The 55,433-nt window shown below is 55.4% G+C and carries 61 protein-coding genes and 1 pseudogene (1 of these 62 running past the window's edge); 37 read left to right on the forward strand and 25 right to left on the reverse strand.

The window, feature by feature from the left end:
• Positions 1-162: 162 nt before the first annotated feature.
• The 8 genes from AC2FCQ_RS00005 to sbmC all read left to right on the forward strand — a co-directional run bounded on the left by AC2FCQ_RS00005 (position 163) and on the right by sbmC (position 7,154).
• A complete protein-coding gene (locus AC2FCQ_RS00005) occupies positions 163-1,386 on the forward strand; it encodes an 8-amino-7-oxononanoate synthase family protein (protein WP_490308127.1) in 1,224 nt (407 codons plus the stop codon).
• A complete protein-coding gene (locus tag AC2FCQ_RS00010) occupies positions 1,383-2,246 on the forward strand; it encodes an HpcH/HpaI aldolase/citrate lyase family protein (protein ID WP_490308128.1) in 864 nt (287 codons plus the stop codon). Before AC2FCQ_RS00005 ends, AC2FCQ_RS00010 begins: the two co-directional genes overlap by 4 nt.
• Positions 2,243-3,130, forward strand: coding sequence for an acetylating acetaldehyde dehydrogenase (locus AC2FCQ_RS00015; RefSeq protein WP_490308129.1), 888 nt, complete (start codon positions 2,243-2,245; stop codon positions 3,128-3,130). The genes AC2FCQ_RS00010 and AC2FCQ_RS00015 overlap by 4 nt, the downstream gene beginning before the upstream one ends.
• A complete protein-coding gene (gene dmpG / locus AC2FCQ_RS00020) occupies positions 3,114-4,115 on the forward strand; it encodes a 4-hydroxy-2-oxovalerate aldolase (protein WP_209635625.1) in 1,002 nt (333 codons plus the stop codon). The genes AC2FCQ_RS00015 and dmpG overlap by 17 nt, the downstream gene beginning before the upstream one ends.
• 26 nt (positions 4,116-4,141) lie before the next feature.
• Positions 4,142-5,068, forward strand: a complete 927-nt coding sequence (locus AC2FCQ_RS00025) for an ornithine cyclodeaminase family protein (protein ID WP_490326111.1) — start codon at positions 4,142-4,144, stop codon at positions 5,066-5,068.
• On the forward strand, positions 5,062-5,571 hold the full coding sequence (locus AC2FCQ_RS00030; protein ID WP_209635621.1) for a MaoC family dehydratase: 510 nt from the start codon (positions 5,062-5,064) through the stop codon (positions 5,569-5,571). The genes AC2FCQ_RS00025 and AC2FCQ_RS00030 overlap by 7 nt, the downstream gene beginning before the upstream one ends.
• A gap of 238 nt (positions 5,572-5,809) precedes the next feature.
• The gene (kynA, locus tag AC2FCQ_RS00035) at positions 5,810-6,652 is read left to right on the forward strand and encodes a tryptophan 2,3-dioxygenase (RefSeq protein WP_209635619.1); all 843 of its coding nucleotides are present in this window, start codon (positions 5,810-5,812) and stop codon (positions 6,650-6,652) included.
• Positions 6,653-6,683: 31 nt separating this feature from the next.
• Positions 6,684-7,154: a DNA gyrase inhibitor SbmC gene (gene sbmC / locus AC2FCQ_RS00040; protein WP_209635617.1), complete on the forward strand. Its 471-nt coding sequence runs from the start codon at positions 6,684-6,686 to the stop codon at positions 7,152-7,154.
• A 23-nt stretch (positions 7,155-7,177) separates the two neighbouring features.
• Here the strand turns inward: sbmC and AC2FCQ_RS00045 are convergent, their stop codons facing one another.
• On the reverse strand, positions 7,178-8,110 hold the full coding sequence (locus AC2FCQ_RS00045) for a LysR family transcriptional regulator (RefSeq protein ID WP_490308130.1): 933 nt from the start codon (positions 8,108-8,110) through the stop codon (positions 7,178-7,180).
• A 98-nt stretch (positions 8,111-8,208) separates the two neighbouring features.
• Here AC2FCQ_RS00045 and pcp point away from each other — a divergent pair, with 98 nt between their 5' ends.
• Positions 8,209-8,856, forward strand: coding sequence for a pyroglutamyl-peptidase I (gene pcp, locus AC2FCQ_RS00050; protein ID WP_490308131.1), 648 nt, complete (start codon positions 8,209-8,211; stop codon positions 8,854-8,856).
• Between the two features lie 42 nt (positions 8,857-8,898).
• Here the strand turns inward: pcp and AC2FCQ_RS00055 are convergent, their stop codons facing one another.
• The 3 genes from AC2FCQ_RS00055 to ydgT all read right to left on the reverse strand — a co-directional run bounded on the left by AC2FCQ_RS00055 (position 8,899) and on the right by ydgT (position 10,796).
• Complete coding sequence (locus tag AC2FCQ_RS00055) at positions 8,899-9,933, reverse strand: NADPH-dependent curcumin/dihydrocurcumin reductase (RefSeq protein WP_209635611.1); 1,035 nt, start codon at positions 9,931-9,933, stop codon at positions 8,899-8,901.
• Between the two features lie 77 nt (positions 9,934-10,010).
• Positions 10,011-10,430 carry a universal stress protein UspC gene (gene uspC / locus AC2FCQ_RS00060; protein ID WP_209635609.1) on the reverse strand — a complete coding sequence of 140 codons (420 nt, stop codon included), beginning with the start codon at positions 10,428-10,430 and terminating at the stop codon, positions 10,011-10,013.
• A 150-nt stretch (positions 10,431-10,580) separates the two neighbouring features.
• Positions 10,581-10,796: a transcription modulator YdgT gene (gene ydgT / locus AC2FCQ_RS00065; protein WP_012145712.1), complete on the reverse strand. Its 216-nt coding sequence runs from the start codon at positions 10,794-10,796 to the stop codon at positions 10,581-10,583.
• Positions 10,797-12,258: 1,462 nt separating this feature from the next.
• On the opposite strand from ydgT, the gene flhD reads away from it, so the two are divergent.
• From flhD to AC2FCQ_RS00140, 15 genes are all read left to right on the forward strand, one after another.
• Positions 12,259-12,609, forward strand: coding sequence for a flagellar transcriptional regulator FlhD (gene flhD / locus AC2FCQ_RS00070; RefSeq protein ID WP_209635607.1), 351 nt, complete (start codon positions 12,259-12,261; stop codon positions 12,607-12,609).
• Entirely contained in the window at positions 12,609-13,193 is a 585-nt protein-coding gene (flhC, locus tag AC2FCQ_RS00075) for a flagellar transcriptional regulator FlhC (protein WP_209635605.1), read from the forward strand. Before flhD ends, flhC begins: the two co-directional genes overlap by 1 nt.
• A gap of 216 nt (positions 13,194-13,409) precedes the next feature.
• Positions 13,410-14,300 (forward strand): flagellar motor stator protein MotA, encoded by an 891-nt coding sequence (gene motA, locus AC2FCQ_RS00080; protein ID WP_037418923.1) that lies wholly within the window; start codon positions 13,410-13,412, stop codon positions 14,298-14,300.
• Positions 14,297-15,262, forward strand: a complete 966-nt coding sequence (gene motB, locus AC2FCQ_RS00085) for a flagellar motor protein MotB (RefSeq protein ID WP_490308133.1) — start codon at positions 14,297-14,299, stop codon at positions 15,260-15,262. Before motA ends, motB begins: the two co-directional genes overlap by 4 nt.
• 4 nt (positions 15,263-15,266) lie before the next feature.
• Positions 15,267-17,249: a chemotaxis protein CheA gene (gene cheA, locus AC2FCQ_RS00090; protein ID WP_490308134.1), complete on the forward strand. Its 1,983-nt coding sequence runs from the start codon at positions 15,267-15,269 to the stop codon at positions 17,247-17,249.
• 31 nt (positions 17,250-17,280) lie between these two features.
• Positions 17,281-17,781 (forward strand): chemotaxis protein CheW, encoded by a 501-nt coding sequence (cheW, locus tag AC2FCQ_RS00095; protein WP_012145706.1) that lies wholly within the window; start codon positions 17,281-17,283, stop codon positions 17,779-17,781.
• 211 nt (positions 17,782-17,992) lie between these two features.
• The gene (locus tag AC2FCQ_RS00100) at positions 17,993-19,663 is read left to right on the forward strand and encodes a methyl-accepting chemotaxis protein (protein WP_209635599.1); all 1,671 of its coding nucleotides are present in this window, start codon (positions 17,993-17,995) and stop codon (positions 19,661-19,663) included.
• Between the two features lie 85 nt (positions 19,664-19,748).
• Positions 19,749-21,374: a methyl-accepting chemotaxis protein gene (locus AC2FCQ_RS00105; RefSeq protein ID WP_209635597.1), complete on the forward strand. Its 1,626-nt coding sequence runs from the start codon at positions 19,749-19,751 to the stop codon at positions 21,372-21,374.
• Positions 21,375-21,402: 28 nt separating this feature from the next.
• Entirely contained in the window at positions 21,403-22,275 is an 873-nt protein-coding gene (gene cheR, locus AC2FCQ_RS00110) for a protein-glutamate O-methyltransferase CheR (protein WP_037418939.1), read from the forward strand.
• Positions 22,275-23,324, forward strand: coding sequence for a protein-glutamate methylesterase/protein-glutamine glutaminase (locus AC2FCQ_RS00115; RefSeq protein ID WP_209635595.1), 1,050 nt, complete (start codon positions 22,275-22,277; stop codon positions 23,322-23,324). Before cheR ends, AC2FCQ_RS00115 begins: the two co-directional genes overlap by 1 nt.
• Before the next feature lie 86 nt (positions 23,325-23,410).
• A complete protein-coding gene (gene cheY / locus AC2FCQ_RS00120; RefSeq protein ID WP_012145701.1) occupies positions 23,411-23,800 on the forward strand; it encodes a chemotaxis response regulator CheY in 390 nt (129 codons plus the stop codon).
• Positions 23,801-23,810: 10 nt separating this feature from the next.
• Complete coding sequence (cheZ, locus tag AC2FCQ_RS00125; protein WP_037418947.1) at positions 23,811-24,455, forward strand: protein phosphatase CheZ; 645 nt, start codon at positions 23,811-23,813, stop codon at positions 24,453-24,455.
• Between the two features lie 174 nt (positions 24,456-24,629).
• The gene (gene flhB, locus AC2FCQ_RS00130; protein WP_209635593.1) at positions 24,630-25,781 is read left to right on the forward strand and encodes a flagellar biosynthesis protein FlhB; all 1,152 of its coding nucleotides are present in this window, start codon (positions 24,630-24,632) and stop codon (positions 25,779-25,781) included.
• A complete protein-coding gene (gene flhA, locus AC2FCQ_RS00135) occupies positions 25,774-27,852 on the forward strand; it encodes a flagellar biosynthesis protein FlhA (RefSeq protein WP_209635591.1) in 2,079 nt (692 codons plus the stop codon). The genes flhB and flhA overlap by 8 nt, the downstream gene beginning before the upstream one ends.
• A complete protein-coding gene (locus tag AC2FCQ_RS00140) occupies positions 27,852-28,256 on the forward strand; it encodes a flagellar protein FlhE (RefSeq protein WP_490308135.1) in 405 nt (134 codons plus the stop codon). The genes flhA and AC2FCQ_RS00140 overlap by 1 nt, the downstream gene beginning before the upstream one ends.
• A 4-nt stretch (positions 28,257-28,260) precedes the next feature.
• Here AC2FCQ_RS00140 and AC2FCQ_RS00145 read toward each other — a convergent pair whose 3' ends face one another.
• The 6 genes and pseudogenes from AC2FCQ_RS00145 to flgA form a co-directional block, all read right to left on the reverse strand.
• A complete protein-coding gene (locus AC2FCQ_RS00145) occupies positions 28,261-28,563 on the reverse strand; it encodes a helix-turn-helix domain-containing protein (RefSeq protein ID WP_490308136.1) in 303 nt (100 codons plus the stop codon).
• Positions 28,544-28,711: a hypothetical protein gene (locus AC2FCQ_RS00150; protein ID WP_490308137.1), complete on the reverse strand. Its 168-nt coding sequence runs from the start codon at positions 28,709-28,711 to the stop codon at positions 28,544-28,546. The genes AC2FCQ_RS00145 and AC2FCQ_RS00150 overlap by 20 nt, the downstream gene beginning before the upstream one ends.
• 20 nt (positions 28,712-28,731) lie before the next feature.
• Positions 28,732-29,040: pseudogene (locus tag AC2FCQ_RS00155) on the reverse strand (type II toxin-antitoxin system RelE/ParE family toxin); the annotation flags it as partial.
• A 118-nt stretch (positions 29,041-29,158) separates the two neighbouring features.
• Positions 29,159-29,593, reverse strand: a complete 435-nt coding sequence (locus tag AC2FCQ_RS00160) for a flagella synthesis protein FlgN (RefSeq protein WP_490308138.1) — start codon at positions 29,591-29,593, stop codon at positions 29,159-29,161.
• Between the two features lie 56 nt (positions 29,594-29,649).
• Positions 29,650-29,976, reverse strand: a complete 327-nt coding sequence (flgM, locus tag AC2FCQ_RS00165) for a flagellar biosynthesis anti-sigma factor FlgM (RefSeq protein WP_490308139.1) — start codon at positions 29,974-29,976, stop codon at positions 29,650-29,652.
• 190 nt (positions 29,977-30,166) lie between these two features.
• Positions 30,167-30,820, reverse strand: coding sequence for a flagellar basal body P-ring formation chaperone FlgA (flgA, locus tag AC2FCQ_RS00170; RefSeq protein WP_490308140.1), 654 nt, complete (start codon positions 30,818-30,820; stop codon positions 30,167-30,169).
• 160 nt (positions 30,821-30,980) lie between these two features.
• On the opposite strand from flgA, the gene flgB reads away from it, so the two are divergent.
• The 11 genes from flgB (at position 30,981) to flgL (ending at position 41,377) form a co-directional block, all read left to right on the forward strand.
• Complete coding sequence (flgB, locus tag AC2FCQ_RS00175) at positions 30,981-31,388, forward strand: flagellar basal body rod protein FlgB (protein WP_209635578.1); 408 nt, start codon at positions 30,981-30,983, stop codon at positions 31,386-31,388.
• Between the two features lie 11 nt (positions 31,389-31,399).
• Complete coding sequence (gene flgC / locus AC2FCQ_RS00180) at positions 31,400-31,804, forward strand: flagellar basal body rod protein FlgC (RefSeq protein ID WP_037418983.1); 405 nt, start codon at positions 31,400-31,402, stop codon at positions 31,802-31,804.
• A gap of 12 nt (positions 31,805-31,816) precedes the next feature.
• On the forward strand, positions 31,817-32,494 hold the full coding sequence (flgD, locus tag AC2FCQ_RS00185; protein ID WP_209635576.1) for a flagellar hook assembly protein FlgD: 678 nt from the start codon (positions 31,817-31,819) through the stop codon (positions 32,492-32,494).
• Between the two features lie 176 nt (positions 32,495-32,670).
• Positions 32,671-33,894, forward strand: coding sequence for a flagellar hook protein FlgE (gene flgE / locus AC2FCQ_RS00190; protein WP_209635574.1), 1,224 nt, complete (start codon positions 32,671-32,673; stop codon positions 33,892-33,894).
• Between the two features lie 12 nt (positions 33,895-33,906).
• Positions 33,907-34,662: a flagellar basal body rod protein FlgF gene (locus tag AC2FCQ_RS00195; RefSeq protein WP_209635572.1), complete on the forward strand. Its 756-nt coding sequence runs from the start codon at positions 33,907-33,909 to the stop codon at positions 34,660-34,662.
• 18 nt (positions 34,663-34,680) lie between these two features.
• On the forward strand, positions 34,681-35,463 hold the full coding sequence (flgG, locus tag AC2FCQ_RS00200) for a flagellar basal-body rod protein FlgG (RefSeq protein WP_020827517.1): 783 nt from the start codon (positions 34,681-34,683) through the stop codon (positions 35,461-35,463).
• 72 nt (positions 35,464-35,535) lie between these two features.
• Positions 35,536-36,234, forward strand: a complete 699-nt coding sequence (flgH, locus tag AC2FCQ_RS00205) for a flagellar basal body L-ring protein FlgH (RefSeq protein ID WP_209636127.1) — start codon at positions 35,536-35,538, stop codon at positions 36,232-36,234.
• A gap of 145 nt (positions 36,235-36,379) precedes the next feature.
• The gene (locus AC2FCQ_RS00210; RefSeq protein WP_209635570.1) at positions 36,380-37,480 is read left to right on the forward strand and encodes a flagellar basal body P-ring protein FlgI; all 1,101 of its coding nucleotides are present in this window, start codon (positions 36,380-36,382) and stop codon (positions 37,478-37,480) included.
• The gene (flgJ, locus tag AC2FCQ_RS00215; RefSeq protein WP_209635568.1) at positions 37,480-38,421 is read left to right on the forward strand and encodes a flagellar assembly peptidoglycan hydrolase FlgJ; all 942 of its coding nucleotides are present in this window, start codon (positions 37,480-37,482) and stop codon (positions 38,419-38,421) included. Before AC2FCQ_RS00210 ends, flgJ begins: the two co-directional genes overlap by 1 nt.
• Positions 38,422-38,714: 293 nt before the next feature.
• A complete protein-coding gene (gene flgK / locus AC2FCQ_RS00220; protein ID WP_209635566.1) occupies positions 38,715-40,361 on the forward strand; it encodes a flagellar hook-associated protein FlgK in 1,647 nt (548 codons plus the stop codon).
• Positions 40,362-40,417: 56 nt separating this feature from the next.
• Positions 40,418-41,377, forward strand: coding sequence for a flagellar hook-associated protein FlgL (flgL, locus tag AC2FCQ_RS00225; protein ID WP_209635564.1), 960 nt, complete (start codon positions 40,418-40,420; stop codon positions 41,375-41,377).
• A 431-nt stretch (positions 41,378-41,808) separates the two neighbouring features.
• On the opposite strand, the gene sra is transcribed toward flgL, so the two are convergent.
• From sra to fliF, 14 genes are all read right to left on the reverse strand, one after another.
• Positions 41,809-41,940 (reverse strand): stationary-phase-induced ribosome-associated protein, encoded by a 132-nt coding sequence (sra, locus tag AC2FCQ_RS00230; protein WP_265553871.1) that lies wholly within the window; start codon positions 41,938-41,940, stop codon positions 41,809-41,811.
• 379 nt (positions 41,941-42,319) lie between these two features.
• Positions 42,320-43,102: a flagellar biosynthetic protein FliR gene (fliR, locus tag AC2FCQ_RS00235; RefSeq protein ID WP_209635560.1), complete on the reverse strand. Its 783-nt coding sequence runs from the start codon at positions 43,100-43,102 to the stop codon at positions 42,320-42,322.
• 2 nt (positions 43,103-43,104) lie between these two features.
• Entirely contained in the window at positions 43,105-43,374 is a 270-nt protein-coding gene (gene fliQ / locus AC2FCQ_RS00240; RefSeq protein WP_037419012.1) for a flagellar biosynthesis protein FliQ, read from the reverse strand.
• Positions 43,375-43,407: 33 nt separating this feature from the next.
• Positions 43,408-44,184 carry a flagellar type III secretion system pore protein FliP gene (gene fliP / locus AC2FCQ_RS00245; protein ID WP_245209862.1) on the reverse strand — a complete coding sequence of 259 codons (777 nt, stop codon included), beginning with the start codon at positions 44,182-44,184 and terminating at the stop codon, positions 43,408-43,410.
• The gene (fliO, locus tag AC2FCQ_RS00250) at positions 44,181-44,585 is read right to left on the reverse strand and encodes a flagellar biosynthetic protein FliO (protein ID WP_490308141.1); all 405 of its coding nucleotides are present in this window, start codon (positions 44,583-44,585) and stop codon (positions 44,181-44,183) included. Before fliO ends, fliP begins: the two co-directional genes overlap by 4 nt.
• Positions 44,585-44,998 carry a flagellar motor switch protein FliN gene (gene fliN, locus AC2FCQ_RS00255; RefSeq protein ID WP_037419017.1) on the reverse strand — a complete coding sequence of 138 codons (414 nt, stop codon included), beginning with the start codon at positions 44,996-44,998 and terminating at the stop codon, positions 44,585-44,587. Before fliN ends, fliO begins: the two co-directional genes overlap by 1 nt.
• The gene (fliM, locus tag AC2FCQ_RS00260; protein ID WP_037419020.1) at positions 44,995-45,996 is read right to left on the reverse strand and encodes a flagellar motor switch protein FliM; all 1,002 of its coding nucleotides are present in this window, start codon (positions 45,994-45,996) and stop codon (positions 44,995-44,997) included. The genes fliN and fliM overlap by 4 nt, the downstream gene beginning before the upstream one ends.
• A gap of 5 nt (positions 45,997-46,001) precedes the next feature.
• Positions 46,002-46,484: a flagellar basal body-associated protein FliL gene (fliL, locus tag AC2FCQ_RS00265; RefSeq protein WP_209635555.1), complete on the reverse strand. Its 483-nt coding sequence runs from the start codon at positions 46,482-46,484 to the stop codon at positions 46,002-46,004.
• Between the two features lie 306 nt (positions 46,485-46,790).
• A complete protein-coding gene (locus AC2FCQ_RS00270) occupies positions 46,791-48,008 on the reverse strand; it encodes a flagellar hook-length control protein FliK (protein ID WP_490308142.1) in 1,218 nt (405 codons plus the stop codon).
• On the reverse strand, positions 48,005-48,451 hold the full coding sequence (fliJ, locus tag AC2FCQ_RS00275; protein WP_490308143.1) for a flagellar export protein FliJ: 447 nt from the start codon (positions 48,449-48,451) through the stop codon (positions 48,005-48,007). Before fliJ ends, AC2FCQ_RS00270 begins: the two co-directional genes overlap by 4 nt.
• 22 nt (positions 48,452-48,473) lie before the next feature.
• The gene (gene fliI, locus AC2FCQ_RS00280; protein WP_209635550.1) at positions 48,474-49,835 is read right to left on the reverse strand and encodes a flagellar protein export ATPase FliI; all 1,362 of its coding nucleotides are present in this window, start codon (positions 49,833-49,835) and stop codon (positions 48,474-48,476) included.
• Positions 49,835-50,533: a flagellar assembly protein FliH gene (fliH, locus tag AC2FCQ_RS00285; protein ID WP_490308144.1), complete on the reverse strand. Its 699-nt coding sequence runs from the start codon at positions 50,531-50,533 to the stop codon at positions 49,835-49,837. The genes fliI and fliH overlap by 1 nt, the downstream gene beginning before the upstream one ends.
• On the reverse strand, positions 50,526-51,518 hold the full coding sequence (fliG, locus tag AC2FCQ_RS00290; RefSeq protein ID WP_037419039.1) for a flagellar motor switch protein FliG: 993 nt from the start codon (positions 51,516-51,518) through the stop codon (positions 50,526-50,528). The genes fliH and fliG overlap by 8 nt, the downstream gene beginning before the upstream one ends.
• Positions 51,515-53,206, reverse strand: a complete 1,692-nt coding sequence (fliF, locus tag AC2FCQ_RS00295; RefSeq protein WP_209635547.1) for a flagellar basal-body MS-ring/collar protein FliF — start codon at positions 53,204-53,206, stop codon at positions 51,515-51,517. Before fliF ends, fliG begins: the two co-directional genes overlap by 4 nt.
• 484 nt (positions 53,207-53,690) lie before the next feature.
• On the opposite strand from fliF, the gene fliE reads away from it, so the two are divergent.
• Positions 53,691-54,005 carry a flagellar hook-basal body complex protein FliE gene (gene fliE, locus AC2FCQ_RS00300; protein WP_490308230.1) on the forward strand — a complete coding sequence of 105 codons (315 nt, stop codon included), beginning with the start codon at positions 53,691-53,693 and terminating at the stop codon, positions 54,003-54,005.
• Between the two features lie 45 nt (positions 54,006-54,050).
• Here fliE and AC2FCQ_RS00305 read toward each other — a convergent pair whose 3' ends face one another.
• Positions 54,051-54,650 carry an NAD(P)H-dependent oxidoreductase gene (locus tag AC2FCQ_RS00305; RefSeq protein ID WP_209635542.1) on the reverse strand — a complete coding sequence of 200 codons (600 nt, stop codon included), beginning with the start codon at positions 54,648-54,650 and terminating at the stop codon, positions 54,051-54,053.
• Between the two features lie 145 nt (positions 54,651-54,795).
• Between AC2FCQ_RS00305 and AC2FCQ_RS00310 the strand changes: the two genes are divergently transcribed.
• Positions 54,796-55,433, forward strand: the 5' portion of a protein-coding gene (locus AC2FCQ_RS00310; protein ID WP_490308145.1) for a LysR family transcriptional regulator. It continues 277 nt past the right edge of the window; 638 of the gene's 915 nt are visible here — the first part of the coding sequence; its start codon is at positions 54,796-54,798; its stop codon lies off the right edge, out of view.

Raw genomic sequence — 55,433 nt, forward strand, 5'->3', positions numbered from 1 at the left:
GGAACGGTCTGCGTTGTCGGGAAGATACGTGATCTGATCCTTCAACTCAGCAAAAGTTCGATTTATTCAACAAAGCCATTCCGCACTCTACACCGCCGCCTATCGCAAGTTCAAAGGCATCTACAACTATCAACCCGAACCTACCAAGAAGGAAGGTACTCGATGACCAGCCGTAAGAGAATTGTCCCAACTAACCAGTTTCGCAACAATGACAAAGCTATCGGTATTGGTAACCCTTTCTGGGATATGTCAGAGAACAATGGGCTCGCGGGGATCATCGCCGGGCTCGACAATGACCTTCTGTCGACCCAAAGTGGCCATCAGTTTATTAACTTTAGCTGTTGTTCTTACCTGAATCTGGACTCCCACCCGAAGGTCATCGAGGGGGCTATCGATGCTATTCGTCGTTATGGCGTGCTGGATCACTGTATCGCGCGTAGCCGAGTCCAGCTTCCTGTCTTGAAGGCGTTGGAAGAATCCCTGGGTGAGTTGTTCAAGGCCGATGTTCTCAGCGGTGTCTCAGCGAGCAGCATCAGCGGTGGTTTACTCCCTTTGATTGCGTCAGGGCATTTGGGTAACGGTGTGCGGCCTTTAATGATCTTCGATAAGCATGCTCATGTGTCGTTAGCGGCGGCTAAACCTGCCTGTGCCGATGAAACCGAGGTTGTCACCTGCAATTACCATGATCTCGACTTTATCAAAGACTGCTGCAAGAAATACGAACGGGTCTGCTACGTGGTTGACGGCAGCGATAGCCTGGGGGGATATGCGCCGGTCAAAGCGCTGGCCGAGCTGCAAGACAAATATGGCCTGATGGTGTTTTACGATGATTCCCACTCTATCTCGGCCTATGGTGAGCGCGGGATTGGCTATGTTCGTTCGCACAGCCCGGCGCTGAATGAGAACACCATTATGGTGGTCACGCTCAACAAAGCTTTTGGCACCAGCGGTGCGGCCATACTGCTCAACGGTTATTCCCAGAGGATGCTACGCCTGGTTGAACGTTTTGGCGGTGGGCTCAACTATTCACAAAATCTCAATACGGCAGCGATCGGTGCCAGCCTGGCCTCGGCAGACATTCACCGAACGGCTGAATTACCGATGTTGCAGAAGAAACTGTACGACAACATTGCGCTTTTTGACTCACTGATACCGACAGAGCAAAGCGGTAATACTTACCCGATCCGTTTGGTGCCGATGAGTGATGAGACGGTGATCAGCGAAGGGCGTCGCGTAATAGAGGCCGGTTTTTACGTCTCACCGGTATTTTTCCCTATTGTCGCTAAAGGCACCGCGGGTTTGCGGGTCATGATGCGTGCCGGGCAAACAGAAGATCAAATTCGCCGTTTGTGCAAGATTCTGGCTGATGTGAGGGCACCTCAATGACGGATACCGCACGCGCTATTCCCCGCAGCATTCTGTACACGCCGGCCTTATCACTTAACCGTGTCGTTAAGGCGCTGTCTTATGATGCCGATGTTCATTTGATCGATTTGGAGGATTCCGTTCCCGGCCCAGCCAAAGCCGAAGGACGGGTGATCTGCCGTACCGCCCTCGATAATGCCCCCGCATCTGCAAATATTGCCGTGCGCATCAACGCACTGGGTACGATTGATGCGTTGCATGACATGGTCATGCTTTGCAGCGGCAGCACGACACCGGGTTTTATCGTCATGTCCATGGTCAGGTCGCCTGCCGAAGTCATTTTTCTACGTGAGACGTTCGCTTCCGCGGGCAAGTACCCAGAAATTTATCTGACCATAGAGACCGTAGAAGCCATTACCGATCTTGATAACGTGGCCTCGGTGGCTGACGGATTGATTTTTGGTTCAGCAGATTTGGCCGCCACCCTTGGCGTTCAGATTACCTGGTCCGGGATGTTGGCGGCTCGCCAGGCGATGGTGTTGGCGAGCGCCAGACATGGCATTGGTTGTAATGATACCGCCAATTATCGTCTTTCTGAACCCCAGGTATTGGCTCAGGAAATTCAAAGCGCCAAAGATCTGGGTTTTCACGGCAAAGCCACCGTGCATCCTAGCGAACTTGAGTTGATCAATACTGCGCTGCGGCCTAATGAAGAAGCGTTATTGATCGCACGTCGTATCACCGATGCCGTCCAGGCAGCCGAAGGGGGAATTGCCCTGCTGGATGGACACATGGTGGGGCCACCTTTTGCCCGTATGGCCCGGACAACGCTGGGATTAGGCAAGGCGTGGGCTGCGCGTTTCGACAGGAGCAACCCATGACGCTTTCCGTTGCCGTTATCGGGACCGGCGCCATCGGCATGGATCTGGTCAATAAGATTCACCGTTCACCCTTGCTTACTTGCCAACTGCTCGCAGGGCGTAACAAGGATTCAGCCGGTCTTGACATTGCGGCCCGCTTGGGCTGCCCGACCAGCGCTGGCGGCATTGACGCCATTTTGGCAGCGCCAAAACCCTTCGATGTGGTGTTCGACGCGACTAACGCGATGTCACATGTAAAACATTGGGAACTGTTACGCCCGCTAGGCACGTTATTGATCGACTTAACACCCAGCCATGTAGGGAAAATGATCGTACCGACAGTGACGGGAACTGACGCACTGACCGATCGCAATGTCAGCTTAATCAGCTGTGGTGGGCAGGCATCGATACCTATCTTGCATGCGCTTAGCCAGCACTTCGTCATGAACGATATTGAAGTGGTTGCGACGGTTGCCAGTGACATTCTCGGGCGAGCAACCCGAATCAACATCGATGAATATGTGGAAACAACGCAGATTGCACTCAGCGCCTTCACCGGCGTGGCAAACACCAAGGCAATCCTCAACATCAGCCCAGCGGCACCGCCTGCCATGTTCAGAGTCACGATTTTTGCCGATATCCCGGGCGCGACAACGGAACAGATCACGCCTGTCGTCACCGCTGCGGCTGCGGCGGTGCGTGAATTCTCCGTGGGCTATACGTTGACAGCGTGCAAGGTCACCGAAGGGCGCGTGTCGATTTCTCTGGAGGTGGTCGCCAGTAGCCGTGTGATGCCCGAATACGCAGGGAATCTGGATCTGATCAATTCAGCCGCCATTTTGGTTGCAGAACAGTACGCCGCTTATCGAAACAAAATGGAGGGTGCAAATGGCTATCCTAATTAACGATTCAACCCTGCGCGATGGACAGCATGCGGTCAAGCACCAACTCACGGCGGATCAGCTGCGAGACTACGCGACCGCGGTCAATAAAACGGGTGTTTCGATTGTCGAGGTTGGCCACGGTAATGGGCTTGGCGCTTCTTCCTATCAGGTGGGGCGTGCCGCATTGAGTGATGATGCGATGCTGGCTATCGTGCGTGAGTCATTGACGAACACCAGGATGGGGGTGTTTATGCTGCCCGGTTGGGGAACCATCGCTGACTTGTCAAAAGCCCTTACCCTTGGCACAGACGTGGTCCGCATCGGCACCCATTGTACGGAAGCGACTCTTGCCGAACGCCATGTGGGATGGTTGCGTGAGCAAGGGGCGGAGGCACACGCAGTGTTGATGATGAGTCACATGGCAACGCCTGAGGAACTGGCTGCGCAGGCCGAGCAGTTAGTGAGGTACGGCGCTCAGGCTGTCGGCATCATGGATTCGGCTGGCAGTCTTTTGCCACAGGATGTGACTGCGCGCATCACGGCGATGCGAATGCAGGTCGATGTGCCGCTGATTTTCCACGGGCACAACAATTTGGGGATGGCGGTGGCTAACTCGGTGGCTGCTGCACAAGCTGGCGCCACCCTTATTGATGGTTGCGCACGGGGATTCGGCGCTGGAGCGGGGAATACCCAACTTGAAGTTTTGGTGCCGGTGTTAGAGCGTCTGGCGTTTAAAACAGGCATAGATCTTTATCGCTTCCTTGATGCTGCCGAACTGGCTGCCCGCGAGTTAATGGTGACTCCGCCGATGATCGACTCCCTGGGCATCGTCAGCGGCCTGGCGGGCGTGTTCTCGGGGTTCAAAAACCCGGTCATCAACCATGCAGGTAGCGCAGGGGTCGATCCGCGAGATGTTTTCTTCGAACTGGGGAAACGCCAAGCCGTTGCCGGACAAGAAGACCTTATCGTTGAGGTGGTGGCCGAATTGAAGCGGGTGGCCATGTGACGATGCAAATCATCAACGAAGACGACATGTCTGGAAATACCCCACTTCGGCATGTGATGGCCAACCTGAGCGAGGTCTTCCAGGATTTACGCGGCGGGAAAGCGCAATCGCCGTCGCGAACGTTATTGAACCATGGCCCCTCCGAAATGTTAATCAGCCCCGCGGGCTGGATTAAACGCGGTGTTGCCAGTGTCAAGATAACCACGCTGACGCCCGGCAATTCCATGCAGGGGCTTCCGCTCATTCACGGCGTGGTGGTGCTGACGGACATCAATACCGGTCAGATGCTGGCGTTACTCGACGGCGCCGCCTTAACCGCCGTGAGAACCAGCGCGGTTGCAGGTTTGGCAACCCAGTTGTGTGCGCCTGCGCGGGCCGCTGATCTGGCCATTTTGGGGGCAGGTGTGCAGGCTCGGGCAACCCTGCTGGCGATGCTTGCCGTGCGTCCGATTACCCGAGTGCGGATTTATTCCCGCACAAAGGCCAGAACCGAGGCGTTCGCACAGTGGGCCAGAACGGTAACGACGGCGGAGGTTGTCATCTGTCAGACCTTGTTCGACACAGTGCAGGGCGCCGAGATTATCTGCACGACCACGTCCACGTCTTCTTGCGAGCCGTTGATTGCCGCCGATTGGGTCGCGCCAGGCGCACATCTGAATATTATCGGTGGTACCCACGAAGAGGCGATGGAAGTGGATCCCGAATTGCTGAAAACGGCGTTGGTGGTGGTGGAAACCGCCTCTGCCGCGCAGGAGGACGCGGGGGAAGTGCGCACAGCGCTCACGCAAGGGTATATCCAACCGGAGCAGCTTCATGAACTTGGCGCGCTGATTCTTGGCGAGGTTGCGGCTAATAAAGGGCAGACCACGCTATTTCGCAGTGTGGGGCTGGCTATTGAAGACACGGCGGCGGCGATCGCGCTTTACGAATCCAGGGAGAAAACGGCATGTTAAAACGGATTGGCGACAATGAATATGTGGAAGAACAGGGTGGCGATTACGAGGATTTCGATCCTGGCATGACGATCAAACATTGGCCTGGCCGTACTCTCAGCGAGGCTGATAACACCTGGTTGACCCTACTGACGATGAACCAGCACCCCTTGCATTTCGATCAGGTTTACAGCGCCCAGGCCGAATATGGCCGCGTTCTGGTGAACAGCAGCATTACGTTGGCTCTGGTCAGCGGTATGACGGTACAGGCATTGTCTGCCCGGGCAGTCGCCAACCTCGGGTGGGATAAAGTACGGTTAAAAGATCCGCTTTTTGTCGGCGACACACTCTATGCAACCAGCAAAATCCTGGCGAAACGTCCCTCAAAGTCTCAGCCCAATAACGGCATCATCACGGTGGAAACGCGGGGGATCAAATCCACAGGTGAAACGGTGATCACCTTCGAAAGGTCTTTCATGGTACGGCGTCGGGAGGCTATTCAACCGTCACCGGGACGGGACTAAAAAAGGATTTTCATGTGCATGATTCACTGATGAAACCCCGCCGATAAGCCGTGCGGGGGCAATTTGCTCAGCGGATAAACAGAAAGCCCTCGCAGGGATGAAAGCCGTCTCCCCAAGGTTAAAAACTGCGAGGCAACTCTCGTTTATAGTCATTCGGAGCGAGGGGGGATGTACTATTGTTTTCTGGTTGCAGCACGCTACACACCGCTTCCGGTCGTGGGCGCAGCGGAGAGAACAGATGAACAAACGGGAATTAGAAAGCGCGATTGTCACCGACTTTTCCAAACGCATGAGTTACGGCGACTACCTGTGCCTGGACCAACTGCTGGACTGTCAGCACCCGCTGTCCAACCCGCAGCATCATGATGAGATGCTCTTTGTGGTGCAGCACCAGACCTCTGAACTGTGGATGAAATTGATGCTGCACGAGCTGCAAGCGGCACGAACCTTGGTGCAGCAGGACAAGCTCAGCCATTGCTTCAAGATCCTGGCGCGGGTTAAGCAGATCCAGCGTCTGTTGTTTGAGCAGTGGGCGGTGTTGGAAACCCTGACGCCGTCGGAATACGTTGAGTTCCGCGACGTGCTGGGCAACTCTTCCGGTTTCCAGTCTCACCAATACCGGTCCATCGAGTTTTTACTGGGCAATAAGAATGCGGCAATGCTGGCAGTGTTCAGTAACGACGCGGAAAAACACGCTGCGCTGAAGGCGATCCTCGAGGCGCCAAGCCTATACGATGAATATTTGCTCTATCTGTCACGTCATGGCCTGCCTATTCCGCAAGCGTGTATCGAACGTGACTGGACACAACCTTATCAGCGCAATCCAAATCTGCTGCCTGCGTTTAAAGAGATCTATGACAACCCGCAAAAGTATTGGGAAGCCTATGAAATGGCGGAGAAGCTGGTAGATATAGAAGAAAGCTTCCACCTGTGGCGTTTCCGACATATGAAGACGGTGGAACGTATCATCGGTTTCAAAATGGGCACCGGCGGCTCAAGCGGCGTCAGCTTCCTGAAAAAGGCGTTGGAATTGACTTTCTTCCCTGAGTTACTGGATGTGCGCACCGAAATTGGCGCGTAGGTTGAGCTCAACAGGGTGTCAGGTGCGGGTAATGACGTTAAGAATTGAAGATAAACGGGCAGAAAAAGTGGCTGGCGTGCGGGTCGTTGGGCCTTACCCGGAAACCGTTCCCCAGGGCGTCAAACAGCTGGTGGCCTGGCAACGGCAACATGGGGTCCCGATAGGCAAATGGCTGGTGTTGTATTGGGACGATCCGTCGGTGGTCGCGCCTGAACAACTGCGGGCCGACGTGGTGTTTACCGTGCCGGATGACTTTGTGCTACCAACGCCGATTCATGACGGATTCGCACTGCAAACGCTGCCTGCCGGGTTATACGGGATCTATCACGTGCAGATCACCGATGGCGATTTTGGCAAAGCCTGGGCAGATTTCTATCAGCGAGAACTGCCGGCCAGTGGCTACAAGCCCACCGCAGGCGTGTGTTACGAGCATTACCTCAACGACTGTGAGGCCGATGGCTATTTTGACCTTGATATTTATCAGACGGTGCAGAAAATGTAGGGCCTAAACCCGGTGTACTGGGGTTAAATCAGGATGTCACCCACGTTTAACTGGGCGATGGTATTACAGAGCCAGGCCAGCGCAGGATCTCGCTTGGCCTGCCGGCCCGCGATCAAATCGATAGAAAATTCAGCCACTGCCAGTTCCGAGGGCAGTGGCAAGAAACAGACCTTTTCAGGATCGGAAAAGCGTCTGGCGACGCTGCACGCAAGGGTGGCGATCAGATCGCTGCCGGCGACGACCGCAGGCAACGCGATAATATGAGAGAACGTCGCTGCAACCCGCCGCTCCAACCCCATGTCAGCCAGCCGCCGGTCTATGATCCCACGTGCAGATCCGTCATCCGACGGCGCGTAAAGTGCGTGGGGTAAGGTGAGGTATTCTCGCAAGCCCCAGTGTCCGGCGGCCAACTGCGGGTGCTGTTGGTTGGCAATACAGACGAAGCTCTCGTTAAACAACGGTTGCACCAGCATGCCTTCCTCCGCGTTGAGATGCCCACCCAGGGCTACGTCTATTTCTCCGCGCTCAAGTTGCTGCACTATCGTGCGGCGATCCAGCCGCGAAACGCGAATATCAATGCCGGGGGCGTCCTGGCGCAGTCGGCTTATGATGAGCGGCAACAGCGTGATATCGGCATAGTCGCCGGCGGCTAACCTAAAGCGGCGCTGGTTTGCCGTGGCGGGATCGAAGTGGGTCGGCGGCGTCAACGCATGACGGATTTGCTCCAGTACGGGGCGTATTTGCGGCATCAACTGGTGGGCACGTGCGGTTGGCATCATGCTGCCGCCACTGCGGACGAATAGCGGGTCGCCAAACAGGGTCCGCAGCCGGGTCAGGGCATTGCTGACGGAAGGCTGGGCGCGGTTCAGAGTGCGGCCTGCCGCGGTGACATTGCGCGTTTGGTACAACGCTTCAAACACCACCAGAAGATTGAGATCGATGCTGGATAAATTCATTTTATGAATACTCTATATACAGATAATCCATTTCCAGAATCATACCGCGTTGTTTAGGCTGAGAGCACGCTGATTCAATAACAACATAAGGTGTGATGATGGAGAGGGTATTGGTGACCGGCATTGAGCCGTTTGATGGGGATCTGATTAATCCGTCATGGCAGGTTGCACAGGCTTTGGCGGGGGAACGGATCGCCGGTGCTGAGGTGGTCGTCTGCCAATTGGCGTGCGTGTTGGGGCTGTCCAATCAGCAGTTGATGTCGGCTATCGACAGCGTGCGCCCAAAGGCGGTGATCTGTCTTGGGCTGGCCGGCGGACGAGCCGAAATATCCGTTGAGCGGGTAGCCGTCAACCTGATCGACGCCCGTATTCCTGATAATGCCGGCAACCAACCCATAGATATACCCATAGTAGACGGCGGGCCGGTGGGCTATTTCTCCACGCTGCCGGTAAAAGCGATCGTGCATCATCTGCGCCAACGAGGGATTCCGGCAGGGGTGTCACAGACAGCGGGTACCTATAACTGTAATCAGCTCTTTTATGGTTTGAGTCACCACATCGCTCAGCAGAATCTGGCAATAAAAGGAGGGTTTATCCACATCCCTTATAGCCATGAGCTGGCGGTGAATCACCCCGGCAAACCGAGTATGGCATTAGCGACCATGATCGAGGCGGTGCGCAGTATTGTGCATACCACATTGACTGTCGGAGAGGACTTATCGATGACTGGCGGTGCAGTGCATTAAGGCAATATGAGGGCGCATCCTAAGACTGCGCCCTGTCTGAGGTTAGTCCTCGCCTACGCGGATCACTAACTTGCCGAAGTTCTTGCCTTGTAACAGACCGATAAATGCCTGTGGTGCATTCTCAAGTCCGTCAACCAGGTCTTCGCGGAATTTGATTTTCCCTTGCTCAATCCACTCGCTCATTTGCCGCAGGAATTCGTCAAAACCTTCTGCAAAGTCATCAAAAATAATAAAACCTTGCATGCGGATGCGCTTACGCAAAATCAGCCCTTGCAACATCGGCAGGCGATCGGGCCCAGCAGGCAAGTTGGTTGCGTTATAGTGGGCGATAATGCCGCAGACAGGAATACGTGCCTGGGTGTTCAGCAGCGGAATCACGGCATCGAACACGGCGCCACCGACGTTCTCGTAATAAATATCGATGCCCTGTGGGCAAGCGGCGGCCAACTGTGCAGCAAAGTCAGGTGCCCGGTGATCGATACAGGCATCGAAGCCCAGCTCCTCCACGACATACCGACATTTCTCTTTACCGCCTGCGACGCCGACGACGCGGCACCCTTTCAGTTTTGCGACTTGCCCGACCACCGATCCCACGGCGCCGCTGGCCGCTGCGACCACCAGGGTTTCACCGGGTTTCGGTTGGCCAATCTCTGTCAACCCCATATAAGCCGTAAAGCCAGGCATGCCCAATACGCCTAGCAGACGTGTCGGGTGAGCTAGGTGGGGGCCAAGGTTGCGCAAGTCGCTGCCGTCGGACAGCGCGTAATCCTGCCAACCGTCATAGCCTAATACCCAGTCGCCGGGTTTGAAGTCGGGGTGTTGTGACGTGACAACGCGTGATACCGTGCCGCCGACCATGGCTTCACCGATCTGCACGGGGGGAGCATAAGAGGGGGCATCGCTCATGCGACCGCGCATATAGGGATCAAGTGACAGATAAACGGTGCGTAACAGTACCTGGCCCGCAGCGGGCTGCGGCGTGGGGACGGTTTCCAGACGGAAATTGTCAGCGGTAGGTTCACCGTGTGGGCGTGAGGCCAGCAAAAAACGGCGGTTTTGGTGCATAGACTGAGACATCAGAAGCTCCTTATGCGGACAGGGAACCTAAGTCTAGCCAATCATCATGAAGGGCGAATAGCCTAATGTGCTCAGCGTTAAAGAGGGATGATCAGTACGTCTATGTGGCTGGTATTGATAAAGCGCGCCGCAGAACAAGAGACTTTGTTCATCATGCTGTCACTGTGATTGCCGCATACCACCAGATCAAACGTCTGTTGTCGACTGGCGTAGCTCAGGCTGTCACCCAACTCGCCGTGTACGATTAACGTATCGGCAATCGGATAATCGGCCCGCAGGCGCAATTCCTCCATAAACAGCAGCGTTTCTTCCTCCATCAATGCACGCAAATCCCCCAGCATCGGCCCAGCGAAGTTATTGTAGATTTCTGGATTGGCGATCATGCTAAGCAGGGTGATTTTACCGTTGTAGGGCCGCACGATAGAGACGGCTTTTTCAACCAGGCGGTGGCTGTCTGCCGCCACCGCGACGGTAACCAAAACGTTTTGATATCCCATCTTCCACTCCTGTTTCCTGTTCTTAGGGCAAAGGGTAGAGCCTGGTGACGTTAATAAATGTGTTTTGTATCACGCGCGTCAATAAATCCCGGGTTATTGCCGTTATTTAGCAATAAAAGATAAAGGGCACGCGTGAGTAATTAAGGGCAATTATAGCACTTGCGCCCACAGCGTTTTTGGCACCTTACCCAAATCGAACAGTTTACCCGCAACCAACTCGGCGCGACGGTGATCCGCAGCACGATACATATTGCTGATTTCAATATCATTATCAATAGAATAGTTAAGCTTATCGTACACTTTTTCTACGCTGTCCAAGCTGGTGCATTTACGGAATGTCATCAGGTAATCCAGGGTATCAGTCATGATTAAAATATAGCCTGTTAATAGTTGTAGCCGGACGAAGAAACATCACCCTGTCATCATGACAGCAGCAAAAATGTGATGTGCGACCTGAAAAATTAATTTCAAATAAATAAATTGCAATACGGTAATAATTGGCTGTTCGCAGGCGATCCTGCCTCAGAATAATAATATGCCTGTGCGCTATCGGCAATGCCATCCTGCTGATCAAACTGCTAAATAAGGAAAGTCTCAGGCACATGAATCCGGATCGCAGGGCTGGATGGCGCTGCCAGCACCTACCGGCAACGGCGTTGGCTAAGGTTTTGAGGGCGACGGCGCGGGTTTATGTGGGCACCGGAGCCTTGTCTTGCTCCGCTGGGTACATTCGGCTTTTCGGAAGATCCGCTCTTTCAGCAATGGCAGGTGACGAATAAATTTCCACAATGAATATGATACTCAACCCTACCTGGGGATGAGCGTATGCTCTGCTGTCCGTGATGTGAAATCCGTGAGGTATAATGAAATCAGTACATAAAATAAAACGAAACTATGTTTTATTTTATAAGGGCGGTGAATCAAGCAGGGCGGTTTTAATTGGAATGTCGGTATTTGATGAGATTTAACTATTTTTAAGCAGTAACGATAAATTATTAAAGTTTTAATTAACCCTGCCGATAAATCGTTATGGGATACTTCAGTCAAAAATCTTCAAGAACCTGCCGTTTTTACTCAGTTTGTCCAGAAACATATCGTTACGTCTGTTTTCTTGTTCACAACGTAGGTGAGACCTTGTTAACCGAACGTGAGCATTCGTTGAAAATTAAAACAGCGAATACGGCAAAGTTTAAGTCAAATCCGAAACCTAATAACCTTATAGTTTACATGCGTTATTTTTCAATGCGGATAGTTTATTGTTTATTAAACGGTTATTTATACTGTCTTTATCGCCTACGAACAGATTTTTGTTCTGTTATTTTAGTTTGGTAATGCTTTTGTTCGAATTGATCTAAAAAAGATATTTTTTTGGCTTATATACATTGTTTTTAAGACGTTTTTTTACTTATGGTTGTTTTTTGAGCAAAAACAAGGTTAAAAAACGTACTGACTACGTGATATTTGGCTTAAATATTTTTTATTTTTGTGATTTAGATCACATTGTATTTAAAATTGCCGCTTACTTACATTGTGTGTGCTAATGGTTCGGGGGTAGAGTTGCGCTGCATTAGGAATAATCTTATTAATTTTGTAAAAATAGTTTCACGGTGGCTAAACACTGCTGAAGCAAAATGCTGTACATCCATACACGTTGGTTTACGCACGTATCAAATACTGAATGATGGTCCGAATTTAGTGATGTGAAAAAATTTATAACGACTGTTATTCAGAGATTCATTTGCCAACTTCGGGAACAAACCCAGGTCACGGGCGATAAAAATTATCACCCAGCGTATGTTTTTAAACATAGTCTGTCGGGATGGGGAATATGGGTACGTCTGAATTACTTAAGCATATTTATGACATCAACCTGTCATATTTACTTTTAGCACAGCGTCTGATTAATGATGAAAAAGCCTCGGCGATGTTCCGCCTGGGTATTGATGAAACTATGGCTGACGCGCTTGCTCAACTCACGTTACCGCAAATGGTCAAACTGGCTGAGACTAACCAGTTGGTCTGTCACTTCCGTTTTAACGATCACAATACGATTGAACGCCTGACGAAAGAGTCACGCGTGGACGATCTGCAGCAAATCCATACGGGCATTTTGCTATCAAGCCATTTACTGCAAGAACTATCGAGTAAAGACGGTAGTGTAACGAAGAAAAGAGCTTGATGATGGCAGAGAAAAGTATCGTTCAGGAAGCCAAGGACATTCAGCTTGCTATGGAGCTGATTACGCTGGGCGCCCGCTTGCAGATGCTGGAAAGTGAAACTCAGCTCAGCCGCGGGCGTTTGATCAAGCTCTATAAGGAATTGCGCGGCAGCCCGCCGCCAAAAGGTATGTTGCCGTTCTCGACTGACTGGTTTATGACCTGGGAACAGAACATCCATTCATCGATGTTTTATAACGCTTATAGCTTCTTGATGAAGAGTGGGCACTGTACCGGCGTCGAGGCTGTGATTAAAGCCTACCGTCTTTACCTGGAACAGTGTCCTTATCAACCGGGTGAGGCGCCGTTGTTGGCACTGACCCGTGCCTGGACATTGGTACGTTTCGTCGACAGTGGCATGCTGCAGCTTTCCGCATGTAACTGCTGTGGCGGTACTTTTATTACTCACGCACACCAGCCGTTGAACAGTTTTGTTTGCAGTTTATGCCAACCCCCATCCCGCGCAGTAAAAAGACGTAAACTTTCGCCGCAACTGGCCGATATTATTCCTCAACTGCTGGACGAGCAGGTTAAACGCGCGATTTGAGCCGGCGACAGCGCCGGTTTATCCAGACCTATACCCTCAATGGTTCAGGTTGCAGTCAACACCACTGCAACCTGAAGATGACGGGCATAAACAGAGTTGTTAAACACCGGGTTCGGCAGAACGAACCCATAGGCGCAGCCCAGCCGGCTGCGCCGATACGGCTCAACAGCGCGCTTATCCCACCTTCCATCCACATTGTTAATTTAAGGAATGCGTGTGTTAGTTATTTTGGGTTATCTCGTGGTATTGGGTGCGGTCTTTGGGGGCTACCTGATTGTGGGGGGCCATCTGGGTGCACTTTATCAGCCGGCAGAGTTCTTGATCATCGGCGGTGCGGGCATCGGCGCTTTTATCGTGGGCAACAACGGTAAGGCGATAAAGTCTACCCTGCGTGCCATTCCCAAACTGATGCGTCGTTCGAAATACAGCAAAGATTTGTACATGGATCTGATGGCGCTGCTGTACCGGCTATTGGCCAAATCCCGCCAGCAGGGCATGTTGTCCCTCGAGTTTGATATTGATAATCCGCAGGAAAGTGAAATTTTCTCTAATTATCCGCGCATTCTTGCCGATAACACCCTCGTAGAGTTTATTACCGATTACTTACGGCTGATGGTGAGCGGCAACATGAATGCGTTTGAGATCGAAGCGTTGATGGACGAAGAGATCGAAACCTTTGAGCAGGAAAGCGAGGTGCCGGCAGGCAGCCTGGCGATGGTCGGCGACTCATTGCCGGCCTTTGGTATTGTTGCGGCGGTCATGGGGGTGGTGCACGCACTCGCTTCGGCCGATCGTCCGGCAGCGGAACTGGGCGCGTTGATCGCCAACGCGATGGTCGGGACCTTCCTCGGTATTTTGCTGGCTTACGGCTTTATCTCTCCGTTGGCGACGTTGCTGCGACAAAAAAGTGCCGAAAACGTGAAAATGATGCAATGCATCAAGGTCACGTTGTTGTCTAGTCTGAACGGTTACGCGCCGCAGATCGCGGTCGAATTCGGCCGTAAAACGTTGTACACCACTGAACGCCCGTCCTTCGTTGAACTGGAAGAACATGTGCGTCGGGTGAAAGCGCCGGCACAGCAGGCGACGGAAGAAGAACAGGCATGAAGCAGAATCACCCGGTTGTTTTGGTCAGAAAGCGCAAGTCGCATCATGCCAGCCATCACGGCGGCTCATGGAAAATTGCCTATGCCGACTTTATGACGGCGATGATGGCATTTTTCCTGGTGATGTGGCTGCTGGCAATCGCCAGCCCGCAAGAGCTGACACAAATCGCCGAATACTTCCGCACACCGCTGAAAGTGGCGTTGACCGCGGGCGATAAGAGCAGTTCGGAAAGCAGCCCGATCCCTGGCGGTGGGGATGACCCTACCCAACAGGACGGGTTGGTGAAAAAGCAAATTGACACCTTGGAAAAGCGTGACGAAGAACTGCGACTGAACAAACTGCGTGAAAAGCTTGATGAGCTGATTGAATCCGATCCGCGCTTGAAGGCGCTGCGCCCGCATCTACTGATCAACATGATGGATGAAGGGCTACGCATTCAGATCATCGATAGCCAGAACCGGCCGATGTTCAAAACCGGCAGTGCGCAAGTGGAAAGCTACATGCGCGATATTCTGCGTGCCATTGCGCCTATCCTGAACGATTTGCCGAATAAAATCAGTTTGTCTGGCCATACCGATGACATTCCGTATGCCACGGGTGAGCGGGGTTACAGCAACTGGGAATTGTCAGCCGATCGGGCCAATGCGTCACGGCGTGAGCTGATCGCCGGTGGGCTTTCGGAAGGCAAGGTGCTGCGCGTCGTGGGTATGGCCGCCACCATGAGCCTCAAGCAACACGGCGCGGACGATGCGATCAACCGCCGAATCACCGTGTTGGTGTTGAACAAGCAAACCCAGCAAGGCATCGAACACGAAAATGGCGAAAGCACGGCGATGGACATTGCCCAACCGGTCGAACTGAAGTCATTGGCGCCGTCGGCAACGGCCCCGGCAACCCTCATCGTTCCGGAAGCACCGGCGGCTGTCCCTTCACCAACTAACAGCGACTCACAGCAGAGGTGACCCCGTGAGCATGGATATTAGTGCGTTTTATCAGACTTTTTTTGATGAAGCAGACGAGTTGCTGGCCGACATGGAGCAACATCTGCTGGAGCTCGATCCCTTGGCTCCGGACATTGAGCCGCTGAATGCCATTTTCCGTGCGGCACATTCGATCAAGGGCGGCGCAGCCACCTTTGGTTTCTCGGTGCTGCAGGAAACGACTCACCTGTTGGAGAACTTGCTGGACGGTGCGCGGCGTCAGGAAATGAGCCTGAGTACCGAAATTATCAACCTGTTTCTGGAAACCAAAGACATTATGCAGGAGCAACTGGACGCCTACAAAACGTCGCAAAAGCCGGATGCCGACAGCTTTGAATATATTTGCCAGGCACTGCGGCAGCTTGCATTAGACGCACAGCAGCAGGATGCTCCCGCTGCACAACCTGTCACAGAACATGCCGTTGTTGCGCCTGAGGCGATCGAAGGCGGGATGCGCGTTTGCTTGTGCGGCCTGAAGCCGAATGAAGTCCCGCTGATGCTCGAAGAGCTGGGGAATCTGGGCGAGGTGAAGAACCCGCACCAAACAGACAACAGCCTGGAAGTCACGTTACTGACTTCCGCCAGTGAAGACGACATCAGTGCGGTGCTGTGTTTTGTGCTGGAACCGGAGCAAATCAGCTTCTCCACGCCGCCGCAGGCCGAACCGTCGCCCGTTGTCTCGCCGCAGCCGGAGCCTGTCGTCGCAGCAGCCCCGCCAGTGCCTGCCGCCAAACCGGCACCGGCGATGGCTGATGCGCCTAAATCGCGCGCCAAGGCCAGCGAATCGACCAGTATCCGCGTCGCGGTAGAAAAAGTGGATCAGTTGATCAACCTGGTGGGCGAACTGGTGATCACCCAGTCCATGCTGGCGCAGCGTTCTGGTAGCCTGGACCCGGTGAATCACGGCGATCTGCTGAACAGCATGAGCCAGTTGGAGCGCAATGCGCGCGATCTGCAAGAGTCGGTGATGTCGATCCGCATGATGCCGATGGAGTACGTGTTTAGCCGTTTCCCTCGCTTGGTTCGCGATCTGGCCAGCAAGCTGAACAAGCAGGTAGAGCTGCAATTGCAGGGCAGTTCTACCGAACTGGACAAAAGCCTGATCGAACGCATTATCGATCCGTTAACGCACCTGGTTCGCAACAGTTTGGATCACGGTATTGAAGACCCGGAAACGCGTGTTGCGGCGGGTAAGTCGGCAGTGGGTAATCTGATCCTGTCGGCAGAACATCAGGGCGGCAATATCTGCATTGAAGTCACTGATGACGGCGCGGGCCTGAATCGTGAGAAAATTCTCGCCAAAGCGGCATCGCAAGGTATTGCGGTCAGCGACAGCATGAGCGATGAAGACGTCGGTATGCTGATCTTCGCACCAGGCTTCTCCACCGCCGAACAAGTGACTGACGTGTCCGGTCGTGGTGTCGGCATGGACGTGGTTAAGCGAAATATTCAGGAAATGGGTGGCCATGTAGAAATCCACTCTCAGGCAGGCAAGGGCACGGCTATCCGTATTTTGCTGCCGCTGACGCTGGCTATCCTCGATGGGATGTCGGTCAAGGTAAACAATGAAGTGTTCATTCTGCCTCTCAATGCCGTGATGGAATCACTGCAGCCACAGGCCGAAGATCTGCATCCGTTGGCCGGCGGAGAGCGGGTGTTGCAGGTACGTGGCGAATACCTGCCGTTGGTAGAACTCTTCCGGGTATTTGAGGTTGAGGGCGCCAAAACCGACGCGACCCAAGGCATTGTCGTTATCCTGCAAAGCGCTGGCCGTCGCTATGCGCTGTTGGTGGATCAACTGATCGGCCAGCACCAGGTCGTGGTCAAGAATCTGGAAAGCAACTATCGCAAAGTGCCGGGGATTTCCGCCGCCACTATTCTCGGTGACGGCAGTGTGGCGTTGATCGTCGATGTCTCGGCGTTGCAAACGCTGAACCGCGAACAGCGTCAGACGGACGCAGCTGCATAATAATTAATCTATTGATTTAAAGGTGAATGACATGGCAGGACTGGCAACCGTCAGCAAACTGGCTGGCGAAACGGTAGGGCAAGAGTTCCTGATTTTTACCTTGGGCAATGAGGAATATGGCATTGATATCCTCAAGGTGCAGGAAATCCGCGGTTACGATCAGGTTACGCGTATTGCCAATACGCCGGCGTTTATCAAAGGCGTGACTAATTTGCGTGGCGTGATTGTGCCGATTATCGATCTGCGCGTGAAGTTTGCTCAGCAGGACGTGTCCTATGATGAAAACACCGTCGTGATCGTACTGAACTTTGGTCAGCGCGTGGTGGGTATTGTGGTTGACGGTGTGTCTGACGTGCTGTCGTTAACGACCGAACAGATCCGCCCAGCACCTGAGTTCGCCGTTACGCTGGCTACCGAATACCTGACTGGCCTGGGCTCATTGGGCGATCGTATGCTGATTCTGGTGGATATCGAAAAGCTGCTGAGCAGCGAAGAGATGTCCTTGGTCGACAGCGTAGCGAAAAGCGCCTGACTCGCGGATGATTATACCCGTAGGGGCGCCGCATGCTGCGCCCTGAATTTCGACGCTCGATAATGGTTCCACATACAAACGTTGCATACCACGCTCTGAACCCTACCAAAAATAGTTACCTCCCCGCATAAAGTTATTCCCCGTCGCGCCGATAACTCTGTCAATCAACGTAATCAGGGCCTGTCCGCGCGGGCGTTCAACAAGGGAAAACATGTTTAATCGTATGAAGGTGGTCACCAGCCTGTTACTGGTGCTGGTGTTATTTGGCGCCTTGCAGCTGGTTTCAGGCGGGCTATTTTTCTCCTCACTGAAGAATGATAAAGAAAACTTCACCGTATTGCAGACCATTCGTCAGCAACAGTCAGAGCTGAACGAAAGTTGGGTCAACCTGCTGCAGGCACGTAACACCCTGAACCGTGCCGGTATCCGCCACATGATGGATACCAATAACATTGGCAGCGGTGCCACCGTTGCCGAGTTACTGGCACGGGCCAAGAGTAACCTGGTCGTCGCGGAGCAACACTATGCCGCCTATGACAAAATTCCTCTCAACGCCCGCCAGGACGCGCAAGCAGCCGAAAAACTCAAGCAGCAATACGGCATTTTGCACGGTGCACTCACCGAACTGACCGTATTGCTGGGTGAGGGCAAGATCAACGCCTTCTTTGACCAGCCGACGCAAAGCTATCAGGACGCCTTTGAGGATATCTACAACACCTATCTGGCTCAGAACGACAAGCTTTACCAGAGCGCAGTGGAAGACAGCAATAACTCCTTCAGTTTCGCCATCTGGACATTGGTGGTTGTGCTGGCGGTCGTGTTGGCAGTCATTGTGCTGGTGTGGAGCGGTATTCACCACATTCTGGTACGCCCGCTGAACCGCATGATCGAACACATCAAGATGATCGCCGCCGGCGATTTGACCCAGCAGATCGCCGTGACCAGCCGCAATGAAATGGGCGTGTTGGCCGCCAGCCTCAAGCACATGCAAAGCGAACTGATCGAGACCGTCAGCGGTGTACGCCAGGGGGCCGACGCTATTTATAGTGGCGCATCCGAAATTGCCGCCGGCAACAACGATCTCTCTTCACGCACCGAACAGCAGGCCGCCTCACTGGAAGAAACCGCTGCCAGCATGGAGCAGTTGACCGCAACGGTGAAACAGAACGCCGAGAACGCCCGCCAGGCCAGCCAACTGGCATTGAGCGCGTCCGAAACCGCGCAGAAAGGCGGGAAAGTGGTCGCCAATGTGGTGCAGACCATGCATGACATCGCCGGTAGTTCGCAGAAAATCGCTGATATTACAGGCGTGATCGACGGCATTGCCTTCCAAACCAACATTCTGGCATTGAACGCCGCGGTAGAAGCGGCACGTGCCGGTGAGCAGGGCCGTGGTTTTGCGGTCGTGGCTGGCGAAGTGCGCAATCTGGCGCAGCGCAGCGCACAGGCGGCGAAGGAAATCAAAGGCCTGATTGAAGACTCTGTCAACCGTGTTGATATGGGATCGGTACTGGTGGAAAGCGCCGGTGAAACCATGGGCGACATCGTGAATGCGGTCACTCGTGTTACCGACATCATGGGTGAGATTGCATCGGCATCCGATGAACAAAGCCGTGGTATCGATCAGGTGGGCCAGGCCGTGGCTGAAATGGATCGCGTCACACAACAGAACGCCTCGTTGGTGGAAGAGTCCGCCTCGGCAGCCGCGGCACTGGAAGAACAGGCCAGCATGTTGACGCAGTCAGTGGCGGTATTCCGCCTTAAAGCGGCAGGCCAGGACGAGTTCAAAATGCCCGTCACGAGCAAGGCAGCAGTAGCACCGGTACTCAATCATAAAAAAATGAACGCCAGCGATCCGCAGGATAACTGGGAAACGTTCTAACCGGCATTTGGGCCTCCTTCCGTCTCTGGGGGAGGCCTATTCCCCGTCGTAAGCTGGCCATCGGCCGGCTGCAAGGAGGTTCACAGTGTTTAACCGAATCCGCGTCTCTACCAGTCTGTTTCTGTTGTTGATGACTTTTTGTGTTATGCAGTTGGCCACCAGCGGCTTGTCGTATACCGCTTTCCGTTCCGATAACCATAATCTGAACCTGATCACCCTCGGTAGCCAGCAGCGCGACGCCCTTAGCTTAAGCTGGGTGTCGTTACTGCAGGCACGCAACACGCTGAACCGCGCCGGTACCCGTTCAGCGCTCAAGTTGCCGCAAGATCAGGTGAATTCACTGATGGGCAATGCGCGCAGTTCGTTGCAGAAAGCAGACCTCTATTTTAACCAGTTCCTGGCGGTGCCGCGTAATAGCGAACAGGAACAACAACTGACAGAAACCACCAAGGCAAGCTATGACCGGCTGCGCAGCGCGCTGCGGGAGCTGATCACCTTCCTGGAGAACGATAATTTGCAGGCGTTTATGGATCAGCCGACGCAGAAAACCCAGGATCTGTTTGAAGCTGACTTTGTTCAGTATCTGCAGCTGGTGAACGCGAATGTCAGCGAAGCCAATGCGTCGAATCAACGCTCGTTCACCCTGTCGGGCTGGTTTGTGGCGGGTGCCGTGCTGATGTTGGTCGTGGTTACCGGCAGCGCCATGTGGTGGTTACGTAACATGCTGGTGCAGCCGCTGAATATTATGCGCAGCCATTTTGATCGCATTGCCGCCGGTGACTTGGCCACGCCGATCCAGGTGTATGGGCGTAATGAGATCAGCCAATTATTCGCCAGCCTGCAACGGATGCAACAATCGCTGATTGGCACTGTGGGTGCGGTGCGCGACGGTGCCGAGTCGATCCTGATTGGCTTGCAGGAAATCTCTGAGGGGAACAACGATCTTTCTTCACGCACTGAACAGCAAGCCGCTTCGCTGGAAGAAACCGCTGCCAGCATGGAGCAGCTGACCGCCACGGTGAAACAAAACGCCGATAACGCACGTCAGGCCTCACAGTTGGCACGGGATGCGTCAACGACCGCAGCCAAGGGCGGTGAACTGGCGGGCGATGTGGTGACCACGATGCACGACATCGCCAACAGTTCTCAGAAGATTGGCGCCATTACCAGCGTTATCGACGGCATTGCCTTCCAGACCAATATTCTGGCGTTGAATGCAGCGGTAGAGGCAGCACGTGCCGGTGAGCAGGGCCGTGGTTTTGCCGTGGTCGCCGGAGAAGTGCGCAACCTGGCACAGCGTAGTGCACAGGCGGCGAAAGAAATTAAAGGCCTGATCGACGAGTCAGTCAGCCGTGTTAAGCAAGGCTCAGTACTGGTGGAAAATTCCGGTGCCACCATGCAGGACATCGTGCGTTCGGTCACCCGGGTTACCGACATCATGGGCGAGATCGCTTCCGCGTCAGACGAACAAAGCCGCGGCATCGAACAGGTGACTCAGGCGGTAACCCAGATGGATCAGGTGACTCAACAGAACGCCGCATTGGTGGAAGAAGCGGCTTCGGCGGCGACTGCACTGGAAGATCAGGCAATTACTCTGGCTGACGCAGTATCGGTGTTCCGCTTGGCGGACGATAACTTCGCTGCCCCTGTTAACGCGAAAGACGCCGTTTCACCCGTGGTAAAGGAAGCCTCAGATTGTCAAACCGCATAAGCAGCCCGTTTTTTCTAAGTGAGATGGTATGAAACCGGCACCGTCGATTCCTCATCGTGACCCTGCGACATTACTGACGCAGATGGTGCAACGTTTGCCGTTGCTGGACGTGCATTTTCGGCGTATCAGCCAGCTGATTTATCAGCGTGCCGGCATTGTGTTGGCGGAGCACAAACGAGAGATGGTTTACAACCGTTTGGTGCGTCGCCTGCGTTTATTGGGCCTGAATGACTTTGGCGACTATCTGGCATTGCTGGAAAGCGACCCAAACAGTGCCGAATGGCAGGCATTTATCAATGCGTTGACCACCAACCTGACGGCCTTTTTCCGCGAAGCGCACCACTTCCCCATTCTGGCGGAGCATGCGCGTCAGCGGCCAAACGGCTATAGCGTGTGGAGTACTGCGGCATCGACGGGGGAAGAGCCCTATTCGATTGCGATCACCCTGAGTGATGTGCTGGGGCAACGTGCCACTGGATGCCAGGTATGGGCCAGTGACATTGATACCCAGGTATTGGAAAAGGCCGAAGCGGGGGTATATCGACAGGAAGATTTGCGCACCCTGACGCCGACGCAGATGCAGCGTTACTTTTTGCGCGGCACCGGCCCGCATCAGGGACTGGTACGGGTACGACCTGAACTGGCGGGGCGCGTGAACTTCCAGTCACTCAACCTGTTGGCCCCCGAGTGGGCGCTGCCGGGCCAGTTTGACGCGATTTTCTGCCGCAACGTGATGATCTATTTCGATAAGGCGACACAAGAGCGCATTCTGCGCCGCTTTGTACCCTTGCTTAAACCGGGGGGCCTGATGTTTGCCGGTCACTCCGAGAACTTTAGCCAGATCAGCCGGGATTTCTACTTGCGTGGGCAGACCGTGTATGGCCTGACCAAGGAGAGGTAATGAATAAAATCAGAGTATTGTGCGTAGACGATTCGGCACTTATGCGGCAGTTGATGACCGAGATTGTCAACGGTCATTCCGACATGGAGATGGTAGCCAGTGCTCCCGATCCACTGGTTGCTCGCGATCTGATCAAAAAGTTTAATCCACAGGTGCTGACGCTGGACGTCGAAATGCCGCGTATGGATGGGCTCGATTTCCTTGAAAAACTGATGCGGCTGCGCCCGATGCCGGTGGTGATGGTGTCTTCGTTGACCGGTAAAGGTTCGGAAATTACCTTGCGGGCGCTGGAGCTGGGGGCGGTTGATTTCGTGACGAAACCGCAGCTGGGTATTCGCGAAGGCATGCTGGCTTACAGCGAACTGATTGCCGAAAAAATCCGCACGGCGGCCAAGGCGCGGTTACCACAGCGCTCTAACAGCCCGGCACCGGCGATCCTCAGTCATGCTCCCTTGCTCAGCAGCGAAAAGTTAATCGCCATTGGGGCTTCTACCGGGGGAACGGAAGCCATCCGTCAGGTACTGCAACCGCTGCCGGCGACCAGCCCTGCGTTGCTGATCACTCAGCATATGCCACCGGGCTTTACCCGTTCATTTGCCGAACGGTTGAACAAGCTTTGTCAGATCACGGTGAAAGAAGCCGAAGACGGCGAACGCGTGCTGCCGGGTCATGCTTATATCGCGCCGGGTGACCGGCATATGGAGCTATCGCGCAGCGGGGCCAACTACCAGGTGAAGCTGCACGACGGCCCGGCGGTGAATCGCCATCGGCCATCGGTGGACGTGCTATTCCGCTCGGTGGCGCAGTATGCAGGGCGTAATGCGGTGGGGGTGATCCTGACCGGTATGGGTAATGACGGTGCGGCAGGGATGCTGGAAATGCACCGTGCCGGTGCCTATACGCTGGCACAGAACGAAGCCAGTTGCGTGGTCTTCGGAATGCCGCGTGAGGCAATTGCCTCGGGCGGGGTTAATGAAGTGGTGGAACTGGATCGCATGAGTCAGCGCATGCTGGCGCAGATTGCCGGTGGCCAAGCGCTGCGTATTTGATTTTATGCCCTTATTGATAGGGCTATCGCTAATGGCTGCCGTGAGGTGGCTATTGTTTGGAATAATTTAAAAGGTTAGGAATAAAAATGGCAGACAAGAGCCTCAAGTTTCTGGTGGTGGATGACTTTTCCACTATGCGTCGTATCGTCAGAAACTTGTTGAAAGAGTTAGGATTCAACAATGTAGAAGAAGCCGAAGACGGTGCGGATGCGCTGAACAAACTGCGTGCCGGCGATTTCGATTTTGTGGTTTCCGACTGGAACATGCCCAACATGGACGGTCTGGAATTACTGCAAACTATTCGTGCTGACGGTGCGTTGGCGAGTATGCCGGTGCTGATGGTGACGGCAGAAGCCAAAAAAGAAAACATTATCGCGGCGGCTCAGGCTGGCGCCAGCGGTTACGTGGTGAAACCTTTTACGGCGGCAACGCTGGAAGAAAAGCTCAATAAGATCTTTGAAAAACTGGGCATGTAAGGAGAGGGCGATGAGAGACATTCCAATGCCTGCCAGCGATGCGGCAACCGCGGGGGAGATAATCTCCCGCATTGGCCAACTGACACGCATGTTGCGTGACAGCATGCGCGAACTGGGGCTCGATCAGGCGATCGCCCAGGCGGCAGAGGCAATCCCGGATGCACGCGATCGTCTTGATTACGTGGTCACCATGACGGCGCAGGCGGCGGAACGGGCGTTGAACTGCGTTGAGGCGGCTCAGCCGCGTCAGGCGGAGCTGGAGTCAGAGGCTAAAGCCTTAAAGGGCCGCTGGGACGACTGGTTTGCCGATCCCATTGAGTTGGACGACGCACGCGAGTTGGTGACCGACACCCGTCAGTACCTGGAACAGGTGCCAGAGCATACGGCGTTCACTAATGCCCAGTTGCTGGAAATCATGATGGCGCAGGATTTCCAGGATCTGACCGGTCAGGTGATCAAACGCATGATGGACGTGGTGCAGGAGATTGAAAAGCAGCTGTTGATGGTGCTGATGGAAAATATTCCAGAACAGCCGGCGAAAGAGAAAAAGCCGAACGACAGCCTGCTCAATGGCCCGCAGCTCGACCAAAACGGTGCCGGCGTCATTGCCAACCAGGCGCAAGTCGACGATCTGCTCGATAGCCTCGGTTTCTAACGCGCTCAGGGACGCGGCCTGGCTGCGTCCCTGATGTTTTCAGCGACAGGATATGGCCCACTTACCTTCATCCCTCAAATAACCCGTCTTTTTCCCCGCTGTTCCGCCAATGAAATCGGCATTTTTTTGGCATGCTGACCGCAATTTTATTCCCCCCGCACAGGAAGCGCGCCCGTGGCCGAAGACAGCGATCTGGAAAAGAGCGAGGCCCCCACGCCCCACAGGGTGGAGAAGGCGCGCGAAGATGGCCAGATCCCACGCTCACGTGAACTGACATCCGTCCTGATGCTGGTGGCAGGGCTGTCGATCATCTGGGTCTCCGGCGGCAACATGGCGCAACAGCTGGCGGCAATGTTGACGCAGGGCCTGAATTTCGATCACGGCATGGTCAGCAACGACAGGCAGATGTTGCACCAATTGGGCATGCTATTGCGGCAGGCGGTGTGGGCGCTATTACCGATCATGGCGGGGCTGACGCTGGTGGCGCTCACGGCTCCTATGCTGCTGGGCGGCGTGCTGCTAAGCGGTAAATCACTCAAATTTGATTTAAAGCGCATGAACCCGCTGTCGGGGTTGAAACGGATCTTTTCCAGCCAGGTGCTGGCGGAGCTGCTGAAGGGCATCCTGAAGGCGACGTTGGTCGGGTGGATCACCGGTTTATTCTTGTGGCACAACTGGGCAGCGATGCTGCATCTGGTGACGCAACAACCGCTCGATGCATTGGGTAACGCGCTGCACATGATCATCTTTTGCGGCCTGTTGGTTGTGCTTGGGCTGACGCCAATGGTGGCGTTCGATGTGTTTTATCAGCTGTGGAGCCACTTCAAAAAGCTGAAGATGACCAAGCAGGACATCCGTGACGAGTTCAAGGAACAAGAGGGTGATCCGCACGTCAAAGGGCGCATCCGTCAGCAGCAGCGTGCCATCGCTCGCCGACGCATGATGGCGGACGTGCCCAAGGCTGACGTCATCGTCACTAACCCGACGCATTACGCTGTCGCATTGCAGTACAACGACAAAAAGATGAGCGCGCCGAAAGTGCTGGCCAAGGGGGCCGGCGAGATTGCACTGCGCATCCGCGAACTGGGTGCGGAGCACCGCATCCCTATGCTGGAAGCGCCGCCGTTAGCGCGTGCATTGTATCGGCACAGCGAGATTGGACAACACATTCCCGCTACCTTGTATGCCGCCGTGGCCGAAGTTCTGGCCTGGGTTTACCAGCTAAGACGCTGGCGGCGTGAAGGGGGATTGATCCCGAAAAAACCTGAACGTTTACCGGTGCCGGAAGCACTGGATTTTGCTGGAGAAAGTAACTCTGATGGCTAATTTAGCCGCCTTGCTTCGTTTGCCGGGCAGTTTTAAAGATACGCAGTGGCAGGTGCTGGCCGGCCCAATACTGATTCTGATGATCCTGTCGATGATGGTGTTGCCGTTGCCGGCATTTATCCTCGATCTGCTGTTCACCTTCAATATTGCCTTGTCGATCATGGTGCTGCTGGTGGCGATGTTCACCCAGCGTACGCTGGAATTCGCCGCATTCCCCACCATATTGCTGTTCTCGACCTTATTGCGCCTGTCGCTGAACGTCGCCTCGACACGAATCATCCTGATGGAAGGGCACACCGGCTCAGCCGCTGCCGGTCGCGTGGTGGAGGCCTTTGGTCACTTCCTGGTCGGCGGCAACTTCGCCATCGGTATTGTGGTGTTTATCATTTTGGTGTTAATCAACTTTATGGTTATCACCAAGGGTGCCGGGCGTATTGCCGAAGTGGGCGCACGCTTTGTGCTGGACGGCATGCCGGGTAAGCAGATGGCGATCGACGCCGATCTCAACGCAGGGTTGATCGGTGAAGAGGATGCGAAAAAGCGGCGTTCTGAAGTCACACAGGAAGCTGATTTCTACGGCTCGATGGACGGCGCCAGTAAATTTGTGCGTGGCGACGCGGTAGCCGGTTTAATGATCATGGTGTTGAACGTGGTCGGTGGCCTGTTGGTCGGCGTACTTCAGCACGGGATGGAGCTGGGCACTGCAGCAGAAACTTACACCTTGCTGACTATCGGTGACGGCCTGGTTGCGCAGATCCCCGCATTGGTTATCTCCACTGCCGCGGGTGTTATCGTCACCCGTGTGGCCACCGATCAGGACGTTGGCGAGCAGATGGTTGGCCAACTGTTCAACAATCCACGCGTCATGTTACTCAGTGCGGCTGTGCTGGGTTTGCTGGGGCTGGTCCCGGGAATGCCGAACCTGGTCTTCCTGCTGTTCACCGCAGGCCTGTTAGGGCTAGCCTGGTGGCTGCGCGGGCGCGATCAGCAAGCGCCGAAGGTGCAAGACGTGCCGGTAGCGCAGGACAATCCGCAGGCGGTGGAAGCCAGTTGGTCAGACGTACAGTTGGAAGATCCTTTGGGTATGGAGGTCGGTTACCGCCTGATCCCGATGGTGGATTTCCAGCAGAACGGCGAGCTGCTCGGCCGTATCCGCGGTATCCGTAAAAAGTTTGCCCAGGAAATGGGGTACCTGCCGCCGGTCGTGCATATACGCGATAACCTGGAATTGCCCCCTGCGAGCTACCGTATCCTGATGAAAGGGGTCGAAATAGGCAGTGGTGAAGCGCAGCCGGGACGTTGGTTGGCCATCAACCCAGGCAACGCCGTGGGTGAGCTGGCCGGAGACAAAACCACCGATCCTGCCTTTGGCCTGGAAGCCGTATGGATTGACAGTGCGCTGCGCGAACAGGCGCAGATCCAGGGCTTTACCGTGGTTGAGGCCAGTACCGTGGTAGCCACCCACCTTAATCATTTGATTGGTCAGTTCGCCAGCGAGCTGTTTGGTCGACAGGAAACGCAGCAACTGTTGGATCGTGTCGCCCAGGATATCCCTAAACTGACCGAAGATTTTGTGCCCGGTGTGGTGTCGCTGACTACGTTGCATAAGGTGTTGCAGAACCTGCTGGCTGAACGGGTTTCGATCCGCGATATGCGTACCATTATTGAAACCCTGGCGGAGCATGCGCCGTCGCAAACCGATCCTTATGAGTTGACGACCGTGGTACGCGTTGCATTGGGACGGGCGATAACCCAGCAGTGGTTCCCGGGCAACGGTGAAATTCAGGTTATTGGTTTGGATACTCAACTTGAGCGCTTGTTATTGCAGGCGCTGCAGGGCGGTGGAGGGCTCGAGCCGGGGCTGGCAGATCGTTTACTGGAACAGGCCAGGCAGGCGCTCCAGCGACAGGAAATGCTCAGTGCCCCGCCGGTACTGTTGGTGAACCACGCACTGCGGGCGCTGCTGGCACGCTTCCTGCGCCGTAGCCTGCCGCAGATTGTGGTGCTGTCAAATCTGGAAATTAATGACGATCGACAAATCCGTATGACGTCCACGATAGGGGCAGCTTAATGAAACGGCTTTTGGCGCTGATTTGCCTGCTGGCGCCGTTGAGCGTACAGGCGATATCCGGTTCCTGGGTGGCCGACAGTGTCGGCGCCACGCTGGAATACGGGGGTGAGCGGGGGGAATCGCCAGGGCTACGTGCGCCTAATGCGTTACCGGACGGGAATGCGCGTATCACCAGCGTCAGTTGGCGCTACCAACTGCTGGCTGGCGAACCGGCGGGCATGCAAGCACAGCTCTGCACCTTAACCCGCTGTATTGTGCTGGGCGGCGGCAGCGGTAGCAGCAGCGGGTTACAGGGCGAACCGGCCAACGCCGAGCTGCGCTTTGTTTATTACGTGCAGGCGCGCGGTAGCCTAAACCCGCCACTGCGCGTGATTAGCAATCAGGTGATTGTTAATTACGAATGACGGATTAGGCAAGGATTGCCAGCCCGTTGTGTTCGACCAGCGAAAGTAGCTTCATTGCGGCGGAATTTGGAACAGCTTCACCGCGCTCCCATTTTTGCACCGCTTTTTTGCTGACGTTCAGGTGCAAGGCAAACACCGGTTGACTGACGTTTTCGCGCTCGCGCAGGGCGCGGATGTTGGCAGCGGTGTACTGTTTTACCGGGCGTAAACACAGCATGTTGAAGGTTCGCATAGTGACATCGTCAACAAAACCCGACTGATGCAGTTCCTGAACCTCTTGGTGGATCTCAGCAAGGATTTTGCTCATAGGTCAGTCTCCTCAACTTCTTGTCATTAACCAACGGATAAAGCCTGAAGGGCGAGAAATCCAGATAGAGTGCAGCCAGACACTGCAACCCGGCGAGCTCATCATTAGCGATATTGTTCTTTTCATTTTTTTGGCAAACCCCCCGCATGAAAAACAGGCGATCTTCCTCCCGAAAAGCGATAAGCACTCGGTAACCGCCGCGTTCCCCCCCCCGGCTCTGGCAACGCGTTTTTTATACACGCAACTGCCCAAATTGGCATCGTACAGTTTGTTTTGTATTTCACGAGCGGCCTTAATCACCGTAGCGTCGCTGATACGTTCATGAGCGGCGAATGCCTGAAACGTTTTGGTGAGATAAATATCGGCCATCCATCCTCCCTGTGAAATTATACCCTTTAAGGGTATAGATAAAGTAATTTGAAAACCAACACAGGGTGAGGGAAGGCGTTGAGAAGGTAAAAGTCCAAATGCCGGCATTGCGCAGCACTCTGCAAATAAAAAGCGGCTAATAAGATAGGGTGAGAATAAGAGTGCGAGTGCGATCGCAATGAAGCAGAGCACCCGGTTGAAGGGCAACCGGGTGGCATCTCGTAAGTCAAACGCCGATTTTTCGGCCTAGCAGGCTGGTGTTACGTGACTGGCCATCCGGGCCGTAAAGCGATTTATTTTGCTTGCCGAGGATCGCCAACGCCTGGGTGTTGTGATCGATCTGCTGATTGAGCAACATGCCGTTATGCTGGTTTTTATCGCGCAGCTGTTGGCTGAGCCTCTGTACGTGTTGCCATGCCTCTGCCAGGGGCGGATATGCAGAATAAGGGGCCTGCTGCCCTTGTGCACTTTCCTGGCGTAGCCGTTGCTGTTCCAAATAGTTTACCGTGGCCAATAACTGGCTCTTCGCGTCGGTCGCGCGCTGCAACGCTACACCCGGTAATTGGCCTGAGCAGAGCAAATCATGTTCTTCCGTCAGCACTGTATCCAGCGCATTCAGGGTTTCCAGCAGCTTATTGATCAATTGCGCCAGATTATCCATTGCAAATAGTCACCTTTCAAAGAGTCCCTGAGTCTTAATCTGGCGGCAATGCCCGATTAAGACTCTGGCGTTGGGCTGCCGTTTGACATCCACTGCGCGTCGTTTTGCACGTCTTGCAGCAGCGCATCGGCAATTTTGCCCGCATCCATTTTCAGCTCGCCGTTACGGATCGCCTGTTTAATGGCATCCACTCGGTTCATATCAATATCTTGCGTGCCCGGTTGCATTAATCGCGCTTGCGCGTCGCTCAATTTAACCTGGGTGCCGCTGACGGTGCTTTCTGTCTGTGCGGCCTTGCGCGGCTGAAGTGGATTTTCAGCTGGCGTTTCACGCGGTTGCACCGTCGGAACGGGGTGCAGCCGTTGGGTGCGATCGATACTCATGGTCAATCTCCATCGTTGCCGTCGCCGCGCAGGCAATGGCTGATATTTTTTTGCGGCCCTGGCGGCCAATAAAATACTGCTTATGTTTTTCTTATCGGCAGGTTTTAAGAAACCTTTATACCCGTCATGCTTGAAGTTGCATCTTTGTTGACTGCATTGAGACAACGTCCATTATCTTGGGGAGACATTTTTATAATGTGATGCGGATAGTGCCGTCGTCACCGGCAATACCACTGACAATTTGCCCGGAAGCCATGCGAACGCGGATGCTGTCTTCAGCGGCAGCATTGTTCATCGCCTTGCCCGAACCCGTGATATTAAATCCGCTTCCTTGTGCCGTCACCTGAACTGACTGACCGGCCTTGATCACCCAGGCCCGACGTAACATCGCGAAGGTCAGCGGTTGGCCAGGGCTGATATTCCGCAGGCTGATGGCCCCGAGGGCCTTGCCGGGTTCGCTCAATGTCCGTGGGGGTAGTGTGTCGAGCCGCCCACTTTTCAGCGTGATGTCCGCCGCCGTAAGCTGGCGACCTGCACTGATGCCGCGCGCCGACACCAGGTATTTCCCGATCACCTGAACCTGCGTCTGGATAAAACGCCGTTCCTGCCCACAGCGCGCCGAGACGCTGATATTACCCCATCGGCGCGCACTCTGCGGCAGAGAAAGCTGTGGAAATTCGCACTGTGGCCACTGGGATGGCGGCGTACGCACCAGCACCTTGACCTGCACCGGACTGCCACTGAACTGGCTGCTGATGAAGCGATCGATCTGCACCGCCAGATCGTCGGCGTGCGCGTTCATGCTGAACATCAGCAGGGCAAACAGCCGCATTTTACCTTTCATCATCGTTTCCTCAATAGCCATCAGGGTGCGCGTAAGTGTACCCGGACTGCGCGCAGGCTAAGCAGATAAATAGCGACGCATTTTGCTCTTATTCCCACGATAGGCTGGCGGAAGGGACGTTTATGCTGTCGGCTCCAAATTCTAACCTCGCGGAGGGAGCATGATCGACAAACTGGACGCTGCTCTGCGCTTTGGTCAAGAGGCGCTGAACCTGCGCGCCCAGCGGCAGGAAATTCTGGCCGCCAACATCGCCAACGCAGACACACCGGGCTATCAGGCGCGGGATATCGATTTCGCCAGCCAACTGAATAAGGTGCTGGAACAGGGCCGCGTCAGCGGCAGTGGTATTGCGCTGAATATGACGTCCGCACGCCACATCCCGGCGCAGAACATGCAGCCACCGCAACTCGATCTGCTGTTCCGCGTACCGGATCAACCGTCGATGGACGGCAATACGGTGGACATGGATCGTGAGCGCACCAATTTCGCCGATAACAGCCTGAAATATCAGACCGATCTGACGTTAATTAACGGTCAGATCAAAGGGATGATGTCGGTGCTGCAATAAGGATAAGGTTCATGTCATTACTGAATATATTTGATATCTCAGGCTCTGCGCTGTCCGCACAGTCGCAGCGCATGAACGTCAGTGCCAGCAACATGGCCAACGCCGACAGTGTGACCGGCCCGGACGGTCAACCCTACCGTGCCAAACAGGTCGTGTTCGAAGTGGCGGCCGCACCTGGGCAGCCAACGGGCGGTGTGCGAGTGGCACAAGTGGTGGATGACCCCGCACCGGAGCGCATGGTGTATCAGCCCGGTAATCCGCTGGCCGATGCCAAGGGTTACGTACGTATGCCGAACGTCGACGTGGTAGGCGAGATGGTCAACACCATTTCTGCCTCCCGGAGCTATCAGGCCAACGTCGAGGTGCTTAACACCACCAAGTCGATGATGATGAAAACCCTGACGTTGGGTCAATAACCGGAGACCACCATGGCTATTGCCGCAACGACGAATGAAACGCTGGATAACACCGTTATCGGGGCTAACAGCAAAACCACCAACAGCCAGGATCTGAACAACAGCTTCTTGACACTGCTGGTGGCGCAGCTGAAGAACCAGGATCCCACCAACCCGATGCAGAACAATGAACTGACCAGCCAGTTGGCACAGATCAATACCGTTCAGGGCATCGAGAAACTTAACACCACACTGGGGTCGATCTCCGGGCAGATCAACAGCAATCAGTCTCTGCAGGCCACTGCGTTGATCGGCCATGGCGTGATGGTCCCCGGCAGCAACATTCTGGCCGGCAGCAAAGAGGGCAAGGTCAGCACCACGCCATTTGGCGTTGAGTTGGAACGTGCCGCAGACCAGGTCACCGCGACCATCACCAATGCTAACGGACAAGTGGTACGTACCATTGAGATCGGCGGTCTGACCGCCGGCGTGCATTCGTTCACATGGGATGGCTCGTTGGATGACGGCAGTGCCGCGCCCGACGGTGCCTACAAAGTGGCGATCAACGCCAAGGGCAATGGCGAACAGCTGGTGGCCCGCAGCCTGCATTTTGGCATGGTCAACGGCGTAATCCGCGATGGCAACGGCGCCAAGCTGGATCTTGGTCTGGCAGGTAGCGCCACACTGGAAGATGTTCGACAGATCTTATAGCACAACAATGTATTTCACTCGGTTATACCCAAAATAATTCGGGTCGCAGGGGCGGCCACTGAACGATTCCCGATGCGCTTCCTCAGGTAGCCGATTCGGGTGAGTCAAGGCGGTCTGCACACCTGCAGCTTGAAGTATGACGGGTATGGATGCCTAAACACTATTCGGAGAATAACATGGCCTTTTCTCAGGCAGTAAGCGGCTTAAACGCGGCAGCAACCAACCTGGACGTGATTGGTAACAACATCGCCAACTCTGCCACTTCCGGCTTTAAATCTGGCAGCGTTTCTTTTGCCGACATGTTTGCTGGGTCGCAGGTTGGGCTGGGCGTTAAGGTGTCCGGTATCACCCAGAACTTTAAGGGTGGCACCACCACCGGTACGAGCCGTGCGCTGGACGTGGCCATCACCGGCAACGGTTTCTTCCGCATGCAGGACAAGGATGGCGGTATCTTCTACACCCGCAACGGCCAGTTCAAACTGGATGAAAACCGTAACCTGACCAACATGCAAGGTCTGCAACTGACGGGCTACCCGGCAGCCGGTACGCCACCGACCATTCAGCAGGGCGCTAACCCGGTGCCGCTGAGCATTCCTGAAGGCATGATGAACGCCAAGGCTTCTTCCTCTGGCTCTATGGTGGCTAACCTGAAGTCCACGCATAAAGTGCCGGAAAACAAAACGTTCGATCCGACCAAGCAGGACTCCTACAACTACGTCAACACCATCACCGCTTATGATTCACTCGGCAATGCACACAACATCAATGCTTACTTTGTGAAGACCGACGATAACAAGTGGCAGGTCTATACCCAGGACGGCAGCGAGAAACCGGTGGATGCAGGGACGATGCAGTTCAGCACCAGCGGTAATCTGGTCAGCACCACCAGCACCCAGGGTGCCGTGGGTGATTTCAGCATGTTGATCCCGATGGGCAGCAAAGACGGTGCCCCGGCGCAGAACTTCACGCTGAGTTTTGCCGGCAGTATGCAACAGAACGTTAGCAGCGACTCGGTGAGCAAAGTCTCGCAGGACGGCTACGCGGCAGGTGAATACACCAACTTCCAGATTAACAACGACGGTACGGTCGTGGGGATCTACTCCAACCAGCAGACGCAGGTACTGGGGCAGATCGTGATGGCTAACTTCTCCAACCCGGAAGGCCTGGCTTCTCAGGGCGATAACGTGTGGCAAGAAACCGGCGCGTCAGGTCAACCGCGCGTGGGTCTGGCAGGCGGCGGTGGGCTTGGCAAATTGGCCAGCGGTGCGCTGGAGTCGTCCAACGTCGATCTTAGCCAGGAGCTGGTGAATATGATTGTTGCCCAGCGCAACTATCAGTCGAATGCTCAGACCATCAAGACGCAGGACTCCATCCTGCAAACGCTGGTTAGCCTGCGCTAATAGGATTGAGTTATGGATCACGCGATTTATACCGCGATGGGTGCGGCACGGCAGACGCTGGACCAGCAGGCGGTCACCGCCAATAACTTGGCCAACGCCTCGACGCCGGGTTTTCGTGCCCAGTTGTCGGCGCTGCGCGCGGTGCCGGTAGACGGCCCGAGCCTGGCGACGCGTACATTGGTAACGGCTTCCACACCGGGTGCTGACATGAGCCAAGGGGCGCTGAACTACACCGCGCGTCCGCTGGACGTTGCGCTGCAGCAGGACGGTTTTTTGGCCGTAAGCCTGCCGGACGGCAGTGAAGCCTACACCCGTAACGGCAATATTCAGATCTCCCCCACCGGGCAACTGACGGTGCAGGGCGTGCCCCTGATGGGCGACGGCGGGCCGATCGAGGTACCGCCATCGGCGGAGATCACTATCGCCGCAGACGGCACTATCTCTGCGCTGAACGCGGGCGACCCGCCGAACAGCATCGCTCAGATCGGCCGACTGAAACTGGTGAAGGCCGATGCGCGTGAAGTGACGCGCGGCGATGACGGCCTGTTTCGTTTGACGCCGGAAACCCAGCAGCAGCGTGGCAATCAGTTGCCGAACGACCCGCTGGTGCAGGTGATGCCGGGCGTGCTGGAAGGCAGTAACGTCAAACCGATGGAAACCATGGTCGATATGATCGCCAACGCCCGTCGTTTTGAGATGCAGATGAAGGTCATCCACAGCGTGGATGAAAATGAACAGCGCGCCAACTCGTTGTTATCAATGAGTTAATAAGCAAGGAAATAACCCATGATCCCATCTTTATGGATTGCCAAAACCGGTCTGGATGCGCAGCAGACCAATATGGACGTGATTGCCAACAACCTGGCTAACGTCAGTACCAACGGCTTTAAGCGTCAGCGCGCGGTGTTCGAAGATCTGCTGTACCAGACCATGCGTCAACCGGGGGCACAGTCCTCCGAGCAGACGACGTTACCGTCCGGGTTGCAGATCGGTACCGGCGTTCGTCCGGTGGCGACCGAACGTCTGCACAGCCAGGGCAACCTGTCGCAGACCAACAACAGCAAGGACATCGCCATCAAGGGGCAGGGTTTTTTCCAGGTGATGATGCCGGACGGCACCCTGGCTTATACCCGTGATGGTTCGTTCCAGAGAGATCAGAACGGACAATTGGTGACGGCCAGTGGCTTCCAGGTGCAACCGGCGATCACCATTCCGGCCAATGCCTTGAGTATTACCGTAGGCCGTGACGGTATCGTCAGCGCCACCCTGCAAGGGCAAACCGCTGCCCAGCAGGTAGGCCAACTGACACTGACCACCTTTATCAATGACAGCGGCCTGGAAAGCATGGGCGAGAACCTGTATCAGGAAACCGAAAGTTCCGGTGCGCCGAACGAGAGCACGCCCGGATTAAACGGTGCCGGTCTGCTGTATCAGGGGTACGTGGAAACCTCTAACGTCAACGTGGCGGAAGAGTTGGTCAATATGATCCAGACCCAGCGTGCCTATGAGATCAACAGCAAAGCGGTATCGACTTCCGATCAGATGCTGCAAAAACTGACGCAACTGTAATTGACGGGCGCTGTTGCGCCCGTAACCCTATTTTGTGAAACAAAGGCGATACCCGTGGTAACCACATATCTGATGGAAAAGCAGCCGCAAGGAAAACGCTGGCTGGCGGCAATGGCGATGCTGACGCTGAGCGGCTGCGCTTACATTCCACATAAACCCCTGGTGGACGGTGCTACCACGGCGCAGCCAGCACCGGCGGGTGCGCCCGTGCCGAACGGCTCTATTTTCCAGACGGTGCAGCCGATGAACTACGGTTATCAGCCACTGTTTGAAGACCGTCGTCCGCGCAACATCGGCGATACCTTGACCATCGTGCTGCAAGAAAACGTCAGTGCCAGCAAAAGCTCCTCCGCCAACGCCAGTCGCAACGGCGCCAGCAAATTCGGCGTTGCCACATCACCGCGTTATCTGGACGGCCTGCTGGGCAACGCGCGTGCCGATATGGATATTTCCGGCGACAGCACCTTTGGTGGCAAGGGCGGGGCCAACGCCAATAATACCTTCAGCGGTACCATTACCGTGACGGTCAACCAGGTCTTGGTCAACGGCAATCTGCACGTGGTAGGGGAAAAACAGATCGCCATCAATCAGGGCACCGAGTTCATTCGTTTTTCCGGGGTGGTCAACCCGCGTACGATCAGCGGCAGTAACTCGGTTACCTCCACCCAGGTGGCGGACGCACGTATTGAATACGTCGGCAACGGCTATATCAACGAGGCGCAGACCATGGGCTGGTTGCAGCGCTTCTTCTTAAATGTCTCTCCGTTTTGAGTACAGGCTATTTTACGTGCCATTTTGAGGTTGGGCAGTGCTCGGGGCCGTCACGTACCGCGTGTAAGCTCCGCTCCCTGCGTGCTGTCAGCCCTCAAACAACCTGCGACAATAACGCCTTGTGGCTAAGGTGAATGAGGTTCCAATGTTAAAGAAATTTCTAATGGTGCTGGTGATGGGCGCGCTGAGCCTGCCGGCCGCGGCGGAGCGCATTCGCGATCTGGTTACGGTGCAGGGGGTACGTGATAACGCCCTGATTGGTTACGGGTTGGTGGTAGGGCTGGACGGATCTGGCGACCAGACCATGCAGACACCGTTCACGACCCAGAGCCTGAGCAACATGCTGTCGCAACTGGGTATCACCGTGCCGCCGGGCACCAATATGCAGTTGAAAAATGTGGCGGCCGTTATGGTCACCGCCAAGCTGCCGCCGTTTTCACGTACGGGTCAGAATATTGACGTGGTGGTGTCCTCAATGGGCAACGCCAAAAGCCTGCGTGGCGGCACCTTACTGATGACGCCGCTGAAAGGGGTGGATAATCAGGTCTACGCATTGGCGCAGGGCAACGTGCTGGTCGGGGGGGCAGGCGCGTCGGCCGGTGGGAGCAGCGTGCAAGTCAACCAACTGGCGGGTGGCCGCATCAGCAATGGCGCGACCATTGAACGAGAGCTGCCGACCACCTTCGGTGCCGGTGGCGTGATTAACCTGCAACTGAATGATGAAGACTTTACGCTGGCGCAGCAAATCAGCGACGCCATCAACCGCCAGCGTGGGGGCGGGACGGCTTCACCGCTGGATGCCCGTACGATCCAGGTGCTGGTGCCGCAGGGCAACAGCTCACAAGTCCGCTTCCTGGCCGAAATCCAGAACATTAGCGTCAGCGTGGGGGCGATTGACGCCAAGGTGATCATCAACTCACGAACCGGTTCTGTCGTAATGAACCGCGACGTAATCCTGGATTCTTGTGCCGTCGCGCAGGGCAACTTGTCAGTGGTGGTCGATCGACAAAATACCGTCAGCCAGCCAACGACGCCGTTTGGCGGCGGGCAGACGGTAGTGACGCCAAATACCCAGATCTCCGTGCAACAGCAGGGGGGCTCGCTGCAAAAGGTGAATGCCAGCGCTAATTTGAACAACGTGATCCGTGCGCTGAATGCGCTGGGTGCGACACCGAACGATTTGATGTCGATCCTGCAGGCGATGCAAAGTGCCGGTTGTTTACGCGCCAAGCTGGAAATCATCTGATGGCTGGGGATTTGATGGCGATGTCGGGCGCGGCCTATGACGCCCAGACGCTAAACGGCTTGAAGCGTGATGCGGCGGCGGATCCGCAAGGCAACCTGAAACAGGTGGCGCAGCAGGTTGAAGGCATGTTCGTGCAGATGATGCTAAAGAGCATGCGCGCCGCGCTCCCGCAGGATGGCGCGCTAAGCAGCGATCAAACGCGGCTGTATACCTCAATGTACGACCAGCAGATTGCCCAGCAGATGTCGCAGAAAGGCCTGGGGCTGGCCGACATGATGGTCAAGCAGATGGGCAATGCCAATGCTGTGCCGAGTGAAACCGCAGGCCTGTCGCCGATGGCGTTGGACAACGAGGTGCTGCAAGCGCTGCCAAATCAGGCACTGGAGCAGATGATCCGCCGTGCGGTGCCGAAGGCCCCCTCGGCGGCACCAATGACGCTCAATAACGGCAACTTTGTTGCTCGACTGTCTATCCCGGCGCGGGTCGCCAGTCAGCAGAGCGGTATTCCGCATCAGCTGATTGTCGCGCAGGCCGCGCTGGAATCAGGCTGGGGGCAACGCGAGATCCCGACCGCAGAAGGGGCACCGAGTTATAACCTGTTCGGCATCAAGGCAGGCGGGAGTTGGGACGGTCCGGTGACCGAAATCACCACGACCGAGTTTGAACAAGGGGCAGCGAAGAAGATTAAGGCGAAATTCCGCGTTTACGGGTCTTACGTCGAGGCGATGGCCGACTACGTCAAACTGCTGACGAATAATCCGCGCTACGCCGACGTTGCCAATGCCCGCAGTCCTGAACAGGCGGCGCATGCATTGCAACGGGCCGGGTATGCCACCGATCCTCAATACGCCAACAAGTTGGTCAGTGTGATTCAGCAAATGAAAAACACGGGTGAGCAGGTGATAAAAGCCTATACCCATGACTTGAAGGACCTGTTCTAAACCCCCTTCATTCCTGACGCCACAACGGTGTGGGGTGAAGGTGCTATTCGGCCCATTCGTGGGCCTTACTCCTGACGGACCAGTGCAGGCCGGTGGGTCACCCTGTTTGGGGCTGCCTTGTTGCCACGCGCATTATTGGGGGATTTGCGAAAGTTATGAATCATGAATAAAGGCCAGCAATTCCCTATCAAGTTTCCCCGTTTTTTGCCGATAACCGAGACAGGCTGAGTGAACAAACTCAGCAGCTTAATAAAACCCTGTGGGCCACCGGCACCGCAGCAAAAGGAATTCTTATGTCCAATAGCTTAATCAATACCGCGATGAGCGGGCTGAATGCGGCTCAGGTGGCGCTCAGTACCGTCAGCAACAACATTTCCAACTACAACGTGGCCGGCTATAACCGCCAGACCGCCATTCTGGCGCAGAACGGCGGCTTAAGTACCATGAGCGGTTTTATCGGTAATGGCGTAACCGTTACCAGCGTCAATCGCGAATACAACCAGTTCATTACCAACCAACTGCGTAGCGCACAGGGCAATGCCGAAGCGCAGGGTGCCTACTACGAGAAAATCTCTCAGATAGATAACCTGCTGGCGAGCAAAACCAACTCGTTGTCGACCAACATGCAGGATTTCTTCACTAACCTGCAAAACCTGGTGAGCAATTCTGGCGATGACTCTGCGCGTCAGACCGTGCTGGGCAAAGCCAACGGTTTGGTTAACCAGTTCAATAACACCGACAAATACCTGCGTGATATGGACAGCGGCGTCAACCAGCAGATCAGCGACAACGCACAACAGATCAACAGTTACAGCCAGCAGATTGCCCGCCTGAACGACGAGATCACTCGCCTGCGCGGCAGCGGCGGCGAGCCGAATGCGTTGTTGGATCAGCGCGATCAACTGGTGACGGATCTGAATAAAGTGGTTGGTGTCCAGGTGACCCAACAGGATGGTGATGCCTATACGGTTTCATTCGCTAACGGCCTGACGCTGGTGCAAGGCAGCACCACTTACCAGGTGTCGGCAGTCCCTTCCAGCAGCGATCCTGCACGATTGACCCTGGGCTATGACCGCGGCCACGGTGCCAGTGAAGTGCCTGAGGGCCAGATCAATAGCGGCAGTTTGAGCGGCGTGTTCAAGTTCCGCAGCGAAACGCTGGACGGCGCACGTAACCAACTGGGGCAAATTGCACTGGCGTTGGCAGATAACTTTAATCAGCAGCACCGCGCAGGTTTCGATCTGAACGGCGACGCTGGTACCGACTTCTTCAGCTTTGGTGGAGGCCGTGTGGTGGATAACACCCGCAATACGGGTGACGCCTCACTGTCGGTTTCTTATACCGATACCAGTAAAGTGAAAGCCAACGACTACCGCGTTGAGTTCGACGGCAGCAACTGGCAGGTGAGCCGCCTGCCGGACAACGTTAAGGTGAACGCTACAGCGGGCACGGGTGCCGACGGTAAGCCTACCTTGAGTTTTGATGGCCTGCAGGTCAGCATCGACGGTAGCGCCAAAGCCAAAGACAGCTTTACCGTGAAGCCGGTCAGTGACGTGGCGGGTAGCCTGAAAGTCGCCATCAGCGACACGTCGAAAATTGCTGCTGCCGGCAAGGATGACAGCGGTCGCGGCGACAATGAAAACGCCAAAAAACTGATCGATCTGCAAACCCAAAAGCTGGTGGACGGCAAAGCCACGTTTAGCGGTGCCTACGCCAGCATGGTCAGCAGCATCGGCAACCAGACCGCCGCCGCCAAGGTGGCGACGACCTCGCAGGGCAACATTGTCACGCAGCTGGCCAAGCAACAGCAGTCGATCTCCGGCGTTAACCTGGATGAAGAGTACGGTGAGCTATTGCGTTTCCAGCAATATTACATGGCTAATGCGAAGGTGGTTGAAACTGCCAGCTCGCTGTTTGACACCCTGTTGAGTATCCGTTGATTTAATTGCCGACCGGCCTTGATGGTGCCGGTCGCTCACAGTGAGGAACCTACAGCATGCGCATGAGCACCAGCATGATGTACCAACAAAACATGTCCGGTATCACCGGCAACCAGTCGTTGTTTATGAAGGCTGCCGAGCAGCTGGCGACGGGCAAACGGGTGATCAACCCCTCTGACGATCCGCTGGCGGCATCGCAGGCGGTGATGTTGTCGCAGTCACAGGCCGAGAACAACCAGTATACGCTCGCGCGCACCTTTGCCCGGCAGAGCGTTTCGATGGAAGAAAACGTGTTGGCCGGTGCAACGTCCACCATTGCCGACATCAAAACGTTGATCGTCAACGCGGGTGGCACCAAAAGTGATAACGACCGCGACTCGTTGGCAACGCAGTTACAGGGGTTGAAAGATCAACTGCTCAATCTGGCTAACAGCACCGACGGCAATGGCCGCTACATGTTTGGCGGTTACGTGAACGATAAGCCACCCTTTGTCGATGAAGGTGGAACCGTAAGCTATAAAGGCGGTGACAAGGCGGTCGAACAGAAGGTGGACGCCAACCGTACTATGACCATCGGCCATACCGGTGATGGGGTGTTTATGGCGCTGACCAGCAACCCGAAACCTGAGCCGGACGGCAGTGCCCCGGTTGCCAACGTGTTTGAGAGCATCGACATTGCCCTGAAGGCGCTGAAAACGCCGCAGCAGGATGCGGACGACGCCACCAAGCAGCAGGTGACTGATGCCTTGGCCAAGGCGAGTCGCGGCATGGATAACTCCTACAACAAGGTGCTCAGCGTGCGCGCCGAATTGGGGAGCCAACTGCAGGAAATGGATCAGTTGGACAGCATTGGCAAAGAGCGCGACATGACCAACCAGGTGCAAATGAGTGCGCTGACGGATGCGGATCTGGCCGAATCGATCTCTGCTTACTTTATGCAACAGGCCGCGTTGCAGGCGTCATACAAGACCTTCGGCGATATGCAGGGTATGTCGCTGTTCCAGATGAACCGCTAATTCCCGCCGTCTTTCAAGCCGCAGCGTGGTTGCCTGCACGACAAGGCCCATTCACGGGCCTTGTTTCTGGCTGCAGCCTGAAATCGATAGGCATAGCGATGATAAATCGCCTTTAGTGAGGGCGCAGCAGGCAGCGCGCGCTCAGAATGAACGGCAATAATAAACACCCGTTGTGAAGCCATAGCGGGTAACCCTTTGGGTGTGCTTAGAAGACTCTATCTCTGTAGAGAATTCTTGAAACCGGGCGCACTTGTTTGGCACGTCACTCTTTCCCCCACTAAGGTTTGAGTGACGTGCCTTTTTTTCGACAGACACAAAAAATAGATGTGTCATATCCGCCTTATTTAACGCCGTGAAACGCCGAGGTATTTATTGCGGACTGAGGAATAATTATAGATGTTATATATCTATATTTAATGATAACGGCAGCGTTATTTTTTCTTTTTAACCATTTTCCATTTTTCGTCTTTTTCCGACGGGCAGAGGGCAATCTGAATCCGGTTGGTTGCCCAGTGCGTCAGGCCCAAGGTTCTTCGTGCTCTTCGGTTGGTTTTTGCTTTCATGTCTATGCTCCTGAGAATAGAGGTAAAAACGCCGCAGATAATAAATATGCCTGACCCGCCGGCTGACCCCGGTGAGTGGCTGTTTTATCCTTGCGGAGATGGAATGTGTTTTATATTTCTACTTCCCTATGCGTTCTTTTTTAATCGCGCTCCTGTATTTTATTCTGTGAAAATTAATGGATGGTAGGGTGGTTTTCTACTGATGGCTTTATATTTAACAAGGCCATTCTAAGGGGGGTATTTTATTATTCAAGGCAATAAGATTAATTGAAGCCAAATAGTGTTTATCTGTTTTTTTCAACTTTTTATAGCGAGAAAGGGGGTTTACTGCCAGTTTGTTCGGAGAGGGCGGCCGCTAAGCCGCACGGGTTGGCTAACATTAAGGCGTCATGTTGCCGATGACGCTGGCCAGACGATCGAAGAATTCGCCGAAAAGGTGCTCACAGAACGGTGCCAGCATCGGCATCATCATACCTATGGTCATGATACCTATCGTCATGGTGACCGGGAAACCGATAACAAACACCGACAGCTGAGGGGTCATGCGATTGAGCAGGCCCAGCGCCAGGTTCAGCGTGAGTAACAGGCATATCAGCGGTAACGCCAACATCATGCCGTTGATAAAGATCAGCGAGCCTGCTTGGGTGAGCGCCAGAAAACCATTGCCATTCAAGGGTTCCGCCTGGATAGGCAGGGTATGGAAACTGTCCACCAACAGTGAAATCAGCCACAGGTGGCCGTTGAAGCTGAGGAACAGCAGCATGGCCAGCAAATTGAGTAGCCGTGCCAATACCGGCGTATTCGGCCCGCCACTGGGGTCAAAGAAGGTGGCGAATGACAAGCCCATCTGCATGCCGATCACTTCGCCAGCCAAGCGTATCGCCGCAAAGGCAAATTGCATCGTCAGGCCCAGCGCCACACCGATCAGTATTTGCTGAGCCGCCAGCCACAACCCGGCTGCGGAAAAAATGGGGACAGTACTGATTGGCAATCCGGGCGCAATCAGTATCACGATCAGCCCGCCGAGGCCAATTTTCACCTTCTTGCTGATTTGCTTTTCGCTGAAGACCGGAGCAGTACTGATGAGCGCCAGAATGCGTAGCAATGGCCAGAAGTATTGACTCAGCCAGACGCCGAACTGCGCGCTATCAAATGTGAGCATGATTAACCAATCAGATTTGGCAGATTAGTGAACAGCGTACGCATGTAATCCAGCAGCAGGTTCAACATCCATGGCCCGGCGATCACGATGGTGGCGACCACCGCCAGAATTTTTGGAATGAACGACAGCGTCATTTCGTTGATCTGGGTGGCGGCCTGCAGCAGGCTGACCACCAGGCCGCTGACCAGCGCGGCGAGCAGCATGGGGGCTGCCAGCGCCAGCGCCACTTTCATCGCTTCGGTGCCCAGTGCCATGACCGATTCGGGTGTCATTATGCTTCCTTCAGAGGTGGCGTGAGCGCCGGGTTACGAGTAAAAACTCTGCGCCAGTGAGCCGAGCAGTAACTGCCAACCATCTACCAGTACGAACAACATCAGTTTGAACGGTAGCGAGATGGTCGCCGGCGGTACCATCATCATCCCCAACGCCATCAAAACGCTGGCGACCACCAGGTCGATAATCAGGAAAGGAATAAACACGGTGAAACCAATCTGGAACGCCGTTTTTAGCTCGCTGGTGACGTAGGCAGGCAACAGAATGCGCATAGGCACCGCTTCCGGCCCCGCCAGCGGGGGTTGGTTAGCGAGTTTGGCGTACAGCGCCAGATCGGTTTCACGCGTTTGGCGCAGCATAAACTCGCGTAGTGGCTGCGCGCCTTTATCCAACGCCACATCCAGGCTGATTTTATCCTGGCTAAACGGCAGATAAGCGTCCTGATAAACCTTGTCGAACACCGGTGACATGATGAAAAAGGTCAGGAAAAGTGCCAGTCCAAGCATCACCTGGTTCGGCGGCGCTGACGGGGTACCCAGCGCATTGCGTAACAGCCCAAGGACAATGATGATGCGGGTGAAACTGGTCATCATCAGCAACATGGCGGGCAGGAAACTGAGCGACGTCAGCAACACCAGTGTTTGCACTGGCAATGACCAACTTTGGCCGCCGTTAGCCAACGGTTGGCTGATCAGCCCAGGCAGCTGTGCGAAAGCCGCCGGGCTGACTAACAGCAAGGCCGCGGTGATACCGCAAAGGCATTGCTTGCCCCGCGCAAATGAGGCGATATAAGGAACGAGGAATTTCATGCCGATTTTTCCGGGCGTTTCAGAACTTTTTGCATCAGTTGGCGAAAATCCGCCGGCGGCACCGTGTCGGCTACCGTGCTGTCTTTCGGTGGTGCGGGCAGGGTATGTAACGGCGTGATTTGCTGTGCAGTGACGCCGAGCACCAATAAGGTGTTATCCACCTCGATCACCACTACGCGCTCACGTTGTCCCACCTGACAACTGGCACGCAGGTTAAGCAGTTTGCTGTTGCGTGCCTGTGGGGCAAATCCCAGACGACGGAAAAGCCAACCTGCCAGCAGGATCAAGAGCAGGATACCGCCAAGCGCGGTGCTGACTTGCGTCAGCACCGAACCGGCCGGCAGCGCCGGCGCGGAGGATTGCAAAGTGCCTGCGTTAGGCGTGGTCGTGCTTGGATTCATCAGCGGCTCAGGCGGCGCATGCGCTCGGAAGGGGTGATGATGTCGGTAATGCGCACGCCAAACTTGTCGGCCACCACCACGACTTCGCCTTGGGCGATCAGATAACCGTTGATCATGATGTCCAGCGGTTCACCCGCCAGCCCGTCCAACGCCACGACAGATCCCTGCGACAGACGCAGCAGTTCCTTGATGGTCATTTTGGTACGGCCCAGTTCGACGGTTAATTTGACCGGGATGTCCAGGATCAGATCGATATCTTGCAGGCTGCCGCTTGCATCTTGCGGTTCCAGCGATTTGAACACGGCGTCACTTGCAGACGTTTTTTCAGTAGCTTGCTGTTCGTTAAACGCATCAGCCCACAGATCGTCCACGGATTCCTTTCCTTCGCCAGACGGTTGCTTAGGATCACTCATTTGGGCTGTTCCTCACTCAGAGCATTCAAAATAGGGTTAATCAAATGTTCAACACGCAGGGCATATTGCCCGTTTAACGTGCCGTATTGGCTGGTCAGAACGGGTACGCCGTCCACGTGGGCAATCAGGCGATCCGGCTTATCAATCGGTAATACGTCCCCTGGCTGCAACTTCAGGATCTTTGACAGCCGCATTGGGATATCGACGAAGTTGGCAATCAGTTCCAGCTCGGAATGTTGCACCTGCTTCACTAAGGTTTCACGCCAATGGCTGTCTTCCTGCCGTGAGTTTTCCAACGGCGGGTTGGTCAGCAGCTCGCGTAACGGCTCAATCATCGCAAACGGAATACAGATATTGAATTCACCGCTCAGCGCACCGATCTCCACCTGGAACGGCGTAGTCACCACAATGTCGTTCGGTGAGGTGGTGATATTGGTGAATTTCACCTGCATTTCTGCGCGCACGTATTCCACATTGATCTTGTAAATCGCGCTCCAGGCATCGCCGTAGGCGTCCAGCGCCAGGCGTAACATGCGTTTAATCACCCGCTGCTCAGTGGGGGTAAACTCACGGCCTTCCACTTTCGTTGGAAAGCGGCCGTCGCCGCCGAACAGGTTATCGACGGCGATAAATACCAGGCTCGGTGCGAACACGAATAACGCGGTGCCACGCAGCGGATTCAGGTGCACCAGGTTGAGGTTGGTTGGCACCGGCAGATTACGGGCAAATTCGTGATACGGCTGGATCTTGATCGGGCCGACGGTAATGTCCGGGCTACGACGCAGCAGGTTGAACAATCCCATGCGGAACTGCCGGGCAAAACGTTCATTGATGATTTCCAGCGCGTGCAGACGCTCGCGTACCACGCGGCGCTGGGTGGTCGGATCGTACGGCTTGACCTCGCTCTCGTTGCTGGTGACGGCTTCGGGTTCATCACCCGCGCTGTCTCCATTGAGCAAGGCGTCGATCTCTGCCTGTGAAAGAATGCTGTCGCCCATAGTGATTACCGCAATATGAAGGCAGTGAACAGCACATCGCTGACCACCTGCTTCGGTTGTCCCTTAACCAGCGGTGGGCTAAGCACGTCCTTAATTTGCGCCACCAGTTGCTGCTTCCCTTGTTCGCTACTCAGTTGACCCGCTTCCTGACGTGACAGCAGCATCAGCAGACGGCTGCGCACTTCCGGCAGGAAATCGTTCAATTGGCGGCGGGTGTTTTCGTCCGGCAAGCGTAATGTCAGGCCGATATACAACACGCGATCCGGGTTGTTATCGGGCGTCATCAGATTGACGGTGAAGGTGTCCAGCGGCATGAATACCGGTGCGGCCGGCGGTTGTGGTTTGGCGGCAGGTTGCGCGCCGCTCTGATGTTGCTTGAGCTGCCACCAGCTGTAACCGGCCGCGCCGCTGGCGATGACGGCGATCAACACCAGCAGAATGACCAGAAGGGAGCGTTTAGGGGCTGCCGGTAGGGTATTTTGAGACATAGCTAAATCAAATTCCTGTTGTTATACCCGTCGTCTTTCAAGCTGCAACCTAAGATCTCGCGGGTATATAGCGCGTGTAAAAGCCGCACGCATGACATAATTTATCCAAAATAATTGGAGTTGCGTCGCGACGGCCTGGTTGTCAGTCCCCAAGCGCATAGATAACTATGTGACCGGGGTGCGCAAACGCAGCCAACAATGATGCAGCTTCAACTATGACGGGTAGCGGTATTATCGCGTCTATTCCGGCGTGCAATAGCCAGAATAGACAGAGAAAAGCGTGCCAGCTTGGACGTTTGCGGTGGCTCAGGCGAAAATATCAACGCCGCTGACGGCGCGGGCCATCGCCTGCAATTCCAGCGGCGCGCTGAGAGCCTCACCGGTCAGATTGCTGTCACCGTGGCGATCGCGGTAATCCGGTCGGCCCTGCTGCTCAGCGTTTTGTTGCTGTGCCTGTTGCCACTGGGGTGTGGATTCCCCCCCGACGCTGCTTTGCCCCAGATTGATGCCGCTCTCTGCCAATGCATGACGCAGTTGCGGCATGGCGGCTTCGACGGCGGCACGTACCTGACCTTGTGCGGAGGCAATGTGCAGGTGGGCCTGATTGTCATCCAGCTTGAGGGTGATTTGCAGCGCCCCCAGTTCTTGCGGATGCAACCGCAGCTCGGCACTTTGCTGGCCGTTGCGATGGAACATCAGGACCTGTTGGTTCAATGCCTGCTGCCATTCTGGGCTGCCAAGTTGGGCGTTCAACTGGGGGGTTGGCGGCGCAGTGACCAGCGAGGTCGCGGGTGCCGATGCGGCTATCGGGCTGGACACCGGTGGAGCCATGTGAGGATTAACCGCTGCCTGAGGTTGCGCGTCCGCGCTGAATTTCAACGCGGCGGTATCCATCTTGTCGTGCGTTGCGGCTGTCTGTTGCGGGCTGTCCGCGCGGCTTTCAACGTTGAGCGGATCTTTGGCCAGCGTTGCCGGGGTTTTCTGTACGTCGGCTATCGGGCTGCCCTTGGCGTCTGGTTGTTTACCCAGTGCGGCGGTCAGCAGGGCGGCAGGTTGAGTGGCATCCTGATCACCTTCAACGGTAAGTTTGGCGGTGCCTGGTACAGAAGGGGGAGTGGCGATGGGCAGCATCGCGAACAGGGCTTGCAGTGTGGCTGCGTCGATCTCACCGGCAGGCCGCAGAGCAACGTCTTGAGGCTGCTGATCTGAGGGCAGCTCTTCGTCGGCGTCGCTGGCTAACGGCTGATTACCACGTAATAACGAGGGCGTAATAAGCCCATCGCGCTCGCCGAAGGCGGCCAGAAGCTGCGTCAGTTGGTTGTGGCTGAGCGGGCTTGATTCACCTTCTGCGTCCAGTGCCGTCGGTGACAGTTTTCCTGCGGACTTGTCGGCAGGTAGCACGCGTGCACCGAGCAGTTGGGCAAAGGCGGAGGAGAGCGCTGACTCGTCCAGCGGCGCCTGTGCGTCCGGCAGTAAGCCGGTCTCGCTCTGAGCCGATATGCCTGGCAAAGCGTTGAGATTCATTGTTGTAGATTCCTTTGTGCACTGCGTTGAGCGAACTCATCCATCAGTTTTTGATCCCGTTTGTTCTCCAACTGCTGCTCCGCGCTCTGGGCACGGGAGTGCAGGGTTTCGAAGGCATTCAGCCGCTGCTGCTTGTCTTGCCAGTGCTTCATGGCGTGGTCGACCTTCTGCCCCCACTGCATCAGCTGTTGGCGATGTTGGGTAATGGCCTGTTCCAGCGTGCCGATAAACTGCTGGTAGTTCTGCCAATTTGACGACTCCATGCCGCCACTCAGTTGGTTATTCAGCTTCTGGCGGTACTCATCCTGATAATTGAGCAACATGGAAAGCTGCTGCTCAGCGGCTTGTTGTGCCTTGCGTACCTGACCCAATTGCTGCGTTGCCTGTTCCACCGCATCCTGAGCCAGATCGCGCAGGGTAATGAGGGGTGACTGTGGTTTCATCGGATTTGCGCCTTTAGTGACGTTAAACGATCAACTGTTGTAGCTGTTGGCAGGCGTCGTCGTAACCGCTGCGCTCGAAAATACCCTGTTGCAGATAGGCCTCCATCTGCGGATACAGCGTCATGGCTTTGTCCAGCAGTGGATCGCTGCCGGCGACGTAGGCACCGACGCTTATAAGGTCACGGTTACGTTGATAGCTGGCCAGCATCTGTTTGAAGTTGCGTACCCGGCGGTAATGCTCGTCGTCAATCAGTGACGTCATGGCGCGGCTGATCGACGCTTCGATGTCGATAGCCGGGTAGTGACCGGCTTCGGCAAGCCGTCGCGATAGCACGACGTGACCGTCGAGAATGGCGCGCGCCGAGTCGGCAATCGGATCCTGCTGGTCATCGCCTTCCGTCAGGACGGTATAAAAGGCGGTAATGGAACCACCGCCGCTGATGCCATTACCGGCACGTTCTACCAGCGCCGGCAGTTTGGCAAAGACGGAAGGTGGGTAGCCTTTGGTTGCCGGGGGTTCGCCAATAGCCAGGGCGATCTCACGCTGCGCCATGGCATAACGGGTTAGCGAATCCATAATCAGCAGCACGTGTTGACCACGATCGCGGAAGTCCTCGGCGATACGGGTGGCGTAGGCGGCCCCTTGCATACGCAGTAAGGGGGAAACGTCTGCCGGTGCGGCAATGACCACCGAACGTGCCCGGCCTTCAGGGCCAAGGATGTTCTCGATAAAGTCTTTGACCTCGCGGCCGCGTTCACCGATGAGGCCGACGACAATCACATCGGCCTGGGTATAACGCGCCATCATGCCCAGCAGGACGCTTTTCCCCACGCCAGAACCGGCAAACAGGCCCATACGCTGCCCGCGCCCGACGGTCAGCAGGCCATTGATGGTGCGTACGCCGACGTCCAGCACCTGTTCGATCGGCGTGCGTTGCAGTGGGTTGAACGGGGCCGTGATCAAAGGTGCACGGTAGCCGGTTTCCGGTGCAGGCAGGCCGTCGAGCGGTTTGGCACTGCCGTCGAGCACGCGTCCCAGCAATGCCGGGCCAAGTGGCAATTGCTTGCCGGCACTTTGCCCTTCGGGCGAGATGCGGGCGTAAACCCGGGCGCCGGGGACAATGCCTTCCACTTCTTCCAGAGGCATCAGAAACAGCCGCTGACCGTTAAAACCGACCACTTCGCTTTCCACTTCCTGCACTTCACTGGCGTCGTGACGTTCGATCAGGCAGGTGGCGCCAATCGGCAATTGTAGCCCGGTGGCTTCGAGCACCAGCCCGGTGGCGCGTGTCAGACGGCCATAGCGGCGTACCGTCGGGGTGTGGGCAATGCGTTTTTCCAGCTGGTCCAGGGACGTCAGCCAGCGACCGAGGCGCAGGGTCATTACACGTCCCCCGGCGCGGCAAGGCGGCAGAGTTCGTGCCAGCGTGTTGCCAGGCTGGCGTCGAGATCGCCTTCATCGGCACTGACCTTGCAGCCTCCCGGGTGCAATTGGCCATCCGCCAGCAACCGCCAGCCGTGCAGGCTGAGGGTTGCACCTAATTGCTGCTCTATCCGCTGATAGTCATCCGGATGAACGCGCAGCTGCGGTTTGCCGCTGAACATAGGCTCTTGTTGGATCAACTGCTGGATTTGGGCCAGCAGAGCGGTTCCGTCACACACCGGGGGCTGGCCGAGCACTTGCTTGGCGGCGGTTAAGGCGAGTTGCATAAGGCGCGAGGCTATTACGCTGTCGAGCGCATCCAGCGTGTGCTGGAATTCGATCACCAACTGTTGCCAGTGGGCAGTCAGAGGCTGTTGCTGCTGTTGCGCCTCCAGCAAGCCCTGCTGGCGACCGTCCTCCATGCCGGCCTGAAATCCTGCGTCGTAGCCCTTTTGCTGACCGTCCGCATAGCCCAGCTGCTGGCCCTGTTGCTCGGCCTGCAGGCGCAACTGGGCCAATTGCTGCTCCTGGACGACAGTGTCGTCCACCGGGATGCCGTAAGTCTCTGCCACCGGCAGAGGGGCAATCTCTGGCTTGGGTTCGGTCAGATCGTTAAGCGACCATGGCTGCCAGGGCAGGGTGTTGATGCGATCAGACATAGGTGTCCTCGCCACCGCCGATAATCATTTCGCCGGTTTCTGCCAAACGACGGACCACCAACAGGATGGCTTTCTGTTCGTTCTCTACCTGCGACATACGTACCGGGCCACGGTTGGCCAGGTCGTCGCGCAGAATGTCGGCGGCGCGTTGCGACATGTTCTTGAGGAACTTCTCGCGCAGCGGCTGTTCCGCACCTTTGAGCGCGACCAGCAAGGATTCGCCTTCCACTTCCTGCAACAGGCGTTGGATGCTGCGATCGTCGACTTCCACCAGATTTTCGAACAGGAACATCTCGTCGATGATTTTCTGCGCCAGTTCGCCATCGTACTCGCGCATGGCGTCGATAACGGCTTCTTCCTGCTGCGTTTTCATCAGGTTGATGATCTCGGCTGCGGTGCGCACCCCACCCATTTTGCTGCGCTTGAGGTTTTGGCCATCGAGCAGGTTGTTCAGAACTTCGGTCAGTTCTGCCAGCGCGGCCGGTTGCACGCCGCCGAAGGTCGCGATACGCAACATCACGTCGTTGCGCAGGCGTTCGTCGAACAGCGCCAGAATATCTGCCGCCTGACCCCGTTTCAGGTGGACCAAAATGGTCGCGATGATTTGTGGATGCTCGTCGCGGATCAGATCGGCGGCGCTCATCGGCTCCATAAAGTTCAGTGTTTCCATGCCGGTGGTGGTTTCGCGCGATTCGAGAATATCCTCCAACAGGCTAGAGGCACGTTCTTCGCCCAATGCCTTGACCAACACAGAACGCAGATAGTCGCTCGCGTTGACGCTCAGCGCTGCATATTGTTCGGCGTCGTCTTCAAACTCGCGCAGTATTTCGTGCAGCTGTTTGTGGGACACCTGGCTCATGCTGGCCATGGTGCCACTCAACTGCTGGACTTCACGCGAGGAGAGGTGTTTAAACACCTCGGCAGCGCGATCTTCACCTAGCGTCATCAGCAGGATGGCGCTTTTTTCGGTTCCGGTCAGACTCATAGTTCATTACTCATCCATTGGCGGATTACCAGAGCGACCACACGCGGGTCTTTATCAGCCAGATCGCGGATCCGCTGGCTCTGGACTTCTGCACTGACGCGCTGCTGCGATTTACGGTGCTGCGCCAGCTCCTCATTACTCGGTTTAGTGCTGTCGGCCGGTTTAGCCATTGGCGCATTGGCAGCGGCGAGCGCGGCTTTTTGCACGGCCTGACGGTTTTGCAGTTGCGGGCGTACCAGCTTGCGCCAGAGTAGCCAAGCGACCAGCAGGACCAGCAGATAACGACCTGCGTCGAACAGACGATCGATAAAGGCCTGGCTTTGCCAGAACGGCAACTCGGCACCCGTGACGTCGTTATCAGTAAACGGTGCGTTGACCACATTAAGGGTATCGCCACGGGCGCTGGAGAAGCCCATGGATTCACGTACCAGGGATTCAATCTGTGCCAACTGCTCTTTGCTCATCGGCAATGGCTTGCCGCTTTTATCCGTGCCGCTGTAGTTGACCACCACCGCAACCGACAACCGCTGTACTGTCCCGGCTTTTTGCTGGGTATGGCGAATGGTGCGATCGACCTCGTAGTTGGTGGTTTCATCGTGACGGCTGTTCTGCGGCCCAGTGCTGCGCGGCGCGGTAGAGGCGGCGGCAGTATTGGCCGTGTTGGTGTTATTGCCTGCGGCAGCCGGTTTGGCGGTTTCGATCGGCGCGGTAGCAGGGGTGCTAGGCTGATTTGACAACGCACCCGGTACACCGCCGACCTGTGGCCCACCAATTTGATCGCTTTGGCTCATTTGCTTTGAGCGCACGGCAGCTTTGTTCGGCTGCTGGTTGGGTTGATATTCTTCGTCGGTTTGCTCGCGGGTCGCAAAATCGATCTGTGCAGTGACCTGAGCACGCACGTTGGCGCTGCCGACCATCGGTGCCAAAATGGCTTCTATCCGGCGTTGGTAGCGGCTTTCCACTTCGTTGGCGTATTTCAGCTGTGCTGCGTTCAGATCGCGACCTGCGCCGTCAGACTGGGTAAGCAGCCGACCTGATTGATCGACCACCGTAACGTTGCCTGGCGGCAAACCGGCCACGCTGCTTGAGATCATATAAACGATGGCGTTGATCTGGCCGTCATCCAATGCGCGACCGGGTTGGAGCGTCAGTGTCACCGAGGCAGATGGGGATTTTTGCTCGCGAACGAACAGGGAAGGCTTTGGCAGTGCCAGATGCACCCGGGCGTTTTGTACCGGCCCCAGTGATTCGATGGTGCGTGACAGTTCACCTTCCAGCGCACGCTGGTAGTTGATTTGCTCACTGAATTGACTGATGCCGAATTTTTCCTGATCCAGCAGTTCGAAGCCGACGGCTCCCCCTTTAGGCAGGCCCAATTGCGCCAAGCGTAAACGGGTTTCATGCACTTTCTCTGCGGGGATCAGCAGCGCCGCACCGTTCTCGGCGAAGCGGTAAGGGATATTCATCTGCGTGAGTTGAGTCACGATGGCCCCGCCGTCGCGATCGTTAATGTTGCTGTACAGAACGCGGTAGTCTGGGCTTTTCACCCATAACAGCAGCGCAACCACAATGGCGATGGCAGCGGAAGCGGCGATCAGCAGTGGGATTTTTGGGTTGGCGCGCAGACGATTCCACATGGCTTGCAGGCCATTATCGCGGCTTTCGGTGGCGGTAATTGAAGCACTCATTTTAGCCAGTGTCCTTCAATGACGCTCAGGATCCGGTGCAGGCCACGGCGTAGCTCCCTGCCAGGCTGATGAACGATGTGGTTAGCGTTGTGTGACAAAACAGACTCCCTGATACACATATAAATATACCCTATGCCTTTCAAGTTACAGCTAGGCTGCCGGCTCGCTCATTCCCTGGTGTTGTAGGGGCGCAGCATGCTGCACCTGAGTTAATCGGGGCGAATTCATTTGCCCTCTACAGCAGCCATTGAGGTGAGCGCGTGCAGATAACAACGCTGCAACTTGAAAGACGACGGATATAGCGGCGCTCCCATTTCTGGGCATGCCATTATTTCCTCTTGAGGGGAATTTCGATGGCCCGATAAGCCGGGTTTTTTGCAGTTAATTAACGGCTTTAGGATAAAAACGCTGTGATAGGGTGTGGATCATCAAAGTAGTGCCTGATGAAACAACGTCCGGCAACAACGTTTTTATTGAGGTCAGAATGGCAATTCAGGGCATTGAAGGGGTATTGCAGCAACTGCAGGCCACGGCGATTCAGGCGGGGACCATGGGGCAAAGTGCGCCGGTACAGGGCGTCAACTTTGCCAGCGAACTGAAAGCCGCGATCGGCAAGATCAGTGATACCCAGCAGGCCGCACGCAAACAGGCGCAGGATTTTGAAGTGGGCGTGCCAGGCATAAGCTTAAATGACGTCATGGTTGATTTGCAAAAATCCTCAGTCTCACTGCAGATGGGCGTACAGGTGCGTAATAAGCTGGTTTCCGCCTACCAGGAAGTGATGAATATGGCGGTGTGATGAGCATGGCCTCGTGTTTGAGGCCATGTTTGTTGGAAATGACGATCAGGAAAGTAACGCAGCAAGTTGATGGTGGGCACTTTCCATACCCCGATCTCGTCCATGTGGTTTCATATCCAGGCCTTCCGCATAAACGAATTCCACTTCACTGATGCCCATCAAGCCTAAAACGGAACGCAGGTAGGGGGTGACCGCATCGGTTTCGTTACCCACATGTATGCCGCCGCGCGAACTGATCACCAGGGCACGCACGTCTTCAACCAGACCGACCGGATAAGTCGACGTGTAGTTGAACGTGACGCGGGCACGTGCCACCAAATCAAACCAGTTCTTTAAATGTGTCGGCACGTTAAGGTTGTACATCGGCGCACCAATCACCACCAGATCGCTGGCTTTAAGCTCGGCAATTAATTGATCCGAGAGTGCCACCACCTCTTTGGCCCGCGGGCTGGGGGACTCGCTGCCACGTAATGCGCCAAACAATTCGGCGTCCAGCACGGGTAAGTCGAGCGAAACCAAGTCGCGTATTACGACGTTATCCTGAAGCCCCTTGGTGTTGCGTTCGGTCAAAAAGGCGTCGATCAATGTATTCGTGTGGGATTGATCGCCCATGATGCTGGATTTGAGTACCAAGATATTGTTCATGATCTTTTCCTGATGAGTGTCTGCATAAGCCCCAATGCGTCAGTTGGCCCCTTGGGGTGTTCGAGATAACGCATGTTAACATTGCTGAATATTCACCAGTGGTGATAGTGTTTCACATCATTGATTCCAAAAAGGAAGCAATACGGTGAGAACAGAACTAAACGGCATCCCGGTATTTGTCGCCGTCGCGGAGGCGGGCAGCTTCGCCAACGCGGCTGAAAAATTGCATCTGACACGCTCTGCCATCAGTAAAATTATCTCTCGGTTGGAGGCGCGTCTGGGGGTCATGCTTTTCCTGCGCACGACGCGCAGTCAAAGTCTGACGGATGAGGGGGTGTTGTTCTATGAGCATTGTCGACAGGCACTGGCGACGATCAACAATGCCGAGGCTTTGCTCGATAGCGGCAAAGTGCAAGCCAGCGGCAGATTACGTGTGTCAATGCCCGTGCTGTTCGGCCATTTGTGCATTGCGCCGATACTGACGGAGCTGGCGATACAGCATCCGCAATTGACGCTGGAACTCTCCTTTAGCGATCGCACAGTGGACTTGATCGACGAAGGGTTTGATCTGGCTATTCGTATTGGCGCCTTGCCTGACAGCAGTCGCCTGATAGGTCGGCAGTTAGGCCACCACGGCATGACATTTTGTGCGTCACCGGCCTATTTACAGCGCTATGGCGAACCGCAGTCGTTACAAGCACTGAGCCAACATCAGGCGGTAGGGTATTTACGTGCCGGCAGTGTCCAGAAATGGCAACTCAGGGACGGCAACAACAGCCTGCA

It is taken from the genome of Serratia sp. CoH_134_PS_4 (genome assembly GCF_058190535.1).

Excerpts from the sequence above, each read along its gene's own strand:
- AC2FCQ_RS00005 (WP_490308127.1), top strand. The coding sequence starts at position 163 with ATGACCAGCCGTAAGAGAATTGTCCCAACTAACCAGTTTCGCAACAAT.
- AC2FCQ_RS00010 (WP_490308128.1), top strand. The coding sequence starts at position 1,383 with ATGACGGATACCGCACGCGCTATTCCCCGCAGCATTCTGTACACGCCG.
- AC2FCQ_RS00015 (WP_490308129.1), top strand. The coding sequence starts at position 2,243 with ATGACGCTTTCCGTTGCCGTTATCGGGACCGGCGCCATCGGCATGGAT.
- dmpG (WP_209635625.1), top strand. The coding sequence starts at position 3,114 with ATGGCTATCCTAATTAACGATTCAACCCTGCGCGATGGACAGCATGCG.
- AC2FCQ_RS00025 (WP_490326111.1), top strand. The coding sequence starts at position 4,142 with ATGTCTGGAAATACCCCACTTCGGCATGTGATGGCCAACCTGAGCGAG.
- AC2FCQ_RS00030 (WP_209635621.1), top strand. The coding sequence starts at position 5,062 with ATGTTAAAACGGATTGGCGACAATGAATATGTGGAAGAACAGGGTGGC.
- kynA (WP_209635619.1), top strand. The coding sequence starts at position 5,810 with ATGAACAAACGGGAATTAGAAAGCGCGATTGTCACCGACTTTTCCAAA.
- sbmC (WP_209635617.1), top strand. The coding sequence starts at position 6,684 with ATGACGTTAAGAATTGAAGATAAACGGGCAGAAAAAGTGGCTGGCGTG.
- AC2FCQ_RS00045 (WP_490308130.1), bottom strand. The coding sequence starts at position 8,110 with ATGAATTTATCCAGCATCGATCTCAATCTTCTGGTGGTGTTTGAAGCG.
- pcp (WP_490308131.1), top strand. The coding sequence starts at position 8,209 with ATGGAGAGGGTATTGGTGACCGGCATTGAGCCGTTTGATGGGGATCTG.
- AC2FCQ_RS00055 (WP_209635611.1), bottom strand. The coding sequence starts at position 9,933 with ATGTCTCAGTCTATGCACCAAAACCGCCGTTTTTTGCTGGCCTCACGC.
- uspC (WP_209635609.1), bottom strand. The coding sequence starts at position 10,430 with ATGGGATATCAAAACGTTTTGGTTACCGTCGCGGTGGCGGCAGACAGC.
- ydgT (WP_012145712.1), bottom strand. The coding sequence starts at position 10,796 with ATGACTGATACCCTGGATTACCTGATGACATTCCGTAAATGCACCAGC.
- flhD (WP_209635607.1), top strand. The coding sequence starts at position 12,259 with ATGGGTACGTCTGAATTACTTAAGCATATTTATGACATCAACCTGTCA.
- flhC (WP_209635605.1), top strand. The coding sequence starts at position 12,609 with ATGATGGCAGAGAAAAGTATCGTTCAGGAAGCCAAGGACATTCAGCTT.
- motB (WP_490308133.1), top strand. The coding sequence starts at position 14,297 with ATGAAGCAGAATCACCCGGTTGTTTTGGTCAGAAAGCGCAAGTCGCAT.
- cheW (WP_012145706.1), top strand. The coding sequence starts at position 17,281 with ATGGCAGGACTGGCAACCGTCAGCAAACTGGCTGGCGAAACGGTAGGG.
- AC2FCQ_RS00100 (WP_209635599.1), top strand. The coding sequence starts at position 17,993 with ATGTTTAATCGTATGAAGGTGGTCACCAGCCTGTTACTGGTGCTGGTG.
- cheR (WP_037418939.1), top strand. The coding sequence starts at position 21,403 with ATGAAACCGGCACCGTCGATTCCTCATCGTGACCCTGCGACATTACTG.
- AC2FCQ_RS00115 (WP_209635595.1), top strand. The coding sequence starts at position 22,275 with ATGAATAAAATCAGAGTATTGTGCGTAGACGATTCGGCACTTATGCGG.
- cheY (WP_012145701.1), top strand. The coding sequence starts at position 23,411 with ATGGCAGACAAGAGCCTCAAGTTTCTGGTGGTGGATGACTTTTCCACT.
- cheZ (WP_037418947.1), top strand. The coding sequence starts at position 23,811 with ATGAGAGACATTCCAATGCCTGCCAGCGATGCGGCAACCGCGGGGGAG.
- flhA (WP_209635591.1), top strand. The coding sequence starts at position 25,774 with ATGGCTAATTTAGCCGCCTTGCTTCGTTTGCCGGGCAGTTTTAAAGAT.
- AC2FCQ_RS00140 (WP_490308135.1), top strand. The coding sequence starts at position 27,852 with ATGAAACGGCTTTTGGCGCTGATTTGCCTGCTGGCGCCGTTGAGCGTA.
- AC2FCQ_RS00145 (WP_490308136.1), bottom strand. The coding sequence starts at position 28,563 with ATGAGCAAAATCCTTGCTGAGATCCACCAAGAGGTTCAGGAACTGCAT.
- AC2FCQ_RS00150 (WP_490308137.1), bottom strand. The coding sequence starts at position 28,711 with ATGCGGGGGGTTTGCCAAAAAAATGAAAAGAACAATATCGCTAATGAT.
- AC2FCQ_RS00160 (WP_490308138.1), bottom strand. The coding sequence starts at position 29,593 with ATGGATAATCTGGCGCAATTGATCAATAAGCTGCTGGAAACCCTGAAT.
- flgM (WP_490308139.1), bottom strand. The coding sequence starts at position 29,976 with ATGAGTATCGATCGCACCCAACGGCTGCACCCCGTTCCGACGGTGCAA.
- flgA (WP_490308140.1), bottom strand. The coding sequence starts at position 30,820 with ATGAAAGGTAAAATGCGGCTGTTTGCCCTGCTGATGTTCAGCATGAAC.
- flgB (WP_209635578.1), top strand. The coding sequence starts at position 30,981 with ATGATCGACAAACTGGACGCTGCTCTGCGCTTTGGTCAAGAGGCGCTG.
- flgC (WP_037418983.1), top strand. The coding sequence starts at position 31,400 with ATGTCATTACTGAATATATTTGATATCTCAGGCTCTGCGCTGTCCGCA.
- flgD (WP_209635576.1), top strand. The coding sequence starts at position 31,817 with ATGGCTATTGCCGCAACGACGAATGAAACGCTGGATAACACCGTTATC.
- flgE (WP_209635574.1), top strand. The coding sequence starts at position 32,671 with ATGGCCTTTTCTCAGGCAGTAAGCGGCTTAAACGCGGCAGCAACCAAC.
- AC2FCQ_RS00195 (WP_209635572.1), top strand. The coding sequence starts at position 33,907 with ATGGATCACGCGATTTATACCGCGATGGGTGCGGCACGGCAGACGCTG.
- flgG (WP_020827517.1), top strand. The coding sequence starts at position 34,681 with ATGATCCCATCTTTATGGATTGCCAAAACCGGTCTGGATGCGCAGCAG.
- flgH (WP_209636127.1), top strand. The coding sequence starts at position 35,536 with ATGGAAAAGCAGCCGCAAGGAAAACGCTGGCTGGCGGCAATGGCGATG.
- AC2FCQ_RS00210 (WP_209635570.1), top strand. The coding sequence starts at position 36,380 with ATGTTAAAGAAATTTCTAATGGTGCTGGTGATGGGCGCGCTGAGCCTG.
- flgJ (WP_209635568.1), top strand. The coding sequence starts at position 37,480 with ATGGCTGGGGATTTGATGGCGATGTCGGGCGCGGCCTATGACGCCCAG.
- flgK (WP_209635566.1), top strand. The coding sequence starts at position 38,715 with ATGTCCAATAGCTTAATCAATACCGCGATGAGCGGGCTGAATGCGGCT.
- flgL (WP_209635564.1), top strand. The coding sequence starts at position 40,418 with ATGCGCATGAGCACCAGCATGATGTACCAACAAAACATGTCCGGTATC.
- sra (WP_265553871.1), bottom strand. The coding sequence starts at position 41,940 with ATGAAAGCAAAAACCAACCGAAGAGCACGAAGAACCTTGGGCCTGACG.
- fliR (WP_209635560.1), bottom strand. The coding sequence starts at position 43,102 with ATGCTCACATTTGATAGCGCGCAGTTCGGCGTCTGGCTGAGTCAATAC.
- fliQ (WP_037419012.1), bottom strand. The coding sequence starts at position 43,374 with ATGACACCCGAATCGGTCATGGCACTGGGCACCGAAGCGATGAAAGTG.
- fliP (WP_245209862.1), bottom strand. The coding sequence starts at position 44,184 with ATGAAATTCCTCGTTCCTTATATCGCCTCATTTGCGCGGGGCAAGCAA.
- fliO (WP_490308141.1), bottom strand. The coding sequence starts at position 44,585 with ATGAATCCAAGCACGACCACGCCTAACGCAGGCACTTTGCAATCCTCC.
- fliN (WP_037419017.1), bottom strand. The coding sequence starts at position 44,998 with ATGAGTGATCCTAAGCAACCGTCTGGCGAAGGAAAGGAATCCGTGGAC.
- fliM (WP_037419020.1), bottom strand. The coding sequence starts at position 45,996 with ATGGGCGACAGCATTCTTTCACAGGCAGAGATCGACGCCTTGCTCAAT.
- fliL (WP_209635555.1), bottom strand. The coding sequence starts at position 46,484 with ATGTCTCAAAATACCCTACCGGCAGCCCCTAAACGCTCCCTTCTGGTC.
- AC2FCQ_RS00270 (WP_490308142.1), bottom strand. The coding sequence starts at position 48,008 with ATGAATCTCAACGCTTTGCCAGGCATATCGGCTCAGAGCGAGACCGGC.
- fliJ (WP_490308143.1), bottom strand. The coding sequence starts at position 48,451 with ATGAAACCACAGTCACCCCTCATTACCCTGCGCGATCTGGCTCAGGAT.
- fliI (WP_209635550.1), bottom strand. The coding sequence starts at position 49,835 with ATGACCCTGCGCCTCGGTCGCTGGCTGACGTCCCTGGACCAGCTGGAA.
- fliH (WP_490308144.1), bottom strand. The coding sequence starts at position 50,533 with ATGTCTGATCGCATCAACACCCTGCCCTGGCAGCCATGGTCGCTTAAC.
- fliG (WP_037419039.1), bottom strand. The coding sequence starts at position 51,518 with ATGAGTCTGACCGGAACCGAAAAAAGCGCCATCCTGCTGATGACGCTA.
- fliF (WP_209635547.1), bottom strand. The coding sequence starts at position 53,206 with ATGAGTGCTTCAATTACCGCCACCGAAAGCCGCGATAATGGCCTGCAA.
- fliE (WP_490308230.1), top strand. The coding sequence starts at position 53,691 with ATGGCAATTCAGGGCATTGAAGGGGTATTGCAGCAACTGCAGGCCACG.
- AC2FCQ_RS00305 (WP_209635542.1), bottom strand. The coding sequence starts at position 54,650 with ATGAACAATATCTTGGTACTCAAATCCAGCATCATGGGCGATCAATCC.